At 60.1% G+C, this 57074-nt stretch carries 53 protein-coding genes and 1 pseudogene (2 of these 54 cut by a window edge); 19 read left to right on the top strand and 35 right to left on the bottom strand.

The window, feature by feature from the left end; translation table 11 throughout:
* The 3 genes from F6S12_RS01815 to F6S12_RS01825 form a co-directional block, all read right to left on the bottom strand.
* Nucleotides 1-78, bottom strand: partial view of an alpha/beta hydrolase family protein gene (locus tag F6S12_RS01815; RefSeq protein WP_169893424.1) — the beginning only. 984 nt of this gene lie to the left of the window's left edge; only the first 78 of its 1062 coding nucleotides appear in the window; the start codon lies at nt 76-78; its stop codon lies off the left edge, out of view.
* A gap of 177 nt (nt 79-255) precedes the next feature.
* Nucleotides 256-3156 (bottom strand): discoidin domain-containing protein, encoded by a 2901-nt coding sequence (locus F6S12_RS01820; protein ID WP_161466710.1) that lies wholly within the window; start codon nt 3154-3156, stop codon nt 256-258.
* 341 nt (nt 3157-3497) lie between these two features.
* Nucleotides 3498-3956: a hypothetical protein gene (locus tag F6S12_RS01825; protein ID WP_019093830.1), complete on the bottom strand. Its 459-nt coding sequence runs from the start codon at nt 3954-3956 to the stop codon at nt 3498-3500.
* Nucleotides 3957-4171: 215 nt separating this feature from the next.
* Here F6S12_RS01825 and F6S12_RS01830 point away from each other — a divergent pair, with 215 nt between their 5' ends.
* Complete coding sequence (locus tag F6S12_RS01830) at nt 4172-5506, top strand: DEAD/DEAH box helicase (RefSeq protein WP_161466711.1); 1335 nt, start codon at nt 4172-4174, stop codon at nt 5504-5506.
* A 77-nt stretch (nt 5507-5583) separates the two neighbouring features.
* Here F6S12_RS01830 and F6S12_RS01835 read toward each other — a convergent pair whose 3' ends face one another.
* The 24 genes from F6S12_RS01835 to F6S12_RS01950 all read right to left on the bottom strand — a co-directional run bounded on the left by F6S12_RS01835 (nt 5584) and on the right by F6S12_RS01950 (nt 30945).
* Nucleotides 5584-6816 (bottom strand): TIGR03862 family flavoprotein, encoded by a 1233-nt coding sequence (locus tag F6S12_RS01835; RefSeq protein WP_315868680.1) that lies wholly within the window; start codon nt 6814-6816, stop codon nt 5584-5586.
* Between the two features lie 195 nt (nt 6817-7011).
* A complete protein-coding gene (locus tag F6S12_RS01840) occupies nt 7012-8142 on the bottom strand; it encodes a glycosyltransferase family 4 protein (protein ID WP_078471677.1) in 1131 nt (376 codons plus the stop codon).
* Nucleotides 8143-8148: 6 nt separating this feature from the next.
* A complete protein-coding gene (gene galE, locus F6S12_RS01845; RefSeq protein ID WP_125062956.1) occupies nt 8149-9162 on the bottom strand; it encodes a UDP-glucose 4-epimerase GalE in 1014 nt (337 codons plus the stop codon).
* A 46-nt stretch (nt 9163-9208) separates the two neighbouring features.
* Nucleotides 9209-9952, bottom strand: a complete 744-nt coding sequence (locus F6S12_RS01850; protein WP_125062955.1) for a glycosyltransferase — start codon at nt 9950-9952, stop codon at nt 9209-9211.
* Nucleotides 9949-10860: a glycosyltransferase family 2 protein gene (locus F6S12_RS01855; protein WP_078471680.1), complete on the bottom strand. Its 912-nt coding sequence runs from the start codon at nt 10858-10860 to the stop codon at nt 9949-9951. Before F6S12_RS01855 ends, F6S12_RS01850 begins: the two co-directional genes overlap by 4 nt.
* Before the next feature lie 48 nt (nt 10861-10908).
* A complete protein-coding gene (locus tag F6S12_RS01860; RefSeq protein WP_125062954.1) occupies nt 10909-12303 on the bottom strand; it encodes a polysaccharide deacetylase family protein in 1395 nt (464 codons plus the stop codon).
* Between the two features lie 2 nt (nt 12304-12305).
* A complete protein-coding gene (locus F6S12_RS01865) occupies nt 12306-13271 on the bottom strand; it encodes a GNAT family N-acetyltransferase (RefSeq protein WP_078471682.1) in 966 nt (321 codons plus the stop codon).
* Between the two features lie 123 nt (nt 13272-13394).
* Nucleotides 13395-14153 carry a class I SAM-dependent methyltransferase gene (locus F6S12_RS01870; RefSeq protein WP_161466713.1) on the bottom strand — a complete coding sequence of 253 codons (759 nt, stop codon included), beginning with the start codon at nt 14151-14153 and terminating at the stop codon, nt 13395-13397.
* 33 nt (nt 14154-14186) lie between these two features.
* Nucleotides 14187-15692: a hypothetical protein gene (locus tag F6S12_RS01875; protein ID WP_161466714.1), complete on the bottom strand. Its 1506-nt coding sequence runs from the start codon at nt 15690-15692 to the stop codon at nt 14187-14189.
* Between the two features lie 6 nt (nt 15693-15698).
* Complete coding sequence (pseI, locus tag F6S12_RS01880) at nt 15699-16757, bottom strand: pseudaminic acid synthase (protein ID WP_125062951.1); 1059 nt, start codon at nt 16755-16757, stop codon at nt 15699-15701.
* A gap of 14 nt (nt 16758-16771) precedes the next feature.
* The gene (pseH, locus tag F6S12_RS01885) at nt 16772-17293 is read right to left on the bottom strand and encodes a UDP-4-amino-4,6-dideoxy-N-acetyl-beta-L-altrosamine N-acetyltransferase (RefSeq protein WP_228102299.1); all 522 of its coding nucleotides are present in this window, start codon (nt 17291-17293) and stop codon (nt 16772-16774) included.
* On the bottom strand, nt 17290-18417 hold the full coding sequence (gene pseG / locus F6S12_RS01890) for a UDP-2,4-diacetamido-2,4,6-trideoxy-beta-L-altropyranose hydrolase (RefSeq protein ID WP_125062950.1): 1128 nt from the start codon (nt 18415-18417) through the stop codon (nt 17290-17292). The genes pseH and pseG overlap by 4 nt, the downstream gene beginning before the upstream one ends.
* Nucleotides 18414-19202 (bottom strand): imidazole glycerol phosphate synthase subunit HisF, encoded by a 789-nt coding sequence (hisF, locus tag F6S12_RS01895; RefSeq protein ID WP_125062949.1) that lies wholly within the window; start codon nt 19200-19202, stop codon nt 18414-18416. Before hisF ends, pseG begins: the two co-directional genes overlap by 4 nt.
* Nucleotides 19196-19840 carry an imidazole glycerol phosphate synthase subunit HisH gene (gene hisH, locus F6S12_RS01900; RefSeq protein WP_125062948.1) on the bottom strand — a complete coding sequence of 215 codons (645 nt, stop codon included), beginning with the start codon at nt 19838-19840 and terminating at the stop codon, nt 19196-19198. Before hisH ends, hisF begins: the two co-directional genes overlap by 7 nt.
* Nucleotides 19837-20988, bottom strand: a complete 1152-nt coding sequence (locus F6S12_RS01905; protein ID WP_125062947.1) for an N-acetyl sugar amidotransferase — start codon at nt 20986-20988, stop codon at nt 19837-19839. Before F6S12_RS01905 ends, hisH begins: the two co-directional genes overlap by 4 nt.
* A gap of 27 nt (nt 20989-21015) precedes the next feature.
* Nucleotides 21016-21717: a pseudaminic acid cytidylyltransferase gene (gene pseF, locus F6S12_RS01910; protein ID WP_125062946.1), complete on the bottom strand. Its 702-nt coding sequence runs from the start codon at nt 21715-21717 to the stop codon at nt 21016-21018.
* On the bottom strand, nt 21714-22874 hold the full coding sequence (gene pseC, locus F6S12_RS01915) for a UDP-4-amino-4,6-dideoxy-N-acetyl-beta-L-altrosamine transaminase (RefSeq protein ID WP_078471691.1): 1161 nt from the start codon (nt 22872-22874) through the stop codon (nt 21714-21716). Before pseC ends, pseF begins: the two co-directional genes overlap by 4 nt.
* A 3-nt stretch (nt 22875-22877) precedes the next feature.
* The gene (gene pseB / locus F6S12_RS01920) at nt 22878-23876 is read right to left on the bottom strand and encodes a UDP-N-acetylglucosamine 4,6-dehydratase (inverting) (protein ID WP_078471692.1); all 999 of its coding nucleotides are present in this window, start codon (nt 23874-23876) and stop codon (nt 22878-22880) included.
* Nucleotides 23877-23892: 16 nt separating this feature from the next.
* Nucleotides 23893-25185 carry a lipopolysaccharide biosynthesis protein gene (locus tag F6S12_RS01925; protein ID WP_194237529.1) on the bottom strand — a complete coding sequence of 431 codons (1293 nt, stop codon included), beginning with the start codon at nt 25183-25185 and terminating at the stop codon, nt 23893-23895.
* A complete protein-coding gene (locus tag F6S12_RS01930) occupies nt 25152-26252 on the bottom strand; it encodes a DegT/DnrJ/EryC1/StrS family aminotransferase (protein WP_078471694.1) in 1101 nt (366 codons plus the stop codon). Before F6S12_RS01930 ends, F6S12_RS01925 begins: the two co-directional genes overlap by 34 nt.
* A complete protein-coding gene (gene wbpD / locus F6S12_RS01935; protein WP_125062945.1) occupies nt 26249-26836 on the bottom strand; it encodes a UDP-2-acetamido-3-amino-2,3-dideoxy-D-glucuronate N-acetyltransferase in 588 nt (195 codons plus the stop codon). Before wbpD ends, F6S12_RS01930 begins: the two co-directional genes overlap by 4 nt.
* 7 nt (nt 26837-26843) lie before the next feature.
* Complete coding sequence (locus tag F6S12_RS01940; protein WP_125062944.1) at nt 26844-27794, bottom strand: Gfo/Idh/MocA family protein; 951 nt, start codon at nt 27792-27794, stop codon at nt 26844-26846.
* 48 nt (nt 27795-27842) lie between these two features.
* Entirely contained in the window at nt 27843-29156 is a 1314-nt protein-coding gene (gene wbpA / locus F6S12_RS01945; RefSeq protein ID WP_125062943.1) for a UDP-N-acetyl-D-glucosamine 6-dehydrogenase, read from the bottom strand.
* 868 nt (nt 29157-30024) lie between these two features.
* Nucleotides 30025-30945 carry a histone deacetylase gene (locus F6S12_RS01950; RefSeq protein ID WP_169893426.1) on the bottom strand — a complete coding sequence of 307 codons (921 nt, stop codon included), beginning with the start codon at nt 30943-30945 and terminating at the stop codon, nt 30025-30027.
* Nucleotides 30946-31020: 75 nt separating this feature from the next.
* Here F6S12_RS01950 and F6S12_RS01955 point away from each other — a divergent pair, with 75 nt between their 5' ends.
* The 3 genes from F6S12_RS01955 to F6S12_RS01965 all read left to right on the top strand — a co-directional run bounded on the left by F6S12_RS01955 (nt 31021) and on the right by F6S12_RS01965 (nt 33151).
* The gene (locus F6S12_RS01955; protein ID WP_161466716.1) at nt 31021-31590 is read left to right on the top strand and encodes a GNAT family N-acetyltransferase; all 570 of its coding nucleotides are present in this window, start codon (nt 31021-31023) and stop codon (nt 31588-31590) included.
* Between the two features lie 101 nt (nt 31591-31691).
* A complete protein-coding gene (gene tesB, locus F6S12_RS01960) occupies nt 31692-32561 on the top strand; it encodes an acyl-CoA thioesterase II (RefSeq protein WP_011063621.1) in 870 nt (289 codons plus the stop codon).
* The gene (locus F6S12_RS01965; protein ID WP_015637140.1) at nt 32558-33151 is read left to right on the top strand and encodes an HAD family hydrolase; all 594 of its coding nucleotides are present in this window, start codon (nt 32558-32560) and stop codon (nt 33149-33151) included. The genes tesB and F6S12_RS01965 overlap by 4 nt, the downstream gene beginning before the upstream one ends.
* Nucleotides 33152-33223: 72 nt before the next feature.
* Here the strand turns inward: F6S12_RS01965 and F6S12_RS01970 are convergent, their stop codons facing one another.
* Together F6S12_RS01970 and F6S12_RS01975 are read right to left on the bottom strand one after the other, a co-directional pair.
* On the bottom strand, nt 33224-34195 hold the full coding sequence (locus F6S12_RS01970; RefSeq protein ID WP_123431471.1) for an alpha/beta hydrolase: 972 nt from the start codon (nt 34193-34195) through the stop codon (nt 33224-33226).
* The gene (locus tag F6S12_RS01975) at nt 34196-35092 is read right to left on the bottom strand and encodes a neutral zinc metallopeptidase (RefSeq protein WP_011063618.1); all 897 of its coding nucleotides are present in this window, start codon (nt 35090-35092) and stop codon (nt 34196-34198) included.
* Nucleotides 35093-35231: 139 nt separating this feature from the next.
* Between F6S12_RS01975 and pcaQ the strand changes: the two genes are divergently transcribed.
* From pcaQ to pcaG, 3 genes are all read left to right on the top strand, one after another.
* Complete coding sequence (gene pcaQ, locus F6S12_RS01980) at nt 35232-36161, top strand: pca operon transcription factor PcaQ (protein WP_019093836.1); 930 nt, start codon at nt 35232-35234, stop codon at nt 36159-36161.
* 103 nt (nt 36162-36264) lie between these two features.
* The gene (gene pcaH / locus F6S12_RS01985; protein WP_011063616.1) at nt 36265-36984 is read left to right on the top strand and encodes a protocatechuate 3,4-dioxygenase subunit beta; all 720 of its coding nucleotides are present in this window, start codon (nt 36265-36267) and stop codon (nt 36982-36984) included.
* Between the two features lie 10 nt (nt 36985-36994).
* Nucleotides 36995-37600: a protocatechuate 3,4-dioxygenase subunit alpha gene (gene pcaG, locus F6S12_RS01990; protein ID WP_015637137.1), complete on the top strand. Its 606-nt coding sequence runs from the start codon at nt 36995-36997 to the stop codon at nt 37598-37600.
* 80 nt (nt 37601-37680) lie between these two features.
* Here the strand turns inward: pcaG and F6S12_RS01995 are convergent, their stop codons facing one another.
* Entirely contained in the window at nt 37681-38529 is an 849-nt protein-coding gene (locus F6S12_RS01995) for an aldo/keto reductase (protein WP_123431473.1), read from the bottom strand.
* Between the two features lie 320 nt (nt 38530-38849).
* On the opposite strand from F6S12_RS01995, the gene F6S12_RS02000 reads away from it, so the two are divergent.
* The 4 genes from F6S12_RS02000 (at nt 38850) to F6S12_RS02015 (ending at nt 42717) form a co-directional block, all read left to right on the top strand.
* On the top strand, nt 38850-39626 hold the full coding sequence (locus tag F6S12_RS02000; RefSeq protein ID WP_011063613.1) for an IclR family transcriptional regulator: 777 nt from the start codon (nt 38850-38852) through the stop codon (nt 39624-39626).
* Nucleotides 39627-39862: 236 nt separating this feature from the next.
* Complete coding sequence (locus F6S12_RS02005) at nt 39863-40915, top strand: Gfo/Idh/MocA family protein (protein WP_258718027.1); 1053 nt, start codon at nt 39863-39865, stop codon at nt 40913-40915.
* Nucleotides 40916-40922: 7 nt separating this feature from the next.
* On the top strand, nt 40923-41738 hold the full coding sequence (locus F6S12_RS02010) for a sugar phosphate isomerase/epimerase family protein (RefSeq protein WP_152686466.1): 816 nt from the start codon (nt 40923-40925) through the stop codon (nt 41736-41738).
* A 100-nt stretch (nt 41739-41838) separates the two neighbouring features.
* Entirely contained in the window at nt 41839-42717 is an 879-nt protein-coding gene (locus F6S12_RS02015; protein ID WP_283994184.1) for a DMT family transporter, read from the top strand.
* A gap of 6 nt (nt 42718-42723) precedes the next feature.
* Here the strand turns inward: F6S12_RS02015 and F6S12_RS33685 are convergent, their stop codons facing one another.
* From F6S12_RS33685 to F6S12_RS02025, 3 genes and pseudogenes are all read right to left on the bottom strand, one after another.
* Nucleotides 42724-43587: a methyl-accepting chemotaxis protein gene (locus F6S12_RS33685; protein WP_409999819.1), complete on the bottom strand. Its 864-nt coding sequence runs from the start codon at nt 43585-43587 to the stop codon at nt 42724-42726.
* Nucleotides 43579-44346: pseudogene (locus tag F6S12_RS33690) on the bottom strand (MCP four helix bundle domain-containing protein); the annotation flags it as partial. The gene F6S12_RS33685 and the pseudogene F6S12_RS33690, both read right to left, overlap by 9 nt.
* 90 nt (nt 44347-44436) lie before the next feature.
* Nucleotides 44437-45771: an MFS transporter gene (locus F6S12_RS02025; RefSeq protein ID WP_011063608.1), complete on the bottom strand. Its 1335-nt coding sequence runs from the start codon at nt 45769-45771 to the stop codon at nt 44437-44439.
* 537 nt (nt 45772-46308) lie between these two features.
* On the opposite strand from F6S12_RS02025, the gene quiC reads away from it, so the two are divergent.
* The 3 genes from quiC to F6S12_RS02040 all read left to right on the top strand — a co-directional run bounded on the left by quiC (nt 46309) and on the right by F6S12_RS02040 (nt 49338).
* A complete protein-coding gene (quiC, locus tag F6S12_RS02030; protein ID WP_011063607.1) occupies nt 46309-48219 on the top strand; it encodes a 3-dehydroshikimate dehydratase QuiC in 1911 nt (636 codons plus the stop codon).
* A gap of 102 nt (nt 48220-48321) precedes the next feature.
* The gene (locus F6S12_RS02035; protein ID WP_011063606.1) at nt 48322-48999 is read left to right on the top strand and encodes a TetR/AcrR family transcriptional regulator; all 678 of its coding nucleotides are present in this window, start codon (nt 48322-48324) and stop codon (nt 48997-48999) included.
* A gap of 114 nt (nt 49000-49113) precedes the next feature.
* Nucleotides 49114-49338: a hypothetical protein gene (locus tag F6S12_RS02040; protein ID WP_015637127.1), complete on the top strand. Its 225-nt coding sequence runs from the start codon at nt 49114-49116 to the stop codon at nt 49336-49338.
* A gap of 67 nt (nt 49339-49405) precedes the next feature.
* On the opposite strand, the gene F6S12_RS02045 is transcribed toward F6S12_RS02040, so the two are convergent.
* Nucleotides 49406-50260: a shikimate dehydrogenase gene (locus F6S12_RS02045; RefSeq protein WP_011063605.1), complete on the bottom strand. Its 855-nt coding sequence runs from the start codon at nt 50258-50260 to the stop codon at nt 49406-49408.
* Nucleotides 50257-50706, bottom strand: coding sequence for a type II 3-dehydroquinate dehydratase (gene aroQ / locus F6S12_RS02050; protein WP_315868681.1), 450 nt, complete (start codon nt 50704-50706; stop codon nt 50257-50259). Before aroQ ends, F6S12_RS02045 begins: the two co-directional genes overlap by 4 nt.
* 259 nt (nt 50707-50965) lie before the next feature.
* Between aroQ and F6S12_RS02055 the strand changes: the two genes are divergently transcribed.
* The 5 genes from F6S12_RS02055 to F6S12_RS02075 all read left to right on the top strand — a co-directional run.
* Nucleotides 50966-51487, top strand: coding sequence for an RNA polymerase sigma factor (locus F6S12_RS02055; RefSeq protein WP_011063603.1), 522 nt, complete (start codon nt 50966-50968; stop codon nt 51485-51487).
* A 63-nt stretch (nt 51488-51550) separates the two neighbouring features.
* A complete protein-coding gene (locus tag F6S12_RS02060) occupies nt 51551-52564 on the top strand; it encodes a FecR family protein (protein WP_152686464.1) in 1014 nt (337 codons plus the stop codon).
* Nucleotides 52565-52695: 131 nt separating this feature from the next.
* Nucleotides 52696-55401, top strand: a complete 2706-nt coding sequence (locus F6S12_RS02065; protein ID WP_123472995.1) for a TonB-dependent receptor — start codon at nt 52696-52698, stop codon at nt 55399-55401.
* A gap of 83 nt (nt 55402-55484) precedes the next feature.
* Nucleotides 55485-56102: a heme acquisition protein HasA gene (locus F6S12_RS02070; RefSeq protein WP_011063600.1), complete on the top strand. Its 618-nt coding sequence runs from the start codon at nt 55485-55487 to the stop codon at nt 56100-56102.
* A 218-nt stretch (nt 56103-56320) separates the two neighbouring features.
* A protein-coding gene (locus tag F6S12_RS02075; RefSeq protein WP_315868682.1) for a type I secretion system permease/ATPase crosses the window boundary here: on the top strand, nt 56321-57074 show its start. The gene runs 1043 nt beyond the window's last position; 754 of the gene's 1797 nt are visible here — the first part of the coding sequence; the start codon lies at nt 56321-56323; the stop codon falls past the right edge of the window.

The raw sequence follows: 57074 nt of genomic DNA on the forward strand, positions 1-57074 counted from the left end.
GGCGGCGCAGGCCAGGGGAAGGAGCAGGGAGAGTGAAAGGCCCGCTAGCATCCGTGCGGACAGGGCAATCTTGGGCATTGAAGAACTCCATGGGCAAAACGTCAGTGGCCTGCCAATGGGCGCGCTGGGTGGAATCGAGCGGCGATCGACGGCAGTGGGTGGGCGACGACCGGGGCAGTCGCCGCCCACCCTTTTTAACCCACATTGCCGGGAAAGGGTGACCCAATTGTGCAGCTGGCGGTTACCCACTTTGCATCAGTTACAGGTACCGGCGTCGAGCCAGACCTTACCGGAACCATCTGGCCCGGTGAACGCCGGGTTGCCCGGCTCATTGCCCTTGACCCACCAGCGAGCGATGTAAAAGCGCCCGTTATGGCTGACTCGGTCCTTCGCCACATAGGTGCCCTGGGCCGACCATGGGCCCTGGCAAGCGGTACTTTCTGCCTTGACCGTCACGCTGTGCTCGCGAGTCACGCTGTGATGGCCGTTACCCAGGCTCAGGGTGATGCGGTAGGTGACGTCTTGTGCTGTTTTGGGGGCGACGAACTTCATCGAGGTCCCGGCCGCCTGGAAGTCCACGCTCGGGTTCACATTCCAGCGGTAATTCAGCGGCAGGCCAGCAGGGTCGCTGGAACCTTTGGCGTCGAGCACCACCGTTGCTCCGGCTTTGGCCTGGCCCGGGCCGTCGATGCTGGCCAGTGGCGGCTTGACCGCCGGCTGTTCGCCTTCGCTGGCGCACGGACCCAGGTCACGCCAGACCTTGCCGGAGCCATCGGGCCCGGTGAAGGCCGGGGTGCCCGGTTCACTGCCCTGGGTCCACCAGCGCGCTTCGTATTGACGGCCTTTCCACTGCACCTGGTCCTTGGCTACATAGGTACCGCGAACCTGCCACTGGGGCTTGCAGCTGCCGCTGCCGGCCTTGCCCTTGATCAGCATTTCGTGGGTCTTGAGGGTGCTCTGCTTGCCGTTGCTCAGGCTCAGGGTGAAACGGTAGCGGGTGTCTTCAGCCAATTCTGGTGCGGTGAAGGCAATACGCGGACCGTCGTAGGTAAAGTCCAGCTTGGGCGAGGCTTCCCAGGCAAAGCTCAGGGCCGCGCCTTGTGGGTCGCTGGAGGCGGACGCATCCAGCACGATCTGTTCACCTGCATTGGCTTCAGTCTTGCCGCGGATCACGGCCACTGGCGGGGTGCCGGCATCCACAGGTTTGAGCGAGGTCACCTTGACCTGGTTGTCGGCGCTGAACTCACCGTCTGCCAGCAAGCTCCAGGGGCCATTGAAGCTGTGACTGGAGTACACCTGGTAGCCCTTGATATTACCCGCCTGGCCCTGGTCCTGGCGTGGCAGGTAGCGCAACTGAGAGAAACTGTTATTGCTGCCCATGTCGATCACGATCTGGTGGGGATAACGGGCGTCGGCGGCCGAACTCCAGTAGGAGTTGGGGTTGTCATCGAGCACGTTCGAGCCCGAGGTGGTGCCGGATGCCACGCTGCTGGTTGAGTGGACACGCCAGCTGTTTCGAGGAAGGGGCTCGCCTTTGGCGCTGGCCAGCATCAGTTCGGCGATGCTGGCGTTGTTCTTGCCGTCCACCGAAGAGGTCGCCACGAGCTTCAGGTAGGTGCCTTGGGCCGTTTCCCGGGTGTGGCCGTAAGCGTTGCCTTGCAGGATCAGGTCTTCAGCCGCCATACCTTCGGTCCTGATAGCCAGGTACCAGCGGCCCGGTTTTGGATCCTTGGCCCCGAGACCGACTATCTGGCTGAGGGCCGAGCGGTAGTCGTAGCTGGTGGTGGTTGGTTGAGCGCCATACTTGAGCGACAACTGGACCTGGCCGCCCTTGTTGGTACTGGTGCCGGGCACCACGGTGAAGGCCAGGCGCTGGGTGCCTGCCGGTACATCCAGTGGGAAGTAGCGGGTCTGGCCTTTGGCCTGGTTGATCCGTTCTTCGAGAATCGTGATCAGGTTTTCACTGTCCAGCGGCACGACTGAGGGGGCGTAGGCGGAAATCTTCGCAGCGTTCTCGCGCCAGCCCCGGGCCATGTTCGCCGTTCGAGCATCGCCCAGGGGCACGCCGAGGTGGTCCTTGAGGTCCGGGTTGGAGAAGTAGCCGACGTGGTTGCCGCAGAGGATGGTGCCGACCCGACCGTTGTTGTGGCCGAAGCGGTAGTTGTCGTTGCCGTCGTTGCAGTGGCTGCCGCCGATGTTGTGCGCCAGTTCGTGGCGGAAGGCGGCCGAGGCGCTGATGGCGTTGACCGAGTAGCGGCCGTTCACGTAGGCCCAGCCGGCGGCGGTGTCCACCCCGGGTGTGCCAACGGTGAATGCGGCGACCAGGTCCGGGCTGTATTTGCGCATGCCATCGGCGAACAGGTTTTTGACATCGGCCAGCACCGGGGTGGTGATCGGGTAGTCGTTGGTTATCACCTGGGTGCCGGCCAGGCGCACACGCACATTCTTGATCTGCGAGTTTTCCACGGCACGGTTGACCGAGGCGACCTGGGCCAGGGCGTAGGCCTCATGGTCACCGATGTAGTTGGCGGCTTTCTGGGTGAAGCCTGCCAGCAGATCGATGACGATCTCGCCCTGGGCGTTGCGGTGGGTCAGGTAGCTGCGCTGACCGCTCTGGGTCTCGATCAGGTTGGGTACGTCGTTGCCTTCGTTGGGCACGGAGTCGATATTGCGCGGGTCGAAGGAGTGCTGGTTGTTGAGGCGAATCAGCGACTGTTCGCCACTGGCGTTGCCGCGAATCATCAGATTACTGTCAGGCATCAGGGCGATGAAGCTGCCGTCGCCACGGGCGGCGACAAACATTTCCTGTGCGGCGCTCTGGGAGCGGTTGTTGCTTTGCAGCGTGCCTACCATGACCTTGAGGCCCTTGAAACTGTTGTTCCGGTCCGGAATGAGGCTGCGCAGGCGCATGCCGATTTCCTGCTGCAGACGTTCGGTTCCCGCGTCGGCGATGTTGCGCTGGGCCGGATTGGCCATCAGCGCCTGGATATTGATGAAGGGGCCGTCGGCCGCGCTTTCGGCGCGTGGCAGGGCCGCATCGGCAGGTTCATCGGCGGCCTGTACCAGGCCCGTCATGGGTAGCAATACGACAGTTCCCAGGCTGGCCACACAAAGGCGGGTGGCACGGGACAGGGTGTTCAATCTGAAGGTCGGCATAACCATTCCTGGATATACACAGCGCGGCGCAAACCTGGCGAACAGGATCGTGAAAGCGTCCGCGCTGATGATGTGGATGAGGAGTTGTGCCGGCGGCGGGCATCATAGGCAGCGGCGCTGGTGCCGTATATTCGAAGCCTGGCTTTTAGTACCTGTCCTAGGGAACTTGCCCGTACGAAGGGCAAGAGCACTGTTGTGCCAGGGGCGTTTGCCGTGTGTCGGGTGCTGCCGGCGGAGGGTGCAGAAGGGCCGGCGAGTTGGCCAGAACGGCCGGGGAGACAGCGTGGTTGCAATAAAAAACGCCGGGCAATGCCCGGCGCGGTGGCTTCAGCCTGAACGGGTCACTCGAACCCGCTCAGCAGGACGAGGGCGAATAACGCTGCCGCCAGGGCCAGGGAAAACAGCAGGCTGATTCCCGCCACTCGCCATAGCGAGAAGAAGCGCCCGTTACCGGCCTTGTGCTCTATCACCTGGGGGCCGAACAGTTGGCGTGCGTAGGCGTTCATCCCGTAGATCGGCGGCAGGATGAACACCACCGCAGGGATACTTTCCGGAAGAAAAAAGCCTGCCACGCTCATGGCAATGAAAAGGCCGATGCCCATGGCCCAGACTTTGTTCACTTCGCTCTCGCGGCCCATGGCCTTGAGGTTCTGGCTGATGAAATAGGCGCCGGCCACGGAGGTGCCGATGAAGGTGCTCAGGCCAATGGCCGCCACGCTGTAGAGGCACAGGCTCTGATCGGTTGGCTTGCTGGCCAGTAGTTCGGCGGCAGGGGCCTGGAAGGGGTTTTGGTTGTCCATGCGCGGTGAGGCTCCTTGGGAAGGGCAAAGGGGCGGTTGAGTGCCAGCTCGGGTGTTGCGCTGCCCTTGTGCGCGACCCGTGGCAAACAGTGGGGCGAGCATACACTCACCGGGGCGGGCTTGGCAGGCCTGGGGCGGCCCGGGAGCGAGCCCCTGAATTAGGGTAAACTGCCGCCCATTGCGTCCCTGTGCTGACTTTTTCCTACGGTACCCCCATGACATTCGCCACTCTTGGCCTGATCGAACCCCTGCTGCGCGCCCTCGAAACCCTCGGCTACCAGACCCCGACCCCGGTGCAGGCGCAAGCCATTCCGGCAGTGCTGGGCGGGCGTGACCTGATGGCCGCGGCCCAGACCGGCACCGGCAAGACCGCCGGTTTCGCTCTGCCGCTGTTGCAGTTGCTGACCCTGGAAGGGCCGAAAGTCGATAGCAACTCGGTACGCGCGCTGATCCTGGTGCCGACCCGGGAACTGGCCGAGCAGGTCCACGAAAGCGTGCGCCAGTACGCCGAACACCTGCCGCTGCGCACCTATGCGGTGTACGGCGGGGTCAGCATCAACCCTCAAATGATGAAGCTGCGCAAAGGCGTGGACCTGCTGGTGGCGACTCCGGGGCGTCTGCTGGACCTGTTCCGTCAGAATGCGGTGAAGTTCAGCCAGTTGCAGACCCTGGTGCTGGATGAGGCCGACCGCATGCTCGACCTGGGGTTCTCCGAAGAGCTCAAGAGCATCTACGCGGCCCTGCCGAAGAAACGCCAGACCCTGTTGTTCTCCGCCACCTTCTCCGACGCCATCCGCCAGCTGGCCGGGCAGATGCTCAACGATCCGCTGAGCATCGAGGTCAGCCCGCGCAACGTGGCCGCCAATACGGTCAAGCAATGGGTGGTGCCGGTGGACAAGAAGCGCAAGCCGGAGCTGTTCAGCCACCTGCTGCGCAAGAACCGCTGGAAGCAGGTGCTGGTGTTCGCCAAGACCCGTAACGGTGTGGATGCGCTGGTGGAGAAACTCCAGGGCCAGGGCGTGAACGCCGACGGTATCCATGGCGACAAGCCACAGGCCACGCGTCAGCGCGCCCTGGACCGGTTCAAGGCCAGTGAGATCCAGATCCTGGTGGCCACCGATGTGGCGGCCCGCGGTCTGGACATCGAAGACCTGCCCCTGGTGGTCAACTTCGACCTGCCGATCGTGGCCGAGGACTACATCCACCGCATCGGGCGTACCGGCCGTGCCGGTTCCACCGGCGAGGCGATTTCCCTGGTGTGCGCCGACGAGGTGAACCTGCTCTCGGCGATCGAGATGCTCACCCGCCAGACCCTCAAGCGCCATGAGGAACAGGATTTCGAACCCGAGCACCGGGTGCCGGAAACCGACGCCAGCGGCCAGGTGGTGAAAAAGCCGAAGAAGCCCAAGAAGCCGAAAACCTCCGGCGGTGGCGGCAAGCGCAACCTGGGCAAGTGGGTGGACAGCGGCGAAGTGGCCGAAGCTCCGGTGGTGAAACCGGTGCGCAAGGTGCCGGCTTTCAACACCGGGCCGCGCAAGCGCAAACCTTGATCTGACATCGCGCCGGGCCCTTCGCCGGCAAGCCGGCTCCTACCCTTGCGTAGGTGCCGACTTGCCGGCGAAGCTGTTTATGGCTGGCGCCGCAACCACTTCAGCATACCCAGCCCCGCCTGGCGCCCGCTGGCAAAGCAGGCGGTCAGCAGGTAGCCGCCGGTCGGCGCTTCCCAGTCGAGCATTTCCCCTGCGCAAAACACTCCAGGCAACTGCCGAAGCATCAGGTCGTCGTCCAGGGCTTCAAACATTACGCCGCCAGCGCTGCTGATGGCTTCGTCCAGTGGGCGAGGCTTGATCAGCGTCAGGGGCAGGGCCTTGATGGCTGCCGCCAGGAGCGCCGGGTCATTGAAGGCCGGGGCGGGTGTCAGTTCTCGCAGCAACGCCGCCTTCACCCCCTCGATCCCCAACTGGCTCTGCAAGTGCTTGGCCATGGACCGCGAGCCGCGTGGCTTGGAAAGGGCGGCCTGGACCTTGTCCAGGGGCTTGTTCGGTAGCAGGTCGATATGGATCGTCGCCTGCCCGTGCCGGTTGATGGATTCGCGAATCGACGCCGACAAGGCATAGATCAGGCTGCCCTCGATGCCGCTGGCGGTGATCACGCATTCACCCAGCCGTGGTGCGTCGTCATCAAGGCCGATGGCCACGTTCTTCAGCGGCGCGCCGGCGAATTTGCTGCGCAGCAGTTCGCTCCAGGCGTTGACCTCAAAACCGCAGTTGCTCGGTTGCAAGGGCGCAAGCTGCACACCGCGCTGTTCCAGCAGGGGCAGCCAAGCCCCGTCGGAACCCAGTCGTGCCCAACTGCCGCCGCCCAATGCCAGCAGGACCCCATCCGACCGTACCGCACTTTCACCCTCGGCATGCCGGATGCGCAGGCTGCCGTCGGCCTTCCAGCCCAGCCAGCGGTGCCGAGTGTGGATAACGACTCCGGCATCGCGCAGGCGCTTGAGCCAGGCGCGCAGCAGCGGCGCAGCCTTCATGTCGGTAGGAAACACCCGGCCGGAGCTGCCGACAAACGTCTGGATACCCAGCTCATGAATCCATTGGCAGAGTGCCTCGGCGCCGAACTCGCGCAGCAGCGGGGCGATTTGCGGCGCACGCTCGGCGTAGCGCGAGAGGAAGGCCGGATAGGCTTCGGAGTGGGTGATGTTCATGCCACCGACCCCGGCCAGGAGGAATTTTCGGCCCACCGATGGCATGCCGTCGTACAGGTCGACCTGAACCCCGGCCTGGCTCAGTACCTCGGCGGCCATCAGGCCGGCGGGGCCGCCGCCGATAATCGCGACGTGGGAAGGAGGGGAGGAGGGCATCAATAAGCCTAGAAAATGGGGGGAGGGATATTGTAAGCAATGCTAGGGAGCAGTCACCTATCTTGAGGTGCCGTCACCGCAGTTCTGCTGATGGCCGACGGGCCGTGCAGATCATTCAGGCTGGCTGCGTCGCAGCAGCTTCCTCTGGATAAGTTGCCGGCCATTGGCATGGAGTGCATGCCGTCGGATTCATCATCAGATATTCAACAGGTTCAACAGTCGCTGATTGACCTCTTGCGCATCGAACTTTTCCTGGGCCATGCGATAGCTTTCCTGGCCCATTTTTTCCAGGCGTTCGGGGTGCTCGATGATGAAGAGCATCTTTTCTGCGAGCTTTTGCGCCGACCAACGTGGCACTAGAAAGCCATTTACGCCATCGACCACCGTTTCACGGCAGCCTGGCCCATCTGTCGTGATTACGGCTCTCCCCACGGCCATCGCTTCTTGCGTACTTCGAGGAACACCTTCTCGATAGTAGGACGGCAAGACGAACACGTCGGATTCGATAATCCAGTCCACGACATTGGAGACATGTCCAGGGTGTACCACCAGCCCATCTTCGACCAGTTGTTTGAGCGTCGCCGCCGATAGGCCGCCGGGGTTTTCTTCGTCCAGCCCGCCCAGCATCACGAACCGAGTCTGCGGGTAGCGCTCCTTTACCAGTCGAGCCGCTGCCACATATTCGTTCACGCCTTTTTCCGCAAGCAACCTGCCGATAAACAGAAAGGAAATGGGTGCTTTAGCGACGGTGGGAGAGTAGGGGTAGTCTTGAAGATTCAGGCCTATGGCGCCCAGCACATCAACTCTTTTTACAGTGATGCGGTACTTGTCTATCAGGTCGACCGGATCATCCGGGTTGAGGAAAATAATCCTCTCGAGAAAGGGAAAAGACAGGCGATAAAGAAGTGCCTGGACTTGCCTTAGTACCCTCAGTTTGTAGCCGGTTCCAGAGGGTGTGTCGGTAAAGACATACCCTAGCCCCTCAAGCATGCCGACCCGGCGTTTGACGCCAGCCAGCACTGCGGCAAAGGTCCCGAATATCACCGGCTTGGAAAAATAGGAGAACACCAGTTCCGGTTTTATCTGCTTGAGGATCTTTGCCAGTTTGAGGGTGTTGGCAATATCGGAAAACGGGTTCAAGCCAGTGCGGCTGAAGCTGTAGTCGACAGTAAGGGCTCCAAGTTTCTGGACCTTTTCCCGGCTCTTTTCGTCGTAATCCAATGCCAATGCATAGACTTCATGGCCGGCAGCAACCAGGGCCTTGATCAGATCTGCACGAAATCCGTAAACGCACGCAGCAGTCGTTCCGACCAGCGCAATCTTCATTTGAAACTACCTGTATCCATCTGGATTGTTCGACTGCCAGCGCCACGTATCTTCCATCATCTCTTTCAAACCGAGTTCTGCCTTCCAGCCCAGATCGTGAAGTGCCTTGGACGGATCTGACCAGCATTGCGCAATGTCGCCCTGCCGACGGGGGGAGAGGGTGTAGGGAATGCTGCAGCCAGAGGCCGCTTCGAATGCCCGGATCATCTCCAGTACTGAGTAACCCACACCCGTCCCCAGGTTCCAGGCGTTTATGCCGGAGTGTTGGGAAATGTAGTCCACGGCGGCTAGATGCCCTTTGGCAAGATCAACGACATGGATGTAATCCCGAACACCGGTGCCATCGTGCGTCGGATAGTCGTTGCCATAGATGGAGAGCCTTTCGAGTTTTCCCACGGCGACACGGCTGATGTAGGGCAACAGGTTCTCCGGCGGGCCATTTGGGTCCTCGCCTAGCAGGCCACTATGATGCGCGCCCACCGGATTGAAGTAACGCAGCAGCGCAACTGACCAGCGTGGATCGGCGGTCGCCATGTCCTGCAAGACTTTTTCCACCATTAACTTGGAACAGCCATAGGGGTTGGTGGGTGTTCCCAGTGGGCAGCTCTCGACAATCGGTATCTGCACCGGATCGCCGTACACGGTGGCGGAAGAACTGAACACCAGGCGGTATACACCTGCGGCTGCCATGGCCTGGCACAGGGTGATGCTGCCACTGAGGTTGTTCTGATAGTAGGACAACGGCTGTTTTACACTTTCTCCGACGGCTTTCAGGCCAGCAAAGTGCAACACCACGTCAATCTCATGTTCGGCAAAAATGCGGTCAAGGGTGGCCCGATCGCAAACATCGCCCTGGATAAATACCGGTGTACCTCCGGTTATTTGCTGCACGCGCTGTAGCGATGACATGGAGCTGTTGCACAAGTTGTCCAGGACCACGGCTTGGTGGCCGGCCTGGAGCAACTCCAGCAAGGTGTGTGAACCAATATAACCTGCGCCGCCAGTTATTAAGAACCGCATAGTTTTGATCCTACTTCAAGTGAATGCTGACAGTGCGATCGCAGTATTATCTGGACCTGATGATTGACTTTGAAAAATGATACAGCACCGCCAATAGGTTTTTAATGCTTTTATTCAAGACGAATTCCCGCGCAGCCAACCCTGTCGCTTCGGCATATCCCAGCAGTTTTCTTTGTGAGGCACCGCTGTGTATTCTGTAATCAAGTAGCACTTCATCCATGTTTGCCCACTTGACGCCAAACCGCTTGAGTCTTAGCCACAGGTCATAGTCTTCAGAGTTGAAGCCAGCGTTATATCCGCCGGCTTTGATAATCAACTCTTTTCGATAAATGATGGTGTTATGCGCAAAGCAGTTTTTATACCGGAGCATCTTGTCTATTCGGGCGCCCTTGGGGTAAATCCTGGTCCCCAGTACGGCACCTTTGGGATCAATGAGCCTTAGGTCGCAGCCTACGAAGTCCAGATTGTTGGCTTGCATGTAGGCAAACTGTTTTTCCAGGCGATCGGGCCAGCAGACATCATCCGCATCCATTCTCGCAACATAGTCGAACTTGGCTGCGTCGAGCCCGATGTTCAGCGCGCAGGCCAATTGTGGGATCCTGCTCTTGATCACTCGCAAGCGCGGTTCACTGCTGTAGAGCTCGCTGAGGCGGGATTCAACCTCATCACTAGAGGGGCCATTGGCGACGATGATCAGCTCGAAATCGGAAAATGTCTGAGAGAGAACACTGTCGACGGCCAAAGGAACAAACTCGTCGAATCTGCTGACGCCCATAACAACACTGATCATTGGTCCACCGCCGTGTTACGTCGACGATCCATCCGGCTTTTTACCCGATAGACGAAAGATGTACCAAAAACCATGAAGGACACGGTTTTCAGCCATGCCGCATCTATCGGAAAGTAAAAGAAATATTTCAGTTTTCCCCTGCCAAAGAAGGCATCCCTCAAGGCAATGGACTTCCTGAAGTAGGCATTTGGCCAGAACCCCTTGATGTAAGGTTTTATGGCCGAGAAAAAGTCATAATGCCGCGCGTAGTCTCTGGCGACCGAGTCCTGCGTGGGAACAACCGTCCCGCAGTCATTTCCCGCATGTAGCCTGTAGTACAGAACCGGTTCAGTGACCACGGCGACCCTGTTGTCTTTAAGCAGGAAGAAGGAGATCCACCAATCTTCAAACTTGATATGTTCAGGCAGTGGGAAGATGCTCTTGGCGTCTGTTTTCCACAGCATGGCACAGCCTCCGGATAGGCTGCTTCCTAATAGGTTTTTCAAGTAGTTGGGCTGGGCAGGTAATGCTGTTCCGATAACGGCCTTAGCGTCGTTGTCATAGCGGAACAGGCCGCCGTAAACCGACTTTTCGGTCGCCAGGGCTTCATCCAAGAGCCTTCTGGTCCTTCCTGGAACTAAAAAGTCGTCTGCGCCGAGCAGGCAGATGAAATCGCCTTCAGCCATTTCAAAGGCACTGTTGAAGGCCGCATTCTTGCCCTTGTTTTGCGAGAATGCATGTATCTTGATCTTTGGGTTTTCAGCAAATCGCGAGTGCACCACAGACAGTGAGGAATCGGTCGAACCGTCATCGACGAGGCAGACTTCAACGTCCAGATCTTCGCTGGCTTCCTTCAAGACTGACTCAATTGCTTCGACTATATACTCCTCCTTGTTGTACAAGGGGATTAAATATGAAACCAGATGCATGTGAGCCCTCAATCTAACGGTGTACTTCGAAGTGAATCGATTTTGATTTTAAGAGTTGCTTTGGCAAGGCAGTGGCGTTTGTTTATAACTAACGACAGCCTTGTATAACTCTCGTTCTGCTTCACTGTCGAACTGTGAGTTATGCCACAGCAGGGTGAAGCATCCACCTACCGCAAGACAGGTCTCTTTCAGGTCTTGAAACTTTTTCAACGCCGCTTCGCCTACGCCCAAGCCCATATAGTGTGGCGCCGTGACGGTTGACTCCATGGCAATCAATGGGCGTATACGCAAATTCAACTGTTTGCCTTCGACTGGATCATAAGCCGGGTACTCGTGGCAGGTTCCGCAACGAAAACCGACGTAGTCAGCGTAACCCAGGGTGCTGTCGTAAGTTAGACCCGCTGCGTCCCAGGCGCGCATTGTAGTGGGATGCTCCCATCGCAGATAGTGCATTCGGCCACCCCAGACGGTTTGCCGGATATTCTCTTCCTCACATGTTCTTCTCAGGCGCTGAGCCTCGGCTTGAATCTGTTGCGGATTCTGAAAAGAGTTATAGCTGGGGTGTAGGCCTATCTCGTGGCCGCGCCTGTGGATATCGTGCATCAAGGCTCGAATAGCTGGATGCTCGGGTTCATAGTCGGCGTCTTTAGCGCGATCAGTTCTGCCGCAGATGAAGTAGAAAGCACTGACCAGTCCATAGCGCTCCGACACATCCATGATCCAGTTGAAAGTGTTTGCAGGGTCGGCGGGATGCAGTGACGTCTGGCTATTGAAGCGTATCCAGGGTGCCAGAAACACCCCTTTGAAGTTTCGGCGTTTCAGTGCGTCCGCCACCATCCCTCGAGCAATGCCTACTGGCGAGCGAAATCCATACTGACTAGGCATATCGACGTCATGGGAGACTTTCATGCCGGACTGCTGCTGCTTGAGCTGTAAATTGGGCCAGGCTTTTTGTATGACTTGCCCAAGAATGCCCAGCCACTCATCTACCACGGGGCGCTCAAGATAACCGTGCTTGAAGGCGTGGGAAGAAGTTGCCGCAAAACGCTGGTGGGTATCCAAGTTCGTGCGATTGGTTTCCTCCAGGCGTGAGAGCATCCAGTAAGTCAGCCCGAGGATGTCATAGTTGATGCGGTAGCCGTTTTGTATGGGCTCGATCAATGGCGACGATAGAGTACTGGCCCCTGGCGCGGGTAACGGGCGGTCCAGGAGTGAGGCCCACCCATCTCCAGTTGCATCCCATGTTGTGAAAGGCAAATCTGAATTGGCTTTATTGAAGCTGATAGGGTCAATCGACAGTAGTATCTGTACGGGGCTTTCCTGATAGCTCAGCCAGAGTGTGTCGGACTCAGTAGAACTGATAGAAAAGGTATGGCCAAAACGTTCAGCCAGAACCTGTTGGAGCCAGCTGAAAATGGATTGGTTCGGCCATGCACTTTGCATCGTTACTTCCCTACTTTCAGTTCTTTGAGGAATTGTACTGTTCTAATCATTCTGGAGGGTGTTTTTGTCACCGCGAAATAGGGCGTCTGTATTGCACCGAAGGCTCTGAAAAAGCGTTCAACCGGTTCTATCATCGAACCCTCAAAGTCGAAGCGCTTAGTCACGGTCGAGGCGAACTTGATCGCTTCCCACATGCACAGGCTGGTGGCTCCGCTGTTGCGTAGTTCAGGATCGCCGCCGCCCATCAGGTAGTAGGCGCTGTTTTCGTCCCAAATCAAATAGACAGCAGCATGCCGTTGCCCCTGCGGGTCTTCTGCGATGAATATCTTGCGTGAGCTGTGTGCAACACATGCTTTGTCGAGGTTTTCGACAAAACTCTCGGAATAGGGAAGCGGCATCCCCTGACGAGTGAAGACCAGGCGATTGAGGGCCAGAAAGTCCTTGATGCCGAGGTCGTCGCGAACTCGTACATTGAAGCGGTCGCTGGCTTTGCGTATGTCGGTTCGAATGTTGGCTTGGACCTCTTGCCACAGCGCTTCCTCATTCGTCAGTTCAGGCAGGACGTAGGTGTAGCGTGTGGTCTGTTTGAACCCTCGCCAGAAGAAGGGCAGCCAGTTCTGTTGTTGGTAATGCCAGTTCTGGCTGTACTGATCGAACTTGGGAAGCTGATCGATCAAAGCTTCCATCAGGTCCTTTTGCTGCCCCAGAGCCTTCGCATATTTCGCATTACTCTCCCGCAGCCATGGGCCGAGGAACTGAGTCAGAGAAGGTTGGGTCAGCAACGTGGACCAGCGCTGCCTTTTAGTCAGGTAAGGCAAGGCAGCCATGAGCTTGCCGCCTTTTTCAACGACAGCTACATCCCAGTTTTCTGCGCCCGCCGTAGCATCGAGCCACCAGGCCTGACTGAATATAGGGATTGTTTTTTCTGCTATGCAAGCATCCCTGTAGAGTTTCTTTTTTTGCTGCATACAGAAAGCCATCAGTTTGAATTTAGTTGTGGAAAGTACATTTGATTTGCTTTTTAAAGTACTTGCCTCGATACGGTATATTTCAATGCTTTTTGACGTGGAGTGAAGAGCGAATTTGCTCAGTTAAAAGTTTTGCGCTCTACTATCAGCTCTTGGGAGTTTACGTATGATTGCGTGATAACGGTACTCATAGTACTTTGAACTGATGAAGTTTATTTCAAGGTTCAGCTTCTTGCATGTCTCGAACCAGAAGTAAGGGGTGTAGGCGAATCCCATACCTTGGTCTTTCCACTTGATCCACTGTTGCCGGCCTAACCTGAAGCTGGCCAGTTTCGCGCAGGATATCAGGTCTCTGGCAATCGACTTGGTTCGAGCTGTCAGCCCATTCAGCGCAGATTCTGGTTGTGTCGAGTAGTAGGATCCCATGCCCAGTGTCATGTAGCGGATCGGATCCACGCAGTCGAACAAGTAGAAAGCATGAGCCTGTTCATTGCGTGCAAAGAGTCCGATGACCCTAGCCATTTCTGTTGGGTTCAAGTACTGGTTCAAGGCTTCGGTCGTGGTCCAGGTTGGGAAGCTGGACTGGGGAAGGATCTCGAAGATGTCAGCCACATCCAGATCGATATCGATGTCCTTGAGGCGCTGCTTGGCAGATTCGATCATGGAGGGGGAGTAATCAATTCCCTTGGAAATTCTTGCCAAGGGTATGAGTTGCTCCAGCAACTCTCCTGCGCCGCAGCCCAGGTCGATGATTTCGCCTGTGGAACCGAACTCCTCCATGACCTGCGCACATTCAAGTGCCTTCTTCCTGAAGTATTCGGTGCTGGAGAAGCGATGTCCGCTATTGGTTTTGTCTTGCCAATAGTCTTTGGGGTTGTTCATAGTAGTTAGCCACTAAAAATTGAGCATGCAGATTCAGTTTGAGGTCAGCTCGAGAATCATTTTTTTTGCAGAAGGCTTGTCCTGGGCTTTAAGGAATCGATTACCGTTGTTCAAATGGTTTGCAATTGCTACAGCCCATGCTTGTCCTTCTTCTCTGCGTTGTGCAATCCCCAGGTTTTGCCACTCCATGTAGTAACTACAGTTGTGATCAAGCAGTGTAGGGACGCCTTCAAGTGCGGCTTCGATAGTAACTGAAGAGTTGAGGGTGACATGTAGATCAGCCAGCTTCAAAACGTAATCGATAGGTAGGTTGGAGCATAAATCCAAGTCGCTGCACTTGTTTTTGAATCGAGCTGAATAGATATCCTGTTTGTCCATCATTGCCGGGTGTAGCCGAAACAACCAGAATACGGATTCGCATTCAGGGCTCTGCATCGCGTCGAGCAGGGCTTGAAGGAAATCCTCGCACTCTATGGGCTGCAAGGTGATCAGAGTGACTCGTTCACAGCCGGAGTTCTTGATGCGAGATGTCAACGTTTTATATTCGGAGAACTCAACATCCACCTCGCTCAAGTACTGGCTGAAGATTCGCCCTCCCAATATCCCTGTGTGAGCCTGGCCTCCCCATGAGTTCACATTGACTACATCCTCAGCCGTCCAGTTCCAGAATAATCGAGGCAGCATGTCCCAACCACCCTCAGGAACCCGGCCCCAATTTCCATATGCAAAATGCCCGGGACCTTGCACGCCGTGCTGCAGATCAATGGTCTTTATGCCAAGTGCATTGGCCGCCGCCATCAAGGAAAAGCCGAGAATGTTGTAGTAAGTGACGACCAGTACAATATTCGGCTGTGTGGATTTCAGGACTTTTGAAAAACGCTCTTTATGCAAATCTAGCTGTGTAAGGGCTTTCTGGATCGCAGGAAAGTTGATTGAGCGGGCGGTGAAGCCTTGCAACTCAATCTCGCTCTTCAGGTTCTCAATCAGCGCAATATCACTCTCTTCCAGTTTTGTGGATTTGCTTCGGGATCCACCTAGAAGAGAAATTAACGTCAGATATTTTTGTATATAGGCTGTCTTTTCCGACCTCGGAGTGCGGTACTCAGCGCCAGGGACAAACTCTTCGGCGTAGAAGCTGATTTGGTTGTTCGCCGCCTCACACCAATGCCTCAAAGGGGAAAAGAATGCGTCGAAGTACTTGCCCTTAATTTTCAAGCTGCGGCAGGTCGAGTGCGTCAGATAGTAGACATCAGATGGTCCAATTCGACCCAGGTTGCTCTTCGGGTCAATGAAACTCTCAAAAAACGAACTAAGCGCGTATAGGTATTTTCTAAACCGATCTTTGATTCCGGCTTTTTCCTGGGCGGGCGGAACCAGTGGATCATTCTCAAAACCGAGCATCATCCGCAGCAAGGGCCAGTATTGCGTGCCCTTATAGCGCAGTGACGAAACATCATATTTTTTTTCAAGCGTGCACAATACGTCAAGAAAATTTCTTTCACTGACAGCAAGTGCAAGATTGCTTTCTAACTCCCCCACCCGGCGTTACTCCGCAATTACTTCGAAACTGACAGCTGTATTGGCGGTTATGTCTCTAGTCACTCGCTTTCCAATGACCAGGTCATAGCACTTGGGTGGAAGTCCATAGCTCGGGCGTACGCTGCGTATCGCGTCCGGGGTAATCAATTCTCCGGCTTTCAAGTCTTGTACAAAGTACAAGGAGCGGCGGAATTTTGCGTTGCCTTGTTCACTCGACTTGCGTGCGTAGTCGACCTTGCCCATGGCCGACCATGCCGTCTTGCTGTTACGGCAGAGCTCGGCCAGTTCGGCAGGTTCCAGCGAAAAACTGTCATCAGGGCCGCCACCACTTCGATTGAGAGTGAAGTGTTTCTCGATGATCGAAGCGCCCAGGGCAACACTGGTAATGGCTGTGGTGTTGTCCAGTGTATGGTCGGAAAGGCCGGTGACCAATCCAAATCGCTGAATCATTTCAGGAATGGTACGCAAGTTGTAATCACTGGCCGGCGCAGGGTAGCCACTTACACAGTGAAGAATTGCCAGTTCCTTGCAGCCGGCGGATTTTGCGGTATCTATGGCCTCCTGGATTTCCTCGGCGTCAGCCATGCCGGTGGAAATGATCATGGGCTTGCCGGTGCTTGCGACATATTTGATCAGGGGCAGATCCACGGCTTCGAAAGAGGCGATCTTGTAGGCCGGGGCATTGAGATCTTCCAACATGTCTACAGCGGTGTTATCAAATGGCGAGCTGAAAATGGTAATGCCCAGTTTTTCAGCATGCTTGAACAGCGGCGAATGCCAGGCCCATGGCATATGGGCTTCTTGATAAAGCTGATAGAGGGTTTTGCCATCCCAGAGACCTCCCCGTATCTGAAACTCCTCGGAGTCGCAGTTCAAGGTGATGGTGTCGGCGGTATAGGTCTGCAACTTGATGGCGTCAGCGCCTGCTTTCTTGGCCTCTTCAATGATTTTCAGCGCAGTTTCCAGCTTCCCGTTATGGTTCGCGGAAAGCTCGGCGATGATGTATGGAGGCGCGTCCTGAGCAATGCGGCGACCGGCAATGTTGATACTGTAATTGTTTGACATAACGTCGGTGTCTCTCAAGTATTTGGTTGCCATTCAGCGGCGAGGAGGCCAAAACACACAGTGTCGTGATAGCTCTGGCCATCGAAATGTTGCTCGCGCAGGACACCTTCCTGTTGAAAACCAAGGCTGCGATGCATCCGTAATGAGCGCTCATTGTAAGCCAGCACCTGTCCACAGACCTTGTGCAGGTTCAACTCTGTAAACCCATAGCGCAAAGCCGCCTGGCCCATCGTGCGGCCTGTGCCTTTCGGAGCTTGCGGTGCGGCATAGAACCCCCAGTCAGCGGTACGGCCTTGTGTCGTCTGGTGGAAGTTCACATAGCCAAGTGCGGCGCCTTGGCTTTCGAATATCAGCAGCGCGCGGCGGGGGTCCGCTGATGCCTGCTCGAACCAGCGAGCGTGTTCGGCACGGGTGATCTCATGCTGGGTGTGCATGTAGCTGCGCACCTCTTCGTGGTTGCGCCAGGCGAGCACTTGATCGATGTCGTCGCCCGTCATCCTGCGTACCAGGCATTGGCTGTTGCGTTCTCTGGTCATTTAGCGAGCTGCTCCAGTCTTCCTACGACATAACGTGCACCGCAACCGTCGGTAACGCCAATGGCTGCTCCGATCATCTGCACCAGTCTGGAGTCCTGCTGCAGGTTGGCCAGGGCAACAGGCAGGCGGTCGGCGATCTGCTCCACGGTTCCCAGCAGCTCCCCGGCACCGGCATTGGCCAGGGCGCGGGCCCCAGGCCATTGATTCTCGGCAATAACCACCGTCAAGGTGGGGAGTCCCATGCAGCAACGCTCCCAGGACGTGCCACCTGCGGCACCTATCGCCAGATCGCTGTCCGCCATTCGTTGTGCCATGTCGCTGATATTGACCAACACTTCGGTCGGCACCGGCATCCTCGCACATTGCTCCCTTACGCTATCTAGCCATGGGGCCGCAGCGCCCATCACTGTCCAGATGCGGCAGTCGTCTGGGAGGGCGCAGTTTTTCAGGGCATCCAGTACCCGACCGGTGACATTGTCCTTGTCGACTCCGCCCATGCTGATCAGCAATTGTCCAAGCCGTGGGGTGGCCCGACGCTCGATGCTGTAGTCGCGTAGTTGTGCGAAATCTGGTCGCAGCAACGCATATTTCGAACCCGCGAGCACTTCACAGTGAGGTAGCACCCAAGCACGGTAGTCTGCGGCCTGGCGTCCCAGGTTCTGATCCAGTAGCAGGTCACAGCAATGCGCGCGGTCGGCGAGGTCATCAATGACCATCAGTTTGCCGCACAGTGGTCTGACGGCCTGTTCCCAGCGAGCATCTAGAGCGTAGTGGTCGACGATCAACCAGTCAGGCTGCAACTCTCGCAGAATAACTACCGACTCATCGGCATCTTGTTGCTGGGAAACTTCCAGCCATTGGCAATGGGCAAGCTGCGGTCCATGTTCCTTGAATACGCTCGAAGCAGGCGCCTGCACCGAACCCTTGGTGAGGGCGGGGAGCGCATGAACATGGTGTCCCTTGTCCGCAATCAGTGCCGACACGCTCTCGGGCGTGCCACGACAGATGAAGTGACACTCAACCATGCCCATGGACAGGGCATCGGCCAATGTGAGACAGCGCATCACATGGCCAATGCCGATGTTCACCGAGGCATCGACACGAAACGCAACGCGCTCGATCATCGAGACCCAGCCGAATCAAGGTACGGCTTGCGAATGGGCACACCCGCCGCGGCCAGGGCGTTTTTCGCACCAGCAGGTGTCTGTTCGGTGAAATGGAACATGCTGGCTGCGGCCACTGCCGAAGCGCCGGCCTGAGTTACAGCCTCTACCATGTGCTGGTAGTTGCCCGCGCCACCCGAAGCGATGACCGGAATGTTGACCGCCCTGACCACGGCCTCGATCAACGCCAGGTCATACCCCAATTGAGTACCGTCCCGATCGATCGATGTAATCAGGATTTCACCGGCGCCTCTGGCTTCCACCTCGCGCGCCCAGTCAGCCACTTTACGGCCAGTAGCCTGTTTTCCCGCATGGCTGAAGCATTGCCAGCCACTACCGTCCGGCTCATTGCGCACGTCGATGCTTGCCACGACGGACTGTGCACCATGGCGCTTGGCAATCTCAGTCAGCAGCTCCGGGTTGGTATAGGCCGCTGTGTTGATGCTGACCTTGTCCGCACCGGCACGGAGCAGTCGCTGGACCTGGTTGATATGGGTAATACCGCCACCCACGGTCAATGGAACGAAACACTCTTGGCCAAAATCATCGACAGACTCGAAATCCAGATCTTCATCTGACTTGTGCGCCACGATGTCCACCAGGATGAGTTCATCAACTTCGCGCTGGTTATAGACTTTGATGGCGGGCATGACGGATCCCACCCTTCGCCAGCTGTCAAAACCGATGCCTTTTACCAAGCCAAGTTGTTTCCACAGCAGGGTTGGAATTACGCGAACCTTCAGCATTCTGGTGCCTCTACAAAGTTTCGCAGCAACCGAAACCCGGCCCTGGAGCTTTTTTCTGGGTGGAATTGTGTACCCCAGACGCGTCCACGTCTGACGGCGGCGACAACCGGAACACCATAATCGGTAACAGCCAGAATATCGGCGCTGTCTTCTGGCGTGAATGCATAGCTATGCACGAAGTAAAAGTCCGTGCCATCAGGTATGCCATCGAACAGTTCACGTTCTGCAGCGCAGGCCGAAACATTGTTCCAGCCACTATGAGGCACGCGCAGGGTACAGCCCAGTGAACTAAGATGTTCGACCTTGCCGGGTATCAGGTTCAACCCGGGAGTTGTCCCCTGGCCATCACTTTGCGCGCCTTCCATGCTGGTGGTGGCAAGAAGTTGCATGCCGACGCAAACTCCTAGCAGGTGTTTGCCGCGGTGTTGAACTTCCTCATGCAAAGCGTCGACCCAACCCCCTTGGTGCAGGAGCTGTGCGCAATCGGCAAAATTGCCGACGCCTGGCAGAAGGAGCCGATCGACCGTGTGCATGTCAGTGGCGCGATCCACCAGAACCGGTGTAACGCGCAGAGCTTCAATGGCGCGCATCACCGATCCGAGGTTGCCGACCCCATAATCAATAATACCGATCTTCATATGTTGTCGTAGTTGACCTTGGTGAGGTTGCCATCTTTATCTTTAATCAGCGCACCTTTTGCGTCGCGTTTAAAGATTTTTTTGTTGGTGAACTTGTCGCACAGGCTGATGAACTCGTCCACGGTCATGTCCAGTGGACGCAAGATATCTTCGAGGCTTTTCCCCAGGTACTCCCATGGGAACTTGCCGTCGAGGTTCTTGACGATGTCCATGCCATCCTGGCGGGTCAGGCGGTCGCGGCGAATGTGCAGGCAGGCGTGGTCGGTAGCGCGACTGAAACCAAACTTGAGGAACTTGAAGTAGTCGTGAATGCCGTGTTGGTGGTTGTCCAGGTTTTCATAGTTGACCATGGATCCTTCGGCCACTTTTTCATAGGTATGAAAACCATGTGCCTGGGCGATCAGCGAGTTGGACAGGCCATCCCACGGAATGTAGTGGCCAAGGAACAGGCCGGTAACGCCCACACGGGTCAGATCTTCGTCACTGGGGTAGGTGTACGAGATCAAGTGCTTGGCTTCGATGCCATCGGTGCCGATGAGATCGGAAACACGCATGCCCAGCAGGCCACCGAACTCTTCCAGCCAGCGACGGTTGAGGACGTTATTGCTGGCCGCAGCTGCGGGGCCGCCATATTCGTTTTGCGAGTTCTCTCCCCATACGATCAGCGGGATGTTGAACTGAACGGCGGCTCGGACCGGGATGGTAAAGATCCCTACGTGCTCGGGCCAGGCAATGTCGCCCACCTGGGTCAGGCCGATTCGGTTCAGCTTTGCGCGGATCCGTGGGTTGGGGGACATCTCTACGTAGTCAACACCGAGGTGTTTCAGGTTTTCGATGTTCTTGCGGCCAATGTCAGAAAGGTCGCAAGTCGTCGAGGTTACGCACAGGGGGTTCAAACCCAGCTGCAGCATGCGTATTACCTGGTAGGTGCTGTCTTTCCCACCACTGACAGGAACAATGCAATCCCAGTTGTCACCGGTCTTGTTCTTGTACTTGTCGAGAATGACCGCCAGTTCTTTCTTGCGCTGGTCCCAGTCGACTTCGTTTCGTTGTTCATAGCTGCGGCAGGCACTGCAGATACCCTCATCATCGATATAGAGATCAGGTTTGGTGTCTGGCATTACGCAGCGCTTGCAATAAGTCAGCATCTTTTAACGTCCTCTCGAAAAACAAATTTACAGGCTGCTATCCCGAAGCCGCACGGCCTTGAAAAGATATTCAGCCATTTCCCAGTCTTCTAGCGTGTCGATATCTTGAACGCGATGCCGCGGCAGTATGATCGGTAGCGATCTTTTGCCAAAGATGACCCGATTCTCCAGCCATGCGGCGGATGTTCCCCAATAAAATTGGCCGGCATCATGGTAGGCATGTTCAAGGTCTTGAGAGCGGACAGCGAAGTACTCGGGGTTAAACATATCAACGCGACCATCCTCATTTATGCGGATGGCGCGCTGGATTGGAAATGCGTAGCTGGTGACCGAAAAAGCGTAATCCCCTCCTTCTTTATCCAGCGCATTCAACCCCTTGAGGATGTCCTGGCTGTCGATAAGAGGGGCGGTGGCATAAAGGCAGCAAACATATTGAGGGTTAGAACCTTGAAGGTTTAACCATTCAATGGCGTGACGCACTACGGGGGTAGTGCCCGTATGATCATCGGATAGCTCCGCTGGCCGCATGAACGGTACGCTAGCCCCATGCTGAACAGCAACTTCAGCTATTTCGGCGTCGTCCGTAGAGACGATGACCTGTTCAAAGCAGCCACTTTTTAACGCTGCCTCGATGCTCCAGGCAATCATCGGCTTGCCGCAGAACTCTTTGATGTTCTTGCGTGAAATACGCTTGCTGCCACCGCGAGCAGGGATGATTGCGACGTTCATGCCGAGAGAGCCTTGCGCAGTGCGAGCACAACCTGATCCTGCTGCTGCTCAGTCATCGTCTGAAACATCGGCAGGCTGATGGCTTCGCGGTAATAGCCCTGTGCTTCCGGGTAATCTTCAGGCTTGATACCCATCTGCCGATAGTAAGGCTGGGTGGACACCGGGATGTAGTGCACATTCACGCCAATGCCTTGCTCGCGCAGGGATTCAAATACCTGGGCATGTGTCTTGTCGATCTTCTCGAGCTGCAGGCGAATTACATACAGGTGCAGGCCGGAATAACTGTCTGGATGCTGCCAAGGCGTAGTCACCGGCAGTTCAGTCAGCAATTGATCATAGCGTCGGGCCAATGCGTGACGTCGGGCCACGTATTGGTCGAGGCGCTGAACCTGGCTAACGCCCAGAGCCGCTTGCAACTCGGTCATACGGTAGTTGTAGCCAAGAGCGATCTGCTGGTAGTACCAAGGGCCATCAGATTCATGAGTCATCTGGGCCGGATCACGGGTAATACCATGGCTGCGCAACAGCGCCATCTTTTCGGCCAACTCCCCGTTATTGGTCAGGGCCATACCGCCTTCAGCAGTGGTGATGATCTTGACCGGGTGAAAGCTGAATATCGTGATGTCGCTAAATCGGCAGTTACCGATGAACTCGTTCTGATACTTTCCGCCGATGGCATGCGATGCATCTTCGATGACCTTGAATCCATAACGCTTGGCTAGCGCATGGATGGCCTGCATATCGCAGGGCTGGCCACAAAGGTGGACGGGAACCACCACTTTAGGCAGTTTTCCTGCGCGCTCCGCCTGCTCCAACTTGAGCTCCAATGCCCGTGGACAGAGGTTGTAGGTGACGGGGTCGATGTCTACGAAGTCCACCTGGGCGCCGCAGTACAGCGCGCAGTTTGCCGAGGCGACAAAGGTGATTGGAGTGGTCCAGAGCCAATCTCCAGGGCCTACTCCCAGCGCCAAGCAGGCGATGTGCAGCGCAGATGTCGCGCTGTTCAGCGCCAGAGCATGCTCAGCACCAACATGTGCTGCTACCGCTTGCTCAAAACGCGGCACCATAGGGCCTTGAGTGAGAAAGTCGGACTGCAATACCTCCACTACCGAATCAATGTCTGCTTGGGTAATGTCTTGGCGGCCGTAGGGGATCATGGATCAGATACTCCCGATTTTTTCGCGATTGAGATCTATCCATGCCTGCAGCGCTTCACCGGTCATCCACTGGCTGTTGCTGTCACTGGCATAGACAAAGCCTTCGGGGACTTTATGACCGTCCTTGATGCGCTCTTCACAGGTCGACCAGTTGTTGATTGTTGGCAGAATCTTGAAGTGCTCCGGGTACTCGTAGGTGTAGTAAGCATCCTCGACGCTGATCATCTGCTCGTGCAGTTTCTCGCCAGGACGGATACCCACTACTTCCTGCTGTGCATCTGGGGCAATGACACGAGCCAGGTCGGTGACCTTCATGGATGGAATCTTCTTAACGTAGATTTCACCGCCTTCCATATCCTCAAAGGCATGCCATACCAACTCCACACCTTCTTCAAGAGAGATCATGAAGCGAGTCATGCGCTCATCGGTGATTGGCAGTACGCCTTTATCCTTGATCGACATGAAGAACGGGATCACCGAGCCGCGAGAACCCATGACATTGCCATAACGAACGACGGAGAAGCGGGTTTCGTGCCCACCGGAATAGGAGTTCCCAGCGATGAACAGCTTGTCGGAAGCCAGTTTGGTGGCACCGTATAGATTGATCGGGCTGCTGGCTTTGTCCGTGGACAGGGCGACAACGCGCTTGATGCCTTTATCAATGCAGGCATCGATCAGGTTCATGGCGCCGTTAATATTGGTCTTCACGCATTCGAAAGGGTTGTACTCGGCCGTCGGGACAATCTTGGTGGCAGCCGCGTGAACGACATAGTCCACACCATCAAGGGCGCGATACAGACGGTCTTTGTCGCGAACGTCGCCAATGAAGAAGCGCACGCGAGGGTCGCCTTCGAACTTCTTCGCCATGTCCCACTGCTTCATTTCGTCACGAGAGAAAATGATGACTTTCTTCGGATTGTATTTGGCGAGGGTCATCGGCACGAAGGTGTTCCCGAAGGAGCCTGTGCCACCAGTGATAAGAATGGTCTGGTCGGTGAGCATGAACTGTAATCCTATTTTAAGCTTTGAAGTTGAACCAAGGCATTGGATGCACTTTGTTTGAAAGCCACCATGTGCCAACGAAAGAGAAACATTGAGTCAGCATGAATGCTTGGGCTGCACCTACCAATCCGTTACGTTCTACCAGGAAGTACATCAGTGGAATGTTTATCAATCCAGTGATCAGGGTGATCAGTGCCAGAATCGAATTTTTATTTTCGAAAAAGACATAGTTGGTGACCATGTAGTAGCAGCCACCAAAGGCGAAGCCAATCGCAATGTAGATCACCAGTTCGCTTGAGGCCTTGAACTCGTGGCCCACCACGAAGCTCATGACCCATGGGGCGAGCAAGCCAAAGGTGGTGGCCATGACGAGCAGGAACACCATGTATAAATAAGAAAAGCCCACAATGCGCGAGCGCGGTATCTCTTCCTTGCTTGCCAGGTTTTTCATCAGCCAGGGTGCATAGACCTTATTGAAGGACTCGGTAACCAGGCCTATCACTTGTCCAAACTGCAGGGCAACCATGTAAAGACCTGCCTGTCCCACGTCAAGCAACTTGACGATGATGAGCCGGTCGGTGGCGACAATGAGCAGCCCGCCAATGACATGCGGAATCAGTGGAATACCGAACTTCAGCGCGTCCCTGCAGTGGGCTCGCCACACCACGGGTTTTCTCAGCAGGCCGTCTTTCCACAGCCAGAACAATCCGATTACGCCAAACAGGGCTATGGCAATGCTTTGTGCCAGTACCCGGCCTTCCCACGCCATGCCGACCAAAAGTATGAGCACGAGTGAACCGCCCGCGTTCAGAAGGCTTTGCGTGACTTGAAACGCACCATATTTTTTCGCCTCACCGGCAACTTGCCAGAGAGACAGGCGAATGTTACCGAGGAATTGAAAGCCTGAAACCACTACGGCGACCAACAGCCAGTCCATGGGCAGGCCAGTGATCGGTGCGAGCCAGGGCCGAAGGGCGAGGGTTATAAGGAAGATGGTCGTTGTACTGACGACCAGGATCCCCATGCATGTCACTACGTACTCGGCCAACTCTTCCTTGTTGAGCTGAAAGTAACGAACCCCAATGGCTCCATGGACGCTCAGGCCCGTGAATGCACTGATAATGCTCAAGCAAATGCCAAACATGGCGATGGTGCCGTAGTCCGCCGGGCTCAATACCCGGGTCAGAATGGGCAGGAGAAAAAATGGTATGGCCGCATTCAGGATATTCGCCCCGAAGTAAATGGCCGTGTTACTCACCAGTTTTCTACTGTCGCTCATTGATTCGCAACGCCAGCCGCTACCAGGCACTCAACGATCCTTACCTGATCTTCGATCGTCAGGTAGGGGTGCATGGGCAGGCTCATTACCTGTTCTGCAACTTCATCACCCAGAGGCAAACGGGCGCTACTGTCCGCGACAGCCGGTTGCTTGTTCAGGGGAATCGGGTAATGCACGGCGGTTGGAATGCCCTGTTGCTTCAACTTCGCCTGTACGGTGTCTCGCTCTTTTACCCTGATGGTGTATTGCGCGTAGACACTGGTGTTGTGGGGCTCGACGTAGGGAATCGTTTTGATACCGGCCTCAGTCAACAACTGTTCGTAAGTGTTGGCGACTTGTTGACGCAGCAGGATTTCCTTTTCAAAAAGCTCCAGCTTGGCCAACAGAATTGCTGCCTGCAGGGTATCCAGGCGGCTGTTTACGCCAACCCGGACATGGTGGTAGCGACGATCCTGTCCATGACGAGAGATTTGCCGGAGGATCACCGCCAGGTCATCGTCATTGGTGAACATTGCGCCGCCATCGCCATAGCAGCCCAAGGGTTTGCTTGGGAAAAAGCTTGTGCAGGCGATGCTCGTCAGATTGCAGGAGCGCTTGCCTTTATAGCTTGCACCGAAGCTTTGTGCGGCATCTTCAATCACCGGTACATGGTATTTGGCGGCGATACTGTTGATCGTGTCGAAGTCCGCACACTGACCATACAGGGAGACTGGGATAATGGCTTTGGTTCGTGGAGTTATTGCCGCTTCCAGGTGCTTTGGGTCGAGATTGTAGGTGCGAGGGTCGATATCCACGTACACCGGCTTGGCACCTAGCAGGGCCACCGTTTCTGCGGTGGCGATGTAGGTAAAACCAGGTGTGATGACTTCATCGCCGGGGGCAATGCCCAGCGCCATCAGGGCGATCTGCAGGGCATCGGTACCATTGGCGCACGTAATGCAGTGCTTGGCCCCTACTGATATGGCGAGCTTTTCCTCGAGCTCGGCAACTTCAGGCCCGAGGATGTATTGGCCGTGAGAGAGGACTCGCTGGATGCCTGCGTCGATCTGTTCTTTGATCAGTGCCTGTTGGCTTTTCAGGTCGATAAATTCGATCATGCGCAGCTCTCCTCCTTGCTCAATAGTTTCCCGTGCAGGCTGTAATGAGCCCCGGTATGTTCACAGATAGCCCTGGCCTGGCCTTCCACGGGCAAGTCCAGTTGCTCGCCGAACTCGCTCATCCAGCCAATTTGCCGAGCCGGAACCCCAACCATCAGGGCGTACGCAGGTACATCTTTGTTGACCACCGCGCCAGCGCCGATAAAGGCGAACTCGCCAATGGTCACGCCACAGACGACGGTGCAGTTGGCACCCAGCGTCGCGCCTTTTTTCACCAGGGTGTCCCGGTACTGGTTTTTGCGTTCAATCAGGGAGCGGGGGTTGTAGACATTGGTGAAGACCATGCTCGGCCCGCAGAACACGCCGTCTTCCAAGGTGACGTTGTCGTACACCGACACGTTGTTCTGGATCTTGCACTGGTCGCCAATCACTACCTTGTTGCCGACAAAGACGTTTTGCCCAAGCGACACCCCTTTGCCTATGCGCGCGCCGCCGCAGACATGGACGAAATGCCAGATGCGAGAGCCTTCGCCGATCTGTGCGCCGTCATCGACAATGGCGCTGGGATGAGCTTGATAGGGCATGGGAACCTCAGCGAGCCAGGTTGGCGAGGAATGGATGCCCTTCGCCGTCCTGCGACGTGACTGGCGTAGCACAACGGATAACCTCTACGGTTTCGACGCAGTGCCGCGCGTCCTCGATGCCGTAACCCTTGCCATCCAGGATTGCCTGGTAGCTGACGGTGTGCAGATCGGTAAAACCTTCGGAGAACTCTATTTCCTGACCATCAACGGTGATCGAACGGTAGGTTGGCTTCTTTCCCTTGACGGCATCAGGCAGATCATTCTGGTCAATGGACAAGAACCAGCGTACTCGGGCGTTCTCATATTCCAGATACCCTGCAGCCTTGTAAGCACTGCTGTGGTGCACGACATTGCGCTGCAATTTGCCAAAAATGAAATGCAGCATGTCGTAGAAATGCACACCAATATTGGTGGCTACACCGAATGACTTGCGCTGGTCGCCTTTCCAGCTCTCCATGTACCAGTTACCACGGGAAGTGATGTAGGTCAGTTCGACTTCATGCTTGTGGGTACGCTTCTCGTTCTGGACTTTCTCTTTGAGGTCAATGATCGCCTGGTGATGGCGCAGTTGGAGAATGTTCCAGAGGCGCTTGCCGGTCTCGCGTTCGGTCAGGGCCAGGTCGTCCAGTAGGGCGATGGTTGGAACCAGTGGTTTCTCGCAGATGACATCGCAGCCCATGCGCAGGGCCGAAGTGATATGCGGATGGTGCAAGTAGTTGGGAGAGCAGACGGACACGATATCCAGTGCCTTGGCTGGATCACGCTTCAGGCGCCAGGCGTAATCGTAGAAACGTTCGAACTCGGTAAAGAACTCGCTTTGCGGGGAGAGACTGTCGATGATGCCGACCGAATCGTTGATGTCATAGGCACAAACCAGCTCATTACCGGTGTCCTTGATAGCTCGCATATGGCGTGGGGCTATGTAGCCGGCTGCACCAATCAGGGCAAAACGTTTCACTAGAACGCTCCAAATAACATTGTCTCGGATAGACCAGGACTGAAAAAATTAAGCCTTGATGATGTGGGCTTCAGGCTGGCGGTATTTACCACGGCTATCAATGATCAGTTTGGCGCTGGACTTGATCAACTCATAGTCAAACTTGTCGTGGTCAGTGGCTAGAACAACAGCATCGAAGCCGGCCAGGGTATCGGCAGTCAAAGGCACGCTGGAGAGGTTGAAATGGTGTTCGCGCATCTTCGGGAAGACAGGCACGTGAGGGTCGCTGTAGGCGACGATGGCGCCCTTGGCTTCAATCAGTTCCATGATCTCGACGGAAGGTGACTCACGCATGTCATCGACATTCTTCTTGTAAGCGATGCCCAGTACAAGGATACGGCTGCCCTTCAGAGCGCGGCAGTCATCATTCAGAGCATCCACGAGCTTGCTGACAACATACTCGGGCATGGCCTGATTGACTTCGCCGGAGAGTTCGATGAAGCGGGTATGCAGGCCATATTCCCGCGCCTTCCAGGTCAGATAGAAGGGGTCGATTGGGATGCAGTGGCCGCCCAGGCCGGGGCCTGGGTAATAGGCGGTGAAACCGAAGGGCTTGGTGGCCGCAGCGTCCACAACTTCGAAGATGTCGATGCCCATGCGGTCGGCGACGACTTTCATTTCATTGACCAGGCCAATGTTGACCGCGCGGTGAATGTTTTCCAGTAGCTTGGTCATTTCCGCAGCCTTGGTCGAACTCACCAGCACTACGCGGTCGATGGCCTGTTCGTACAGCGCAACACCTACCTCCAGGCAGCTTGCGGTATGGCCGCCAACCACTTTCGGGATGGTGCGTGTTTCAAAGTCGGGGTTGCCCGGGTCTTCGCGTTCTGGGGAGTAGACCAGGAAGATATTTTCACCGACCTTGAGCCCGCTTTCTTCAACGCGAGGCAGCAGTTCTTCCTCGGTGGTCCCGGGATAGGTAGTGCTTTCCAGTGAGACCACCTGACCGGCGCGCAAATAGGGCTTCAGCGAGTCAGTAGTGTTGATCACGAAGCTCATATCCGGCTCGCGATACTTGTTCAGCGGAGTTGGGACACACAGGATCAGCGCATCGCACTCACTGACGCGGCTGAAGTCCACGGTCGCTTCAAAGCCACTGGCGTGGGCTGCAGCAATCTTGCTGGCAGGAATGTGCTCGATATAGCTTTGGCCGGCATTCAACTGATTGACCTTGTTCTGGTCGACATCAATGCCCAGCACGCGAAAACCAATTGCGTTGTAGCGCAACATCAACGGCAAGCCGACATAGCCAAGCCCGATAATACCGATCAGAGCTTCTCTGCTCTTGAATTTTTCAATGCTTGCCTGTTTGATGTCTGACATCAATTAAAACTCCGACTGGACTTTCGTCTTAATATTGAATAAGTGTTTAACTTTAAGTTGTCGTGGGGCTGGAAGTTTTAATTTTATTAAGTAAAAAACAATTATTAAAACCCAAGTCTGCCTCGAACTAGATGCATAAGGCGGTCTCGGCCTCCAGCATGTCTTTCGCAAGGCTCCTCGCGTGAGCTCCGTTGGTGACAGCGCGGCACACTGAGAATAAATCGGTGGCCCTGATCGGCCTGGCGCACCAGGCGTCCGCTGTCAGTCGTTCGCGGTTATTGAGGCAAATGCCGGATTGGCTGTTCCCACCTGTGCACGAGTGCAGGTTGGACGGGCCTATGAGAAGCAGATCGGCGTCAAAGCCGGCCATGGCAATACCGCTTTTGCAGCGAGAGGCTGCAGCGAATGATGCGGTCAAAACTTCTCCCCTTGAGTGCTGCATACCGCAGTCGCCGCCGAATCTGTCGTCATTGAACGGGACATTTTACCTGTATTCGGTGAAATGTCCGATAGCCTCGTCAAGGTCTTCGCCAGTTCGACGTCTGAAAGAACCAGGTCGTTGGCTCAAACTGTTGCCGGCAAGACGGCGTGACGAAGAGGTTTGTGAGCGGAGCGCCGTGCTGTTCAAAAAGTGAGCATCGGTCTGCAGGCCTTGTGGAGCCAAGGCTGTAGCGCCTTTCGCGCAGGTTATCCACAGGCGGCTCCACAGGGATTGGGGGTAAGCCGCTCACAACTGTATGACCATCTGATGTCACTGATCAAAAAACAGGCGATGGCCTTGAGGCCCCGTGGGACAAGGGCTGCAGAGGCTTTCTCCCAGCTTATCCACAAACGGTTCCACAGTGGATGTGGGTAAGGCCTGTGGATGTCAGTAGCACCCTGACGATTCCCAGACCTTCTGGGCACTGTGGTGAAGAATGCCGTGGCGCCGGGCCAGGGCCTGGCGGTCCTTGCTGTAGCCGCCGCCGATCACGCCGACCACCGGGATGTCGCGGCCCAGGCAGTGGCGCATGACCCGTTCGTCGCGTTCGGCCACGCCGGCATCGGTGAGTTTGAGGTAGCCCAGGGCGTCGTCCTGATGCACGTCGACCCCGGCGTCGTACAACACCAGGTCCGGCTGGTACAGGGGCAGCAGGTAGTTGAGCGTGTCGTCCACCACGTTCAGGTAGTCGGCGTCGCCCATGCCCATGGGCAGCGGGATATCCCAGTCGCTCTGGGCCTTGCGCGCGGGGAAGTTCTTTTCACAGTGCAACGAGACGGTCACTGCGTCGGGGGTATGTTGCAGGATCCGCGCGGTGCCATCGCCCTGGTGCACATCGCAGTCGAATATCAGTACCCGGCCCACGCGCCCGCTTTCCAGCAGGTAATGGCTGATCACCGCCAGGTCGTTGAAGATGCAGAACCCCGCCGGGTAGTCATAGTGGGCGTGGTGGGTGCCGCCGGCCAGGTGGCAGGCCAGGCCATGTTCCAGTGCCTGTTCGGCGGCCAGCAAGGAGCCGCCGACCGCACGCACCGTGCGCCGGGCCAAGGCTTCGCTCCAGGGCAGGCCAAGGCGCCGCTGGTCCTCCCGGGACAACTCGCCGCTCATGTAGCGTTCGATATAGGCCGGGTCGTGGGCCAGGGCGAGGATTTCTGCCGGGCACAGCTCGGGGCGCAGCAGGTCGGCGTCGCGGGTCAGGCCGCTGGCCACCAGGTGATCGCGCAGCAGGCGGAACTTGTCCATGGGGAAGCGGTGCTCCGCCGGGAACTCGGGGCTGTAGTCGTCGTGATAGATCAATGGCAATGGCATGGCATTTTCTTAGAGGAACCCGTGAAGGATCCTACCAGCGATGTAGACTTGCACCCACGGAAACGGAGGGCACTGATGGAGCCGATACTGCAACTCGAAAGCGCGCGCCTGCTGCTGCGTCAATGGCGCGACGATGATTTGCCGGCATTTGCGGCGATGTGTGCCGATCCGCAGGTCATGCGCTACTTTCCGGCGCCCTTGAGTCGTCTGGAAAGCGCGGCGCTGATCGGCCGGGTGCGTGGGCATTTCGCCGAACATGGCTTCGGACTCTGGGCCCTGGAGCGTAAGGATAGCGGTGAGTTCATCGGTTTTACCGGTCTGGGCGTCGTGGGTTTCGAAGCGCCCTTCACGCCGGCGGTGGAGATCGGCTGGCGCCTGGCCCGCGAGCACTGGGGCCTGGGTTACGCCAGTGAGGCCGCCTGGGCCGCCCTGCGCTGCGCTTTCGATCGTCTGGCGCTGGAGGAGGTGGTGGCGTTCACGACCCGGACCAATCTGCCGTCGCAGAAGGTCATGCAGGCCATTGGTATGCATCACGCCGTCGAGGATGACTTCGAACACCCGAACCTCGCTGGCGATCACCCGCTGCGCGAGCATGTGCTGTACCGCATTACCCGCGAACAATGGTTGGAAACCTTGCATGGATAGCAAGCGCGCACGTTTAGAATGTGCCGATGAGGTGCGACCCCAATTGATTTGACCGCCGCAGCCGAGATTGCGCGGTTTTGCTCTGTGTGAGGAGAGTCTGAATGAGTCATGTGCTGGATGATCTGGTCGATCTGTTGACCCTGGAAGCCATCGAAGAAAACCTGTTTCGCGGTCGCAGCCAGGACCTCGGTTTTCGCCAGCTGTTTGGCGGCCAGGTGCTCGGCCAGTCGTTGTCCGCGGCCAGTCAGACGGTGGAGGAGGCGCGCCATGTGCACTCCATGCACGGCTATTTCCTGCGCCCCGGGGATGCCGCGCTGCCGGTGGTCTACCAGGTGGACCGGGTGCGCGACGGCGGCAGCTTCAGCACCCGGCGAGTGACGGCGATCCAGAAAGGCAACCCGATCTTCACCTGCAGCGCCTCGTTCCAGTACGACGAGCAGGGTTTCGAGCACCAGAACAGCATGCCCCAGGTGGTCGGGCCGGAAAACCTGCCGTCGGAGCTGGAGATCACCACCCAGCGCGCCCACCTGATTCCCGAGCACATGCGCGAGAAGCTGCTGTGCCCCAAGCCGATCGAAGTGCGCCCGGTGACCGAGAAGGACCCCTATAACCCGCAGCCCATGGATCCGGTGAAGTACGTCTGGTTCCGCGCCGACGGCGCCCTGGCCGACAGCCCGGCGCTGCACAAGTACCTGCTGGCCTACGCTTCGGATTTCGGCCTGCTGACCACCTCGATGCTGCCCCACGGCAAGTCGGTGTGGCAGAAGGACATGCAGGTCGCCAGCCTCGACCACGCTCTGTGGTTTCACGCCGACCTACGCGCTGACGACTGGCTGCTGTATGCCATGGACAGCCCCTGGGCCGGAAACTCCCGGGGCTTCTCCCGGGGCAGCGTGTTCAACCGTGCCGGGCAGTTGGTGGCCTCGGTGACTCAGGAAGGGTTGATCCGCCATCGCAAGGATTGGGCATGAGTCTTTCAGAGATAAAACATTGGGTGTTCGACATGGACGGCACCCTGACCATCGCTGTGCATGATTTCGCGGCGATCCGCGAGGCGCTGTCGATTCCTGCCGAGGATGACATCCTCACACACCTGGCGGCCTTGCCGGCGGACGAATCCGCGGCCAAGCATGCCTGGCTGCTGGAACACGAGCGCGACCTGGCCCAGGGTTCGCGCCCGGCGCCGGGTGCGGTGGAACTGGTGCGGGAACTGGCCGGGCGCGGTTATCGCCTGGGCATCCTCACCCGCAATGCGCGAGAGCTGGCCCATGTGACCCTGGAGGCCATCGGCCTGGCGGACTGCTTTGCCGAGGCCGACGTGCTGGGCCGCGACGAAGCACCGCCCAAGCCCCATCCGGGCGGTTTGCTGAAGCTGGCCGAAGCCTGGGATATCTCGCCGTCACGGATGGTCATGGTGGGGGACTACCGCTTCGACCTGGACTGCGGGCGGGCCGCCGGGACCCGTACGGTGCTGGTCAACCTGCCGGACAACCCCTGGCCGGAGCTGACCGACTGGCATGCCCGGGATTGTGCGCAGTTGCGCGACCTGCTGTCGGCCTGAGGGCTCTGTTCGCCGGCAAGGCTCCCGTCGGAGCCTTGCCGGCGAAAGCGTCATTCCAGGCAGCGCCTTTCTTTACTTGAACACTGCCGCCTGCCCCTCGGGCGAGGTGAACATCCGGTCACCGTCATGCCCGACCCCGGGCACCTCCACCAGCCGTTGCAGCAAGCCTTGCGGATGACGCCGCACCAGGTAGTCGAAGTAGTTGTGCCCGCGAATCAACCGGTACGCGCCCTGGGTCTCGGCGGCGCAGCTCTTGTCCAGGGCGGGATGGTTGGGATCGGTGTCCTGCTGGCCCAGCAGGTAGGTGATGTCGCGCGTCACGTAGCCCTGTTCAAGCTGCGCCGGGGAATGGCCGCCGGCATAGGCCGGTAGCCGGTTCAGGCCGTACTTCCAGTCGTTGAAGCCCGGGCAACTGGCCGGTTCGAATGCCACCGGGCGCCATGCGTCGAAGTAGGCGTAGGACGACGGATTGGCGATCACGTAGCGCAGGCCGATCCCGGCCTTTTCCAGCTCGGGGTGGCTGCCGGTGCTCAGCGCATAGCGCTGCACCACCTGGGCGCCGCCGGAGTGACCGGCGATCACCACTTCCTTGAGTGCCGGAAAACGTTTGCGGTCTTCCAGGCGCTGGAGGATGGCATCGAGCACCGCATAGGAACTGACGGCCTGCGGGCCCACTGAAGGCTCGCCGGCCATCCAGCCATTGCCCTTCCAGCGCAGTAGCGCGTCTGGCAATTGATGGCGGGCGATGTCGCTCTGGTTGAGAAACTGCGGGGCGATCACCAGGGTTGTTGTGCTTTGCCCGGCCTGCCCGGCAGCGCTTTGCCCACTGTGCAGATACGTCTGGGCGTTGCGCAGCCGGCCGTGAACGATGATCAGGGCCCGCTCTACGCCCGGCAGCGGCTGGCGCCAATCCTGGCTCAGGCCCAGCGCCAGTTGCCCGCCCTCCAGGGGCAGGCGTTGCGGGCTGATGACCTTGACCCCCTGTTCCGCCGCCTGGACGCCGCAGCCACCCAGGCACAGCAGCAGGACCAGCAAGCGGCGCATCTACAGGCTCCTGGCGCTGAAGGTATCGCACTGGCTGACCTGGCCCTGGCTGAAGCCGGTCTTGAACCAGCGCACTCGCTGCGCCGAGGTGCCGTGGGTGAAGGAGTCCGGCACCACCCGGCCCTGGCCTTGCTGCTGCAGGCGGTCGTCACCGATGGCATTGGCGGCGTTCAGGGCTTCTTCCACATCCCCGGGTTCCAGCCAGTTCAGGCGCTTCTGTGCGTGATAGGCCCAGACCCCGGCAAAGCAGTCGGCCTGCAGCTCCTGGCGTACCAGCAGGCCGCCATCGCCTTGCATCTGCTGGCCTTGCTGGCGCGCGGCCTGGATTTTTGCCGAGACCCCGAGCAGGGTCTGCACGTGGTGCCCGACTTCATGGGCAATCACGTAGGCCTGGGCGAAGTCGCCGGCGGCGGAAAAGCGCTGGGCCATCTCCCGGAAGAAGTCCATGTCCAGGTACACCTGGCGGTCGGCGGGGCAGTAGAAGGGCCCGCTGGCGGAAGTGGCCGCGCCACAGGCGGAATTGACCCGGCCCCGGAACAGGATCAGCTTGGGCGGCTGATACTGGCGGCCGGCTTGCTGGAAGATCTGGCCCCAGGTGTCTTCGGTGTCACCGAGGATGGCGCGGACAAACTCTGCCTGTTCGTCATTGGCCGGTGGTGCCTTGCGTGCCTGGGTGGTGGCCGGCGCTGAAGTCTGCCCGCTCTGCTGGCCCAGCAGTTGCCCGAGGATCTGCAGCGGATCCTGGCCGGTGGCCCAGCCGATGCCGACGATCAGTACGATCGCCGTCAGGCTCAAGCCCTTGCCTCCACCGAACCGCATGCCACCGCCACCGCCGGCGCTGCTGTCATCTCGCGCGTCCACGACGTTGTCGCTGCGCCGGCCTTTTTTCCAAAGCATGGGGGTGTCCTCGTTTTTTCTGCTGGTCAGTGTTGCTGGTGGCTCGAACCGGCGCCAGTCCGGTCGTCAGGGATTTTTCTGCACGCTACCATGGCCCGGTTACGGATCGATCCGATCCAGGTGCATTCGGGGCTCCCTATTGAACATCGATACCCGCATCAAATTCCGTCACTTGGTGTGTTTTCTTGAAATGGCCCGCCAGGGCAGCCTGGCCCGGGCGGCCGATGTCCTGGCGGTGAGCCAGCCGGCGATGTCGAAAACCCTCAAGGAACTGGAAGCGTTGCTGGAGACCCGGCTGTTTGCCAGGAGCAAGGCCGGCCTCAGCCTGACCGAGGCCGGGCGGGCCTTCCTGCGTTATGCCGGGCCTTCGGTGCAGGCCCTGCGGGAAGGTGTCAGCAGCCTGCGCGGCGGTGAGTACGCCGCCGGGCTGGTGCGCATCGGTGTGCTTTCCACGGTGGAAAGCCTGCTGCTGCCGGAGGTGATGCGGCGCCTGCATCAGCGCCATTCGGCGCTGACCGTGAGTGTGCTGACCGGCCCCAGTGCTTACCTGCTGTCGCAATTGCGGGTCGGCGACCTGGACCTGGTGGTGGGGCGCATGACCGAGAGCCCGGAGATCCACGGCCTGAGCTTCGAGCACCTGTACAGCGAATCCATGACCCTGGTGGCCCGCCCGCAGCATCCACTGGCAACCGGCCCTCTGGACCGCGACGCGGTGAGCGCCTATCCCCTGGTGCTGCCCCTGGCCGGCACCAGCATTCGCAAGCACGCCGACAGCCTGTTCATCCAGTGCGGCATTGCCCCGTCGCAGCAGCGTCTGGAAACCCTCTCGGTGGCCCTGAGCCGACGCTACACCTTGTCCAGCGACGCGCTGTGGATCGCGCCGCTGGACGCCGTGCGCCTGGACCTGGCCAATGGTGAACTGCAGGAGCTGGACCTGGGCCTGCGCGAACCCGGTGGCTCGGTGGGGATTTCCAGCAATGCCAGCCTGCCTTTGTCCCTGGCGGCGCAATGGGCGGTGGAGGTGCTCCGGGAAGTGGGGCTGGCCTATCGCGAGGGCAGTTATCCATAACCATTTGGTTATTGATTGAGGGCGGCATTTCAATTTTCCCCGCTCCTGGTTTGTTTGAAACTGCGCCGGCTGCGCTCCATAAATCAAACAACAGGAGATCGACATGTCTGATGCAGACAGCAGTCGCTTCGTGATTCGCGACCGTAATTGGCACCCCAAGGCCCTGACCCCCGACTACAAGACCTCCGTCACTCGCTCCCCGCGCCAGGCGCTGGTGAGCATCCCACAATCGGTCAGTGAAACCACAGGCCCGGACTTTTCCCACCTGCGCACCGGGCGTTTCGACAACGACCTGCTGCTCAACTTCAACAACGGTGGCTTGCCCGTGGGCGAGCGGATCATCGTTTCCGGGCGGGTCTGCGATCAGTACGGCAAACCCATTCCCCATACCCTGGTGGAAATGTGGCAAGCCAACGCCGGCGGCCGCTACCGGCACAAGAACGACCGCTACCTGGCGCCCCTGGACCCGAACTTCGGTGGCGTCGGCCGGGCCCTCACCGACCGTGATGGCTACTATAGTTTCCGCACCATCAAGCCCGGCCCCTACCCGTGGCGCAACGGCCCCAATGACTGGCGCCCGGCGCATATCCATTTCTCCATCAGTGGCCCGTCGATCGCCACGCGCCTGATCACCCAGCTGTATTTCGAAGGCGACCCGCTGATCCCGCTGTGCCCGATCGTCAAGTCCATCGCCAACCCGGACGCGGTACAGAGCCTGATCGCGCGCCTGGACATGGGCGGCGCCAACCCCATGGATTGCCTGGCCTACCGCTTCGACATCGTGCTGCGCGGCCAGCGCAAGACCCACTTCGAGAACTGCTGAGGAGCCTGACATGCCTGTTCAACTGCTGCCTGAAACCCCCTCGCAAACGGCCGGCCCCTATGTGCATATCGGCCTGGCCCTGGCGGCCGCGGGAAACCCGCCGCGCCCCGAGGAAATCTGGAACCAGATGGCCAAGGCAGATGCGCCGGGTGAGCGGATCCTGCTGATCGGCCACGTCTACGATGGCAATGGCCACCTGGTGCGCGATTCATTCCTGGAGTTCTGGCAGGCCGACCACGCCGGGGTCTACGACCCGGTGTTCGATACGGAGAAACCGTTCAACTGCTTCGGTCGCACCGCCACCACCTTCGATGCCGGGGAATGGACACTCAACACGGTCAAGCCCGGGGTGGTGAACAACGCCGCCGGCGTGCCCATGGCGCCGCACATCAACCTGTCGCTGTTTGCCCGGGGGATCAATATCCACCTGCACACCCGGCTGTACTTTGCCGATGAGCCGGAAGCCAACGCCCAGTGCCCGGTGCTGAACCTGATCGAACAGCCCCAGCGCCGGGAAACCCTGCTGGCCCATCCCTGTGAGGTCAATGGCCAGCGTGCCTACCGTTTCGATATCCGCATTCAGGGTGAAGGCGAGACAGTGTTCTTCGATTTCTGAAGCATCGCCAAGCCAGGGATGGCCAGCGCTCGAGAATCCGCCCCCTGACGCCACGCTGCGGTGTCAGGGGGCGTTTCGTTTCAGTGGTCGAAGTGGTCCCACACCGGGGCGAAATCCGGGTTGACCTGACGCTGGTCCTTGGGCAGGGCGGCGATCAGCGCCCGGTCTGCATCGTCCAGGTGGATCTTCAGGGACTCCAGGTTGGCCAGCTGGTTGGCCCGGCTGCTGGCCTTGGGGATGGCTGCCACATTGTCCTGGTCGAGCAGCCACTTGAGGGCCACCTGGGTCGGCAGCACGCCGTGCTTGGCGGCGATCTGCTGGATTTCGGCCACCTCTGAGACCTTGTTGCGCGCCAGCGGGGTATAGGCGGTCAACACCATGTCGCGCTCGCGGGCGTAGTCCAGAAGGCCGCTCTGGCCCAGCAGCACGTGGTACTCCACCTGGATCGCCGACAGCGGAGCGCCCAGCCCTTCGATCACTCGGCGCAGCAGGGCCAGGGGAAAGTTGGCCACGCCAATGTGTTTCACCAGCCCCTGCTCCTTGAACGACACCAGGGTTTCGATGCTGCGTTCCAGTTCCCAGTCGCTGGTGGGCCAGTGAATGTGGAACAGGTCGATGTAGTCGGTTTGCAGGGCTTTCAGGCTGCGCTCCAGTGAGTGGCGCATGGCGGTGGGTTGCAACTGGTCCCACCAGACCTTGGTGGTGACGTGGATCTGCTCCCGGGGCACAGGAGTGTTGGCCAGGGCCTGGCCCACCGCTTCTTCGTTGTTGTAGGCCTGGGCGGTGTCGATATGCCGGTAACCCAGTTCCAGTGCCTGTTCCACGGCGCGGGTGCATTCCTGGTCGAGCATTGGCCAGGTGCCCAGGCCGAGCTTGGGCATGTGCAGGCCGCTGTGGGTGAGGACGGGGCAGTCAAGGGTATGAGGCATGGGCAATCTCCCTGTGGATAAAAGAGCACAGCCGGTTGAGGGGCGAGTGACGATCCGGGCTGCGGGGGTGTTGCTGAAGGTTGGACAGCATTGGTGGGCGGAAAATGCCCGGAAAATCGAGGTGGCGGGCAAGCCGTTATTTTGCATTTTATGGAAGTGAGTTCCAAAAAATATACGAGCTCGGCTACCCTGCTACAAGGCGCCGTGCCGGGTACAAGACTCGATCGGCGCCGATTCCGGGCGGTAATCGAACACCGCCGCCCGGTTCCCCAACTGGCCGCTTGTCTCTAGAATCGGCCAAATTTTGTCGGGACCCGACCATGGCTGGCAGTCAAATCGAACGCGTCTTCAGTGTTCTCGAACGTCTTACCGCTGATCCCCGTGGGCTGCCGCTGCAGACCCTGGCCGAGCAACTGGAGATTCCCAAAAGCGCCACCCACCGCTTGCTGGCGGAGCTGATCCGCCTGGGTTATGTGCGGCAGAACCCGGACAACCTGCGCTACCAGCTGTCCACGCGGCTGGTAGCCATGGGCTTTCGCTACCTGTCCGCCAGCGGCGCCGATATCGTTCAGCCAGTACTGGACCGCCTGGCGGTCGAATCCGGCGAGCTGGTGCGCCTGGGCGTGATCGAAGGCGAGCGCCAGACCTGGATCGCCAAGTCCCAGGGCGCCCGTTCCGGCTTGCGCTACGACCCGGACATGGGCCGTGAGGCACCGTTGTTCTATACCGCCTCCGGGCATGCCTGGCTGGCCACCCTGAGTGATGCCGAGGCCCTGTCCCTGGTGGAGCGCCAGGCGGCCGAGCCCCCGACGGACCTGGGGCCCAACGCTCCGCGCTCGAACATCGAACTGCTGGAGCGCCTGCGCCTGGCCCGGGAGCAGGGCTATGCCTGGGTCGAAGAAAGCTCCGCCGTGGGCACCTCGGCGATCGCCGCGGTGGTGCGCCATCCCATTGATGGCCGGGTCGTGGGCGTGCTCAGCGTTGCCGGGCCCAGCGCACGCCTGCCTCTGGCGCGGCTGCACGAACTGGCGCCACTGCTGTTGCAGTTTGCCGAGGAACTGTCGGCCGCCAGCCAGGCGTCCGAGTTGTTCAATTGAGATAACGCCGCGGGGCCTTGCTTGGCGATCTGCCGCTGGGCCGGTGGTGGCCTTGATACCGCCGCGTCTGTTGCACAGCCGTTCGCAGCCTGCGGCAGCGGCTACGCAGACCTCGACTCGGCACAAAGCTGTTCGATAATCGGACGGTATTTTTTATCCCTCTTGTGTGAAAGTGGAACTGAGTTCTAAATATTTGAAATTCAGTGTCCCTATAACAATCACAAGAGGATCTTCCATTGAGCACGCCACTGCGCATCGCCCTGATCGGCGTCGGCAATATGGGGCAGCAGCACTATCAGCACCTCAAGACTCTGGCCGAGGCCTGCCTCTGCGCGGTGGCCGATCCCGGCCCCCAGGCGGCGGCTGTCGCCGCACAATGGCAGGTGCCGCACTTTGCCGATCACCAGACCCTGCTCCGGGAAGTCCGCCCGGATGCGGTGATCGTTGCCAACCCTAACAACCTCCATGTCAGCACCGCCCAGGATTGCCTCGCCGCAGGCGTGCCGGTGCTGCTGGAAAAACCGGTGGGCGTGCATCTGGATGAAGTGCGCGAATTGGTAGCGGCCACGCGGACCACTGGGGTCCCGGTGCTGGTGGGGCATCATCGACGGCACAACCCATTGATCGCCCGCGCCCATGAACTGCTGCGCAGCGGCGCCCTGGGGCGCCTGACCAACGTCACCGCACTCTGGCAATTGCAGAAGCCCGAGCACTATTTCGACATTCCCTGGCGCCGCGAGGCCGGGGCCGGCATGTTGCTGACCAACCTGATCCACGACCTCGACCTGCTGCGCCACCTGTGCGGCGAGGTGCGCCAGGTCCAGGCCATCACCAGCAACAGCGTGCGCGGCTACGCCAACGAGGATTGCGCAGCGGTGCTGCTGCAATTCGACAACGGCGCCCTGGGCAGCCTCACCGGTTCCGACGCCGCGGCCGCGCCCTGGAGCTGGGAGCTGGATTCCGGGGAAAACCCGGTGTACCCGCGCCAGCCCGATCAGCCTTGCTACCTGCTGGCCGGTACTCAGGGGGCCTTGAGCATTCCTCAGCTCAAGCGCTGGCACTACGCCGAGGCGGGCGCCGGTTGGCACCAGCCCTTGTTGATGCAGCAGGAAAGCTTCGTGCCGGATGAGGCGTTGCGCTTGCAACTGCAGCATTTCGTCAAGGTCGCCCGGGGCGAAGTCGCGCCCCTGGTCAGCGCCGCCGATGCCGCTCGTACCCTGGCCCTGATCGAAGCCATTCGTCAGGCCGCCGCCACGGGGCGCGCCTGTACCCCAACCCACATTGAGTGAACAACTGATGAGTGAGCGGATTTTTTCCCTGGCCAGCCTGACCGTGCTGGAGCTGTCTCCGCCCGAGATGGTGGAAGTGGCGGCCCGTGCCGGCTACAGCCATGTGGGCCTGCGGCTGGTGCCGGCGACCCCGGAGGAACATCACTTTCCGCTGGTGGCGGATGCCGGCTTGCGTCGGCAAACCCAGGATCGCCTGCGCGATACCGGAGTGCGGGTGCTGGATGTGGAAATCCTGCGGCTCAAGCCGCAGACCCGGATCAAGGACTTCGAGGGCGTGCTGGCAGTGGGCGCCGAGTTTGCCGCCAGCGAGTTGCTGGTGGCGGGCAATGACCCGGATGAAGCCCGCATGACCGACAACTTTGCCGCCTTGTGTGATCTGGCGGCGCAGTATGGCTTGCACCCCCATCTGGAGTTCATGCCCTGGACCGATGCGCGCAACCTGGAGCAAGCCGTGCGCGTGGTGGAGAACGCCGGTCGCAGCAACGGCTGCGTGCTGGTGGACGCCTTTCACTTCGACCGCTCGGGATCGCGCCTGGAGGACCTGGCCAAGGTGGCTCCGGCGCGGTTGCGGTATGCCCAGTTGTGCGACGTGGCCGGGCCGCGGCCGGACGATATGCAGGAAATCTTGCGCCAGGCCCGTAACGAGCGGCGTTTCCCGGGGGAGGGCGATTGCGATCTGGCGGGGCTGCTCAAGTGCCTGCCGGAAAACCTGCCCCTGAGCCTGGAGATTCCTACGGTGCAATTGCTGGAGCAGGGCGTGAGTGCCTTGCAGCGAGCACAGATGGCCCTGGGCAGAACCCGGGAGTTGCTGGCTCGGATTTGAAGCCGCGCAGGCCTTTCGCCGGCCAGCCGGCTCCTGCCAACATCCGGTAGGGGCCGGCTGGCCGACGAAGCCGTTTCTACACTTGCCCCAAGGAAAGCCCATGACCCGCAGCACGCCCCTTTCCGGGACCAACCACCCTTTCAAGGGCATTGTGCTGATCGTTCTGGCGACCTTTCTGTTCGCCAGCCACGATGCCCTGTCCAAATACCTCTCGGGATTCTTCCCGGTGATCATGGTGGTCTGGGCCCGTTACCTGATCCACACCCTGCTGATGGCCGGGATCTTCCTGCCGCAATCCGGCCTGCGGGTACTACGTAGCAAGCGACCGCTGCTGCAACTGCTGCGGGCTCTGTGTTTGCTGAGCACCAGCCTGTTGTTCACCTCGGCGCTGCTGTTCATTCCCCTGGCCGAAGCCACGGCGGTCAACTTTCTCGCCCCGGTGCTGGTCACCGCGTTGTCGGTGCCTTTGCTTGGCGAGCAGGTGACCCGGGGCCAGTGGCTGGCGGTGATCTGCGGTTTCGTCGGGGTGCTGATCATCGTGCATCCGGGCGGCGAGCTGTTCACGCCGGCGGTGTTGCTGCCGTTCTGTTCGGCGTTGTTCTTCTGTTTCTATCAACTGCTCACACGCAAGCTGGCCGAGCATGACAGCCCCACCACCAGCAACTTCTTTGCCGGGCTGTGCAACACCCTGGTGATGACGGGGCTGGTGCCGTTCTTCTGGCAGACCCCGGGGTTCCTCCATGGCTTGCTGATGCTGGCGCTGGGCGCCTGCGGCATGAGTGCCCACCTGTTCCTGACCCAGGCCTTTCGTCATGCGGCGCCGGCGCTGCTGGCGCCCTTCGGTTATTGCCAGATTGTCTTTGCCGGGTTGCTGGGCTGGTTGCTGTTCGGCCACGCGCCGTCGTTGATCACCCAGGTGGGCATCGTCGTGATCTGCCTCAGCGGGCTGGCGGCGGCCTGGCAGCAACGCCACCGCTGAGACGGCTCAAAAGCGGAAGCGCACCACCAGGTTCTGCAGGCCGGCCGCCAGGTGCGACAGCTCCTGGCTGGTGGCGTTGGTGCGCGTGGCGGCGTCGGCGCTTTCCAGGGACAGGTCGCGGATGTTCAGGAGGTTGCGGTCCACTTCACGGGCCACCTGGGCCTGTTCTTCCGAAGCACTGGCGATCACCAGGTTGCGCTCGTGGATCTGTTCCATGGCCCGGGTGATTTCCCCCAGGGCCAGCCCGGCCTGCTCGGCGATGGACAGGGTCTGGGCCACCCGCTGACTGTTGCCGTGCATGGACTGCACCACGCTGTCGGTGTCGCCCTGGACCCGGCCGATCATCTGTTCGATTTCCTGGGTCGACTGCTGGGTGCGATGGGCCAGGGCCCGCACTTCGTCTGCCACTACGGCAAAACCACGGCCGGCTTCCCCAGCCCGCGCGGCCTCGATGGCGGCGTTCAGGGCCAGCAGGTTGGTCTGTTCGGCAATGGCGCGGATCACGTCCAGCACCTTGCCGATTTCCCGTGACTGCTCGGCCAGGGTCTGCACTTGCTGCAGGGCGATGCCGACATCGCTGCTCATGGCCTGGATCGCGTCCAGGGTCTGGGTCACCCTGGCTTGCCCTTGGGTGGCCTGGGCGGTGGACTGGCGGGTGGTGTCGGAGGTGGACACTGCGTTGCGTGCCACTTCCTCGACGGCCGCGGTCATCTCGTTGACGGCCGTGGCTGCTTGCTCGATTTCGTTGTGTTGCTGCTGCAGCCGGCTGGAGTCTTGATGGGTGCTCTGGCTCATCTGTTGCGCGGCGGCGGCCAGTTGGGTCGAGGTGCTGCTGATCAGTTGCAGGGTTTCACGCAGGCTGGCCTGCATCCTGGCCAGGGCCTTGAGCAGGCGCGCGGTTTCATCGCTGCCCTCGCAGTGGATGGGGCGGCCGAGATCGCCGGCGGCCACTTGCTCGGCCACGCTCACAGCCTGGCGGATGGGCACGACGATGCTGCGAATCAACAGCCAGGCCAGGCACAGGGTCAGCAGGGCGACGGCCAGCAGGGCGCCGATCACCGTGACTTTGACCTGGGTGTACAGCGCGTCGGCATGCTGCGCCGACTGGCTGACTTCCTCGGCAGTCAGGTTCATCAGTTCGGCGAACTGGTCGCCGGTCTGGGTCGAGTAATCCTGGATCTTGCCGTTGAGCAGGGCGGTCATCTCGGCGCTGCGGTTGTCCTGGGACAGGGCTTCATACTGGGCCAGGGCCTGTTGGTAGCTCTTTACCGTGGCGAGGAATGTCTCGTATGGCACCCGGTTGTGATCGCCCACCAGCGGCGCGAACCTGGCCAGGGCCTGGTCGAGCCAGGCTTGCACTTGGTGCAGGCGAGCGATGGTGCTTTCCAGCACTTGCGGTTCACGGTTGAGGGCCATGCGCAGGCTCAGCACGCGGATGCTCAACACATAGTCGCGCACTTCCCCCAGGTAGCGGGTGCTGGGCAGGGAAATGTTTTCGGTGTGCTGGCCGGTGGAGCGGACCTCGGCCACTTGCTTGAGGGCGAACAGCCCCTGCAGCAGGACCAGCAGGGCAATCACGCCGAAGCTGATCACGGCGCGTTGGGCGATGCTCAGGTTACCGAGCGTCATGGGACGATCTCCGAGTCTGGAAAAACAAAAGGGGGGAGGGCGAGCCGATAAAAAAACGCGGGCCCGGAGTGGGCCTGCGTGAAAGGAGCATCAGTCTTCTACGCGGGGAATCTTGCGCGGGGCCATGAAGTACATCCAGGTCAGGGCAATGAAGTACATCGCCGGGATCAGGGTGAACAGCAGGGTGTAGTTGTTGTTGGTCACGGTCAGGATGTGGCCGACGATCTGGGTCATGAACATGCCGCCGATGGCCGCGCACATGCCGCCGAAGCCGAACACCGTGCTCATCATGTGCTTGGGCGTGTAGTCCATCACCAGGCTCCAGATGTTGGCGGTCCAGGCCTGGTGCGCGCCGATCCCCAGGGAGATGGCGAACACGGCCAGCCACAGGTTGGCGGTGCCGGCGGCCATGATCACGCCGATGATGCAGCAGGCGAACAGGAACATCGACAGCAGCCGCGCCTTGATCGGGTTCATGCCGCGCCCGATCAGGAACGAAGAGAGGATGCCGCCGCCGACGCTGCCGAAGTCGGCGGTCAGGTAGATGATGATCAGCGGGATGCCCATCTGGGTCACGTTGATGCCCAGGTTGTACTGCTGGTTGAGGAACGGCGGCAGCCAGTACAGGTAGAACCAGAACACCGGCGCTGTCATCGCGTAGGCCAGGGCGAAGGCCCAGGTGCCGCGCATGCGCAGGATGCGGCTGAAGGGCACGCGGGTTTCTTCCGGCTCCACCTGTTGCTGGATGTAGGCCAGCTCGGAGGCTTTGACGCTTGGATGATCTTCAGGGTTGAAGTACTTCAGGCCCCAGAACAGCAGCCAGATGCCACCCAGCGCGGCCATGCACAGGAACGCGGCCTGCCAGCCCCAGGCGTGGAGGATCAGCGGCAGCAGCATGGGCGTGAACATTGCGCCGACGTTGGTCCCGGCGTTGAAGATCCCGGTGGCCACGGCCCGTTCGCCGGCCGGGAACCACAGCCGTGTGGTCTTCACGCAGGCCGGGTAGTTGGCGGCTTCGGTGAGCCCGAGAATGAACCGGCAAACCATGAAGCCCGCCGCCGAAGTGGCCAGGCCGTGGGCGCCGGTGGCCAGGCTCCACAACAGCACGGCGAAGAAGAACACCCGCTTCACCCCAACCCGGTCGATCAGGCGGCCCTGGAGCACGAAGCCTACGGCGTAGCCGACCTGGAACCAGAAGTTGATGTTGGCGTAGTCCATCGCCGTCCAGTTCATTTCCTTGGCCAGGATCGGCTGCATCACGCCCAGTGCGGCGCGATCTATGTAGTTCAGGGTGGTGGCGAAGAACACCAGGGCGAGCATGCCCCAGCGGGTCTTGCCGACCGCCATGGCGCCGCGGATCTTGTCGCCGATGCCGCCGGCAACGCTGAGGCTCGGGGCGATGCGAGAGCTTTGGGAAGGAGTCATGTGGGCCATCCGTTCAGTGACTGGCGAGCCGGGGCTCGTCGGAACTCAAGGGCGCGTGACCAACCGTCGGCGGGGGCATGGCAGCCCGGGAACCTGCGGGTTGATCGGCTGGGGCGGCGCGTCGCTGCGGCAGATGCCGGGCAGGCGAACGCCATCGGGTCGGCTGCAGCTCAGGGCTGTAGCGCGGCGTATTCCAGGGTGCCGGTTGAGGCCGTTGGCGGTATCAGCCAAAGGGATGTGCAGCAGTGAAGGGCGTTGAGTGCAAGCATGAGGGTGTACCCGATTTTTGAAATTTTTATGGTGTGTTCTGGGTCTGGGTGATTGAAGCCGGGGGTTTGGGGCCGGCTCAATGTGCTATCGATGGTGCGCAGTGGCTGAAAAATCGTCAATTCGCCAATCTGTATTTTGTTCGATAATCGAACACAAAACTAACTGGTTCGTACACTTTAACAAGGCCTGTGGAATAATCCGCAACATCCAATAAAAAGCCGCGGTCCCCCTGTGCCCGACTGGCCGTCCTTACCCGGGAGTCGAATCATGCAGCGTTCCATTGCCACCGTGTCCCTGAGCGGTACCCTGCCGGAAAAACTCGAAGCCATCGCCGCCGCCGGGTTCGACGGCGTGGAGATCTTCGAGAACGACCTGCTCTACTACGACGGCAGCCCTCGGGAAATCAAGCAGATGTGCGCCGACCTGGGCATTGCCATCACCCTGTTCCAGCCATTCCGGGATTTCGAGGGCTGTCGTCGCGACCGTCTGCCGCGCAACCTGGAGCGCGCCGAGCGCAAGTTCGACCTGATGCAGGAATTGGGCACCGACCTGGTGCTGGTGTGCAGCAACGCCTCGGCGGACAGCCTGGGGGACCGGCAGATCCTCATCGACGACCTGCACCTGCTGGCCGAGCGGGCCGGTGCCCGGGGCCTGCGCATCGGCTACGAAGCCCTGGCCTGGGGCCGTCACGTGAATACTTATCAACAGGTCTGGGACATCGTGCGCAGCGCCGATCACCCAAGCCTCGGGGTGTTGCTGGACAGCTTCCACACCCTGTCGCTCAAGGGCGACCCGGCGGCGATTGCCGAGATTCCGGGGGACAAGATCTTCTTCGTGCAGATGGCCGATGCGCCGATCCTGGCCATGGATGTGCTGGAGTGGAGCCGGCATTTCCGCTGCTTCCCCGGTCAGGGCGAATTCGACCTGCCGGGCTTTCTGGCGCCGATCATCAAGAGCGGCTACACCGGGCCGCTGTCCCTGGAGATCTTCAACGACGGCTTTCGCGCCGCGCCGCCGCGGGCCAACGCCGCCGATGGCTTGCGCTCGCTGCTGTACCTGGAAGAGAAGACCCGCGAGCGCCTGCTGCAGGAAGGCCAGCCGGTGGCGAACATCGACACCCTGTTCGCGCCGCCTGCGGTGCAGGCCTATGGCGGCACCGAGTTTCTCGAGTTCGCCGTGGACGAGGCCCTGGGCGCCAAGCTCGGCGGCTGGCTGGAGCGCCTGGGGTTCGCCAGGGCCGGGCAGCATCGCTCCAAGAGCGTCAGCCTGATGCGCCAAGGGGATATCAACCTGATCCTCAACTCCGAGCCCTATTCCTTCGCCCACAGTTTCTTCGAGGCCCACGGCCCTTCGGTGTGTGCCACGGCAATCCGGGTCAAGGACAGCGCCAAGGCCCTGGAGCGGGCGGTGGCCTACAAGGGCCAGCCCTATCGCGGCCTGGTGGGCCCCAATGAGCTGGAGCTGGCGGCGGTGCGCGAGCCCGATGGCAGCCTGATCTACCTGGTGGATCAGCAGCAGGGCGGCCAGCACCTGTACGACACCGATTTCAATATGCACAGCGGCGTGGTGGCCAAGGGCGGCCTCAAGCGCATCGACCACATGGCCATGGCCCTGCCGGCGGACAGCCTGGACAGCTGGGTGCTGTTCTACAAGAGCCTGCTGGACTTCGAGGCCGACGACGAAGTGGTGTTGCCCGACCCCTACGGCCTGGTGAAAAGCCGCGCCCTGCGCAGCCGTTGCAGCTCGATCCGCCTGCCGCTGAACATCTCGGAAAACCGCAATACTGCGATCTCCCATGCTTTGTCCAGCTATCGCGGTTCCGGGGTGCACCACATCGCTTTCGATTGCGACGACATCTTTGCCGAAGTCAGCCGGGCCAAGGAGGCTGGCGTGCCGCTGCTGGACATCCCGCTCAACTACTACGACGACCTGGCGGCACGCTTTGATTTCGACGACGAATTTCTCAGCGAACTGGCCTACTACAACGTCCTCTACGACCGCGATGCCCAGGGCGGCGAGCTGTTTCACGTCTACACCGAGCCCTTCGAAGGGCGCTTCTTCTTCGAGATCATCCAGCGCAAGAACGGCTATGCCGGCTACGGTGCGGCCAACGTCGCGGTGCGCCTGGCGGCCATGGCCAAATCACGCAGCGGTGCCGTGCGCCAGGCCAAGTTGTAGAAGATTGTTAACGACGGCGGTAACGGCCGCCGTCGCGCTTTCTTTCGCAGGGTGACGCGGCCCATAATCGCCCGCGTGTGCAGTGATGGCCGTGAGCCCAGAATGACAATGACCAGTGAACGCTCGATTGCGCCCGATGAGCCTGCTCTCGAACCGCGCAAGAGTCGCAAGAACAACCCGGAAAAGACCCGCGAGAACATCCTTCAAGAAGCCATTGTCGAGTTCGTCCAGCAGGGCTTGTCCGGCGCGCGAGTGGATGCGATCGCCGAACGCATCCATACCTCCAAGCGCATGATCTATTACTACTTCGGCAGCAAGGAGCAGCTGTACGTCGAGGTGCTGGAGAAGCTCTACGGCGATATCCGCAGCACCGAGAGCCGCCTGCACCTGGCAGAGCTGGCGCCGCAGGAAGCGATTCGCCGGCTGGTGGAGTTCACCTTCGATCACCACGACCGCAACGTCGATTTCGTGCGTATCGTCAGCATCGAGAACATCCACAAGGCCGAGTACGTGAAGCAGTCCGGCGTGATCAAGGCCATGAACAACACCATTCTCCATGCCCTGGGCGAGATCCTCGAGCGCGGCGCGCGCGAAGGCGTGTTCCGCGGCGGCCTGGATCCGCTGGATGTGCATTTGCTGATCAGCTCGTTCTGTTTCTACCGGGTCTCGAACCGCCACACCTTTGGCGAGATCTTCCAGATCGACCTGCCGGATGAAGGCATCAAGCAACGCCACCGGGAGATGATCTGCGAGTCGGTGCTGCGCTACCTGCAGGCCTGATCCCACTCTTTGTAGGAGCTGGCTTGGCAGGCGCTGGCTTGCCAGCGAAAGCGCCCGTAAGATCGCCATCGCCACCAAGGCTTCTGCAACCTGCACCACGACAAGGAAGGCACCATGGGCAACCCCGTTCCAACCCTGAAAATAATCCTGATCCTGATGATCGTGGTCGACACGTTCTGGTTCGGCGAGCGCCTGCTGTCCCTCACCGGGTTCAGCATGTTCGACTGGTTGCCGTCGTCGGTGATCAGCCTGGTGGGCATCCTCGGCAGCCTGCTGATGATTCTCTTCAATGTGCTGCTGATCGGCCTGCTCTCGCGCCTGCAGCTCAAATCCGACTAAGCAGGCTGTAGCCGCTGCCGCAGGCTCGCCAGCGCCCTGAAGGCAGCAGCTGCTACCGAGCCCTGTCTCAGCCGTTCATGCTGTGAAAGTGCGCCAGCATGCGCTGCGGGTCCGCGCGTTGGCCGCTGAACAGCTCGAACGCCTTGACCGCCTGGAACACCGCCATGGTGCCGCCGTCCAGGGTCCTGCAACCCAGGGCCCGGGCGTTGCGCAGCAGTTCGGTTTCCAGGGGAAAGTAGACGATCTCGGCAACCCACAGCTGCGCTCGCAGCAGTTCCACCGGCACCGGCATGCCCGGCAGCTTGGCCATGCCCATGGGCGTGGTGTTCACCAGCCCGTCGGCGCTGTGCAGGGCACTCGACAGATCACCGCCTGCCCGGGCCCGGGCGCTGCCGAAATGCTGGTTGAGGTTGTCCGCCAGGCTTTGCGCCCGCTGCGGCTCCACGTCAAAAATGTTCAGTTGCTCCACGCCTTCACTCAGCAGGGCGTGAGCCACTGCGGCCCCGGCACCGCCGGCGCCCATCTGCACCACCTGGCGCCTTGCCACGTCCGGCAGGCCGCGGCGAAAGCCCTCGGCAAAACCCAGGCAGTCGGTGTTGTGGCCGACTCGTTTGCCATCCTTGAGCACCACGGTGTTCACCGCACCGATGCCCCGGGCTTCCGGGGACAGTTCGTCGAGTAGCGGCAGGATGCTCTGCTTGCAGGGAAAGGTGATGTTCAGGCCGGTGAAGCTCATCTGCTCGGCGGCGCGCAACAGTTCAGGCAGGGCGCTGCTGTCCAGGCCCAGTTGATCCAGGTCGATCAAGCGGTACAGGTAGCGCAAATGCTGGGCATCGCCCTCTTGTTCGTGCAGGGCCGGGGTGCGGGAGGCCTGGATGCCGGCGCCAATCAGCCCGGCCAGAACGCTGGCTTGCCGGCTCATGCGCCTTGCTCCTTGAACCGCTGGCTGAAGTGTTCCAGCGCCAGGCGATAGCCATGGCTGCCAAAGCCGCATATCACCGCCTGTGCGATGGCGGAAACGAAGGAGTGATGGCGAAACGGTTCGCGCGCGTGGACGTTGGACAGGTGCACTTCGATCACCGGCAGCTCGCTGGCCACCAGGGCGTCACGGATTGCCACCGAGGTGTGGGTCCAGGCGGCCGGGTTGATCAGGATGCCGGCGCAGCGACCACGCGCCCCGTGGATCCAGTCGAGCAACTCGCCTTCGTGGTTGGTCTGACGAAACTCCACGGCGAGGCCGAACTCCTCGGCGGCGCGGCCGCACAGGGCGGAAATGTCAGCCAGGGTTTCGTGGCCGTAAGTGGCCGGCTCGCGGGTGCCGAGCAGGTTCAGGTTCGGGCCGTTTAGCACCAGAACGATAGGACGCATGGGGTAAATCTCCGTTGTTATTGTCGGCCTCGGGAGAGCGTACGAGGCGTTGAAAGGTAAATTGTACTAACTGGTTAATTTGGTCAATTGGCGGTAGATGCACAACGGGGCGCGGGCGGATTAAGTGTTCGGTAATCGAACGGCAGCGTAGGGCTCGCAGGTGCAAGGCTGCCGCCAATGAGTGCTTATATCAATTGAAAATCATTCTCGACTGACCGTAAGATGCCCGGCAATTTCCTTCATGTTCCAGGGAGTCGGTTTGTCGGACGTGGATCTCAAGGGACTGTTTCTCAAGCATGCCGCTGCCTTGCGTGGGTACCTGGCGCGCAAGATACGGGACCCGCAGTTGGCCGCTGATCTGGTGCAGGAGAGTTTCCTGCGGCTGGCCGAGCACACGCGCGGCGAGCGTATCGACAACTCCCAGGGCTATCTCTACCGCACGGCGAACAATCTGCTGATCGACCATGTACGTCAGGAGGCGCGGCGCAAGACCGAGACCGTGCCCCATGAAGTGCTGGCCGACATCGAGGATGAGGCGGCCGGGCTGGAGGCTCAGGCGATGGCGCAGCAACAGCGCAAGGCACTGAAACAGGCGATCATGGAACTGCCCCCGCGGACCCAGGAAATCTTTCGCCTCAACCGTATCGAAGGCATGACCCACGCCGAGGTGGCCCGGCACCTGAATATTTCCGACAGCTCGGTGCAAAAGCACCTGTCCCGGGCGCTGGCCTATGTGATGCAGCGCTTGCAGGCTACCGACGGTCGGCCGGTCGACGAGTGAGTTACGGTAAAAGTCGGGGTCAGACGTCACTGCTTATATATAACGAGAAATCGAGATTCACACGTGAATAGCCAGGGTCCGCAAGAGCGCAGTATCACCGAGGCCGCCGCCGACTGGGCGGTGCGTTTGCACGCGGGAGGCCTGAGCGCCACCGAGCAGGCGCAGCTTGCCCAATGGCAGGCCGCCGACCCGCGTCATCCCCAGGCTCTGGTGTTTGCCCGGCAGACCTGGGAGGCCCTGGGCGAGTTGCGCCTGGACCCCGAACTGGCGGCCACTGCCCCACCACGGCGCCAGGCGGCGCGGCCTGCGGCGACAATACCGCGCCCGCGCCGTCGACGCCGGCTGGTGCGGGCCGCCAGCGTGGCGATGCTGGTACTGGCGGTGGCCCTGGGCTGGCTGCAAGGGCCGCAGGCGCTGCTGTACCTGCAGGCTGACTACCTTACCGGCAAGGGCGAGGTGCGCACCGTACAACTGGCCGATGGCAGCCAGGTTGAGCTGGATTCGGGCAGCGCCATTCGCCTGGACTACAGCGGCGACAAGCGCCAGGTTCAATTGCTGGCCGGCTCCGCGGTGTTTGACGTGGCGCCCATGGCCGGCGAGGAAAAACGACCTTTTATCGTGCAGAGTGCCGGCGGCCAGACCCGCGCCCTGGGCACCCGTTTCGTGGTCGGGCGCAAGAGTGCTCAACAAGCCTGGGTCGGCGTGTTGCAGCACAGTGTCGCGGTGAGCCTGGATGCCCCGGCGCAACGCGGGGCCTCCGAGCGGGTGCTGCAAGAGGGGCAGAGCGTGCGCTATGACCCGCAGTCGGGGGTGGTGGCGCTTGATGGGCTCGACCTGCAGCGGGCCACCAGTTGGCGGCGCGGCGTCCTGGTGTTCGACCGCCAGCCCCTGGGCCTGGTGGTGGAGCGCCTCAATCGCTATCGGCCCGGGCGGGTGGTGCTGACCAACAGTGCCCTGGCCCAGCGCCAGGTCAGCGGTGTCTTCCGCCTGGACATGCTCGATGCAGCCCTGGTTACCCTGACCCAGGAATTGCAGGTGCAGCGTTTCGACCTGGCCGGCGTCAGCCTGATTTACTGAGGCCTGCGGGCCTTTTTCCACCCTTGTGCAAAATAATTCAAAAAAACCTTACTGAGTTTTCCTGCCTGGCACGTCTAGCTAATTGAGATGCATTCGCATAAACAAAAATAGCCAGCGCAGGAACAAGGGACATGAGGGTAGGCAGTCGCACTGGAATTCACGCAGCAAGTCGTTTGGCCCTGGCCATTCACTTGGGCGTCGCAGGGCTGTTGGCAGGAGGCGGTTTGCTGCACGCGGCAGAGCCTGTGGGTGCAGCCCCACAGAGCGCCCAGCAGCAACGCGAGATGGATTTCGATATCCCCGCCCAGGCTCTCGGCAGTGCGGTGCTGGTGTTTGCCGAGCAGGCCGGGGTGCAGGTGCTGTTCGACAGCCTGCGCCTGCATGGCTTGCACAGCTCGCCGCTCAAGGGCCGCTACAGCGCCGAGGAGGGCCTGGCGCGGCTGCTGGGCAATGCGCCGGTGCAGTACCGCTTCACCGGCGAGCGCCAAGTGACCCTGAACCGGGTGGAAACCGGCCGTGACGGCGCCCTGGCCCTGGCGCCCACCACCATCTCCGGCAACCTCGAAGGCCGCCAGAGCGACTGGGTGTATAACGCGCCACGTTCGGTGAGCGTGGTCGGCCGCGAGCAGCTCGATCGCAACCCGCCCCGGCACGCGGCCGACATGCTGGAGGAAACCTCCGGTGTGTATTCGGCAGTCAGCCAGCAGGACCCGGGCCTGTCCGTGAATATCCGCGGCCTCCAGGACTATGGCCGGGTCAACATGTCGGTGGACGGCATGCGCCAGAACTACCAGCAGAGCGGCCACCAGCAGCGCAACGGCACCCTCTACGTCGACCCCGAGCTGCTCTCCGAGGTGGTGGTGGAGAAGGGCGCCACTTCGACCATGGGCGGCGCCGGGGTGATTGGCGGGGTCGCCAATTTTCGCACCGTCGAAGCCCGTGACCTGCTCAAGCCCGGCCAGGAAATCGGTGGCCGGATCCGCGTGACCAGCGGCCTGGGTGGCCGCAGCAACGGCACCCATTTCATCGGCAGCACCGCCTTCGCCATCGGCACCGAGGTCTGGGACATGCTGCTGGCCGCCAGTGAACGGCACCTGGGGGACTACAACCCGGGGACCAAGGGCGGCATTGGCGAGCTGCGCACTGGCAGCTGGATGGACCCGTCGATCAATGACCGGGTGAAGAATTCCAAGGTGGCCTATTCCGCTTCCGTGATGCGTTCGCGCCTGGCCAAGCTGGGGCTCAACCTGCCCCAGGACCAGCGCCTGCAACTGAGCTACCTGACCACCCAGGTGTCCTACGACGACGCCAACATGATGAACGTCGAGAACAAGCAACAGCTCTGGGAAAAGCTCGGCAGCAGCGATGTGCGCTCGCAGAACTTCGGCCTCGACTACAGCTACACCCCGGACAACCCGCTGATCGACTTCAAGGCCAAGCTCTACTACGTCGACAACAGCAACGACCAGAGCACCCTGACCCGGCGCAGCAGCCCCGGCTACTCGATCACCTACCAGACCGACACCTATGGCGCTCAGGCGCAGAACACCTCGACCTTCGCGCTCGGCGAGCTGGCCACGCTGAAGGCCAACTACGGCCTGGAATTCTTCTATGACAAGGTCCGCCCCGACTCCCGCCAGCCGGTGCCCAAAGGATCGGCGGTCAGCGCTTCGCCCGCGGCCAGTATGACCCCCGAGGGCGATCGTGCCCTGGGCAGCCTGTTCACCCGCCTGGATTTCGACTACGACGGCTGGCTGAACCTCAACGCCGGTTTGCGCTACGACCGCTACCGCCTGCGGGGCGAGACCGGAATCAACACCCGCACCTTCGTGATCGGCAAGACGCCCCAGCAGATTTCGGTGCCGGTGGCCTATGACATCGACAACGAGGAAGGGCGCTTCTCGCCGACCTTCGGCCTGTCGGTCAAGCCGGGCGTCGAATGGCTGCAGTTGTTCGCCAGCTATGGCAAGGGCTGGCGGCCACCGGCGGTGACCGAAACCATGATCACCGGCCGGCCCCACGGCGGCGGCTCGGAGAGCACCTTCCCCAACCCCTTCCTCAAGCCGGAGCGTTCCAGCACCTGGGAAGCGGGGGTCAACGTCTTCAAGGAAAACCTCTGGTTCAACGATGACCGCCTGGGGATCAAGGTGGCGTACTTCGATACCCGGGTCGATGACTTCATCTACATGGCCATGGGTGTGCAGCCCCCTGGCTACGGCTCGCCCGGCATCGGCAACAGTGCCTATGTCAACGACCTCAGCAGCACCCGCTTCAAGGGCGTGGAGTACCAGCTGGACTATGACGCCGGCCGCGCCTACGGCCAGCTGAACTACACCCGCATGATCGGCGACAACGATTTCTGCACGAAAATCGCCTGGCTGGGGGGCGTGACCCAGCCGGTGAAGAATGGCAGCGGGCGTGGCGCGATCGTCACCGGCATGCGTCCCGATGATGCGGCCAACAACGCCAGCCGTTGCAATGCGGCGATCCTCGGTTCGGCCGAACACATGCCCATGGACCGCGGCACCCTGACCCTGGGCGCACGCTTTTTCGACCGCAAGCTGGATATCGGCGCCCGGGCCCGCTACAGCGCCGGCTATTCGATCGCCGGCTCCGCCACCGGCACCGTGAGCCAGACCGGCGTCTACCCGGCCGACTGGAAGCCCTACACCGTCTACGACCTGTATGGCAGCTACCGGGCCACTGAAGAACTGACCCTGCGCCTGGCCATGGAAAACGTCACCGACCGCGCCTACCTGGTGCCCCTCGGCGATGTCCTGGCCTTCACCCTCGGCCGTGGCCGGACCTTGCAGGGCACCGTGGAGTATCAGTTCTGACCGCTTTTGCCCATTGATGGGCAAAACCGCAGCAGGCAGTGGCGTGCTGCGGACATGACCCCCCTAATGTATTGGAGTTTTGCATGAGCATTTCGATCTCTTACAGCGCTACCTACGGCGGTAATACTGTTGCGCAATACCTGACTGACTGGTCGGCCTACTTCGGCGACGTCAACCACCGCCCAGGCGAAGTGGTCGACGGCACCAACACCGGTGGCTTCAACCCGGGCCCGTTCGACGGCACCCAGTACGCCATCAAGAGCACCGCCAGTGATGCGGCCTTCGTCGCCGACGGCAACCTGCACTACACCCTGTTCAGCAACCCGAGCCACACCCTCTGGGGCTCGGTGGACACTATCTCCCTGGGCGACACCCTCGCCGGTGGTTCGGGCAGCAACTACAACCTGGTCAGCCAGGAAGTCAGCTTCACCAACCTGGGCCTCAACAGCCTGAAGGAAGAAGGCCGTGCAGGCGAAGTGCACAAGGTGGTCTACGGCCTGATGAGTGGCGACAGCTCGGCGCTGGCCGGCGAGATCGATGCCCTGCTCAAGGCGATCGACCCAAGCCTGTCGGTGAACTCCACCTTCGACGACCTGGCCGCTGCTGGCGTTGCTCACGTCAATCCGGCTGCCGCAGCGGCTGCCGATGTTGGCCTGGTGGGTGTGCAGGACGTGGCCCAGGACTGGGCGCTGGCCGCCTGAGTGCAGGCCTGAGGCATAAAAAAGCGAATGCAGGATCGCTCCTCCATTCGCTGGCTTGACTCACCTCCGTCGCCCGAGTTTTCGAAGGCCAGGGCGGCGGCGGTGGCAAATTCTGGGGAGCGCCGTGGTGCCTGTCAACGCACCGGGCGCGCCTCTTGTCGTTCCGCTCTGCCCGAGCGGAAGGCCCTGTAACCCTACACTCTCCACAGGACACCTTGATGAGCAGGCCGAATCCACTTGCCGCTTCCGAGACGCTGGCGGCCTTGACGGCCTACAAGGGCGGCTTTTTCAACATCGGCCTGTTCTCGGCGGTGATCAACCTGCTGATGCTGGCCCCGGCCCTTTACATGCTGCAGGTCTACGACCGGGTGCTGGCCTCGGGCAATCAGATGACCCTGCTGATGCTGACGCTGATGATCCTCGGCCTGTTCGGCCTGATGGGGGCGTTGGAGTGGGTGCGTAGCCAGGTGGTGATCCACCTCGGTACCCAGATGGACATGCGCCTGAACCAGCGGGTGTATGACGCCGCTTTCGAAGCCCAGCTCAAGGGCAGCCCCCAGGCCGCCGGCCAGGCTTTGAACGACCTGACCGCGCTGCGCCAGTTCGCCACCGGCAATGCCTTGTTCGCGTTCTTCGATGCGCCCTGGTTTCCGGTCTACCTGCTGGTGATCTTTCTCTTTCACCCCTGGCTCGGCCTGCTGGCCCTGGCCGGCGCGGTGCTGCTGGTGGCGCTGGCCTGGATCAACCAGCATATCTGCCAGGCACCCCTGGCCCAGGCCAGCCAGTTGTCGATCATCACCAGCCAGCAGGCCACCGCCAACCTGCGCAATGCCGATGCGATCGAAGCCATGGGCATGCTCGGCGCCCTGCGCGAGCGCTGGTTCATCGGCCACCAGGGCTTTCTGGCCCAGCAGAACCTGGCCAGCGAAAAGACCGCCACCATCAGCGCCTGGTCCAAGGGCGTGCGCATGG

Source organism: Pseudomonas sp. JV245A (assembly GCF_032424515.1).
Classification (GTDB): Bacteria; Pseudomonadota; Gammaproteobacteria; order Pseudomonadales; family Pseudomonadaceae; genus Aquipseudomonas; species Aquipseudomonas protegens.

Coding starts and splice junctions, on each gene's coding strand:
- F6S12_RS01820 (WP_161466710.1), bottom strand. CDS start 3,156: ATGCCGACCTTCAGATTGAACACCCTGTCCCGTGCCACCCGCCTTTGT.
- F6S12_RS01825 (WP_019093830.1), bottom strand. CDS start 3,956: ATGGACAACCAAAACCCCTTCCAGGCCCCTGCCGCCGAACTACTGGCC.
- F6S12_RS01830 (WP_161466711.1), top strand. CDS start 4,172: ATGACATTCGCCACTCTTGGCCTGATCGAACCCCTGCTGCGCGCCCTC.
- F6S12_RS01835 (WP_315868680.1), bottom strand. CDS start 6,816: ATGCCCTCCTCCCCTCCTTCCCACGTCGCGATTATCGGCGGCGGCCCC.
- F6S12_RS01840 (WP_078471677.1), bottom strand. CDS start 8,142: ATGAAGATTGCGCTGGTCGGAACGACTGCTGCGTGCGTTTACGGATTT.
- galE (WP_125062956.1), bottom strand. CDS start 9,162: ATGCGGTTCTTAATAACTGGCGGCGCAGGTTATATTGGTTCACACACC.
- F6S12_RS01850 (WP_125062955.1), bottom strand. CDS start 9,952: ATGATCAGTGTTGTTATGGGCGTCAGCAGATTCGACGAGTTTGTTCCT.
- F6S12_RS01855 (WP_078471680.1), bottom strand. CDS start 10,860: ATGCATCTGGTTTCATATTTAATCCCCTTGTACAACAAGGAGGAGTAT.
- F6S12_RS01860 (WP_125062954.1), bottom strand. CDS start 12,303: ATGCAAAGTGCATGGCCGAACCAATCCATTTTCAGCTGGCTCCAACAG.
- F6S12_RS01865 (WP_078471682.1), bottom strand. CDS start 13,271: ATGCAGCAAAAAAAGAAACTCTACAGGGATGCTTGCATAGCAGAAAAA.
- F6S12_RS01870 (WP_161466713.1), bottom strand. CDS start 14,153: ATGAACAACCCCAAAGACTATTGGCAAGACAAAACCAATAGCGGACAT.
- pseI (WP_125062951.1), bottom strand. CDS start 16,757: ATGTCAAACAATTACAGTATCAACATTGCCGGTCGCCGCATTGCTCAG.
- pseH (WP_228102299.1), bottom strand. CDS start 17,293: ATGACCAGAGAACGCAACAGCCAATGCCTGGTACGCAGGATGACGGGC.
- pseG (WP_125062950.1), bottom strand. CDS start 18,417: ATGATCGAGCGCGTTGCGTTTCGTGTCGATGCCTCGGTGAACATCGGC.
- hisF (WP_125062949.1), bottom strand. CDS start 19,202: ATGCTGAAGGTTCGCGTAATTCCAACCCTGCTGTGGAAACAACTTGGC.
- hisH (WP_125062948.1), bottom strand. CDS start 19,840: ATGAAGATCGGTATTATTGATTATGGGGTCGGCAACCTCGGATCGGTG.
- F6S12_RS01905 (WP_125062947.1), bottom strand. CDS start 20,988: ATGCTGACTTATTGCAAGCGCTGCGTAATGCCAGACACCAAACCTGAT.
- pseF (WP_125062946.1), bottom strand. CDS start 21,717: ATGAACGTCGCAATCATCCCTGCTCGCGGTGGCAGCAAGCGTATTTCA.
- pseC (WP_078471691.1), bottom strand. CDS start 22,874: ATGATCCCCTACGGCCGCCAAGACATTACCCAAGCAGACATTGATTCG.
- pseB (WP_078471692.1), bottom strand. CDS start 23,876: ATGCTCACCGACCAGACCATTCTTATCACTGGTGGCACAGGCTCCTTC.
- F6S12_RS01930 (WP_078471694.1), bottom strand. CDS start 26,252: ATGATCGAATTTATCGACCTGAAAAGCCAACAGGCACTGATCAAAGAA.
- wbpD (WP_125062945.1), bottom strand. CDS start 26,836: ATGCCCTATCAAGCTCATCCCAGCGCCATTGTCGATGACGGCGCACAG.
- wbpA (WP_125062943.1), bottom strand. CDS start 29,156: ATGTCAGACATCAAACAGGCAAGCATTGAAAAATTCAAGAGCAGAGAA.
- F6S12_RS01950 (WP_169893426.1), bottom strand. CDS start 30,945: ATGCCATTGCCATTGATCTATCACGACGACTACAGCCCCGAGTTCCCG.
- F6S12_RS01955 (WP_161466716.1), top strand. CDS start 31,021: ATGGAGCCGATACTGCAACTCGAAAGCGCGCGCCTGCTGCTGCGTCAA.
- tesB (WP_011063621.1), top strand. CDS start 31,692: ATGAGTCATGTGCTGGATGATCTGGTCGATCTGTTGACCCTGGAAGCC.
- F6S12_RS01965 (WP_015637140.1), top strand. CDS start 32,558: ATGAGTCTTTCAGAGATAAAACATTGGGTGTTCGACATGGACGGCACC.
- F6S12_RS01970 (WP_123431471.1), bottom strand. CDS start 34,195: ATGCGCCGCTTGCTGGTCCTGCTGCTGTGCCTGGGTGGCTGCGGCGTC.
- F6S12_RS01975 (WP_011063618.1), bottom strand. CDS start 35,092: ATGCTTTGGAAAAAAGGCCGGCGCAGCGACAACGTCGTGGACGCGCGA.
- pcaH (WP_011063616.1), top strand. CDS start 36,265: ATGTCTGATGCAGACAGCAGTCGCTTCGTGATTCGCGACCGTAATTGG.
- pcaG (WP_015637137.1), top strand. CDS start 36,995: ATGCCTGTTCAACTGCTGCCTGAAACCCCCTCGCAAACGGCCGGCCCC.
- F6S12_RS01995 (WP_123431473.1), bottom strand. CDS start 38,529: ATGCCTCATACCCTTGACTGCCCCGTCCTCACCCACAGCGGCCTGCAC.
- F6S12_RS02000 (WP_011063613.1), top strand. CDS start 38,850: ATGGCTGGCAGTCAAATCGAACGCGTCTTCAGTGTTCTCGAACGTCTT.
- F6S12_RS02010 (WP_152686466.1), top strand. CDS start 40,923: ATGAGTGAGCGGATTTTTTCCCTGGCCAGCCTGACCGTGCTGGAGCTG.
- F6S12_RS02015 (WP_283994184.1), top strand. CDS start 41,839: ATGACCCGCAGCACGCCCCTTTCCGGGACCAACCACCCTTTCAAGGGC.
- F6S12_RS33685 (WP_409999819.1), bottom strand. CDS start 43,587: ATGCAGGCCAGCCTGCGTGAAACCCTGCAACTGATCAGCAGCACCTCG.
- F6S12_RS02025 (WP_011063608.1), bottom strand. CDS start 45,771: ATGACTCCTTCCCAAAGCTCTCGCATCGCCCCGAGCCTCAGCGTTGCC.
- quiC (WP_011063607.1), top strand. CDS start 46,309: ATGCAGCGTTCCATTGCCACCGTGTCCCTGAGCGGTACCCTGCCGGAA.
- F6S12_RS02035 (WP_011063606.1), top strand. CDS start 48,322: ATGACAATGACCAGTGAACGCTCGATTGCGCCCGATGAGCCTGCTCTC.
- F6S12_RS02040 (WP_015637127.1), top strand. CDS start 49,114: ATGGGCAACCCCGTTCCAACCCTGAAAATAATCCTGATCCTGATGATC.
- F6S12_RS02045 (WP_011063605.1), bottom strand. CDS start 50,260: ATGAGCCGGCAAGCCAGCGTTCTGGCCGGGCTGATTGGCGCCGGCATC.
- aroQ (WP_315868681.1), bottom strand. CDS start 50,706: ATGCGTCCTATCGTTCTGGTGCTAAACGGCCCGAACCTGAACCTGCTC.
- F6S12_RS02065 (WP_123472995.1), top strand. CDS start 52,696: ATGAGGGTAGGCAGTCGCACTGGAATTCACGCAGCAAGTCGTTTGGCC.
- F6S12_RS02070 (WP_011063600.1), top strand. CDS start 55,485: ATGAGCATTTCGATCTCTTACAGCGCTACCTACGGCGGTAATACTGTT.